This is a genomic window from Amycolatopsis sp. NPDC024027 (assembly GCF_040638975.1).
GTDB lineage: Bacteria > Actinomycetota > Actinomycetes > Mycobacteriales > Pseudonocardiaceae > Amycolatopsis.
The window spans coordinates 1-55513 of the sequence record NZ_JBEZYY010000036.1; the positions used below are offsets into that span (position 1 = coordinate 1).

A 55513-nucleotide genomic window follows, 5' to 3' on the forward strand; every position below is an offset into this window, starting at 1 on the left:
TAGGCTCCCCCTATCCCCCCCTTCGCAAAACTCCTTCCCTTTGGGGGGTGGGCCCCCCAACCCCCACACCCCCGGGGGGGGGGGGGGGGGGGGCCCCCCCCCCCCCCCACCACTCACGAGCACTCACCGCAGCGAGAACGTCGACAGGTTCACCGGGCCGTCGAACGTCAGGTACACGTCGTGCCGTCCGCTCGCCTTCGCCAGCGCCGCGGTCACCGTCGTGTACGCGTACCGGTCACCCGTCGACGACACCGGGACCGTGCCCAGCACGCGGCCGGTCGGCGAATCCAGGCGAACCGTGACGTGCGCCGACGCCGGTGCGGAAACCGAGGCCGAGAACCGCGCCGGGCCGTTCAACGCCACATTGCGGTACGCCACCCAGCTGCCCGCCACGCCGGCGACCGAGGTGCCCGAGACCTTCGACGTGTCCGTCAACGTCGTGCCGGAGTAGTCGTCGAAGTTCTGGGCCTGGGTCGGCCGGCTCAGGTCGCGCGGCAGGGCCCGCTCCCCCGGCACGGAGACCGGCTGCGGTGCCGAGAGTTCGGAGGCGTTGCGGCCCACCGAGAACTCGTACACCCCCGCCGCCACCACGGACCGGTCCCGGGAGACGTCCCAGGACGCGAGGTCCGCCACGGGCACCTCGAACCGCACCGTGCGGGTCTCCTTCGGCGCCAGGGTCAGCTTCGAGAAGTCCCGCAACCGCTGCACACCGGAGTTCTTCGAGTAGAGCTGGACGACGTCGGACCCACTGCGGGCGCCGGTGTTCGTCACGTCGACGCTCACCCGGACCTTCCCACCGGACTGGGACGTGCGGACGTTGTCGTAGCGGAAGCTGGTGTAGCTCAGCCCGTAGCCGAACGGGAACAGCGGCTTCCCGCGGTAGTACTGGTAGGTCATGCCGGTCTTGGCGATGTCGTAGTCGAGGATGCTCGGCAGCCCCGCGTCGGAGGCGTACCAGGTCTGGGTGAGCCGCCCGCTCGGGTCCTTGTCGCCGAAGAGCACGTCGGCGACCGCGTGCCCGGTTTCCTGCCCGGCGTGGCTGGTCCACAGGATGCCGGGCACCGGCAGGGTGTCCCAGCCGGTGGTCGGGTAGCTGTTCTCCACCACGACGACGGTGTGCGGGTTCGCCTTCTGCACCGCCTCGATCAGCGCGCGCTGCGCCGGGGCGAGCTCGGTGCTCGTGCGGTCGTTCGCTTCGCGGCCGTTGATGAACGGCATGCTGCCGACCACGACGACCGCGGTGTCCGCGTCCTTGGCCGCGGCGACCGCGCTGCCGACCCCGCTGGTCAGCACGTCCCGCCCGAACTTCGTCGCGTGGGCGGCGTCCGGGGCGGAGATCGTCAGGACGCCGTCCGCGCCGACGACGGCGAACTTGTTCGGGCCGAACCACGGCTCGTTCACCTCGTTGCCGGCGTACTCGAGCACGTAGCTCCCGTCCGGCTGCGCGTCCAGCTTCAGCTGCTGCTGCACGAACCAGCCGGCCGGCTGGTCGACGTCGTTCACCAGCGCGCCGCCGGAGTAGCTGAGGAACTTGCCGTTCGCGGCCGCGCGCAGCGTGTTCTTGCCCGCGCCCCAGTCGTAGACGTCGAAGGACTCCGCGGTGCCCGCGACGGTCCCGCCCGCGGTCACCTTGCCGGTGGTGGTGGGCGCGGTGAGGTACTTGCCGGTGGAGAGGTCCTTCAGCGCGATCCGGTCGACGCCTTCGGACGAGGCGACCGAGCCCGCCGAGCCGAGCCGTTCCTTGATCCCCTGCACCGGCGTGACCTTGTACTGCATCGCGCCGCTGTACCAGTCTTCGTACAGGGTGTTCGAGAGCGGGCCGACGACCGCGATCTTCTTGTTCCGCGCGGCGTTCAGCGGGAGCGCGTTGCCGTTGTTGCGCAGCAGCACCATCTGCTCGTCGGCGGTCTTGCGCGCCAGGGCCTGGTGCTCGGGCGAGCCGATGACGGCCGGGGTGATCTTCGCGTACGGGTTGCGTCCCGGCGGGTCGAACTCGCCGAGCCGGAACCGCAGTGAAAGCAGGTGACGGTCGGCGTTCTCGACGTCGGCCATGGTCAGCAGGCCCTTGCTCAGGGCCTCCTTGACCGCGGCGGCGGTGATCGAGCCGTCGGTGTCGTTGTCGGTGAAGCTGTCGAGCCCCGCCTTGATCGCCGCCGCGTCCCCTTCGGCCTTGGTGGCGTAGTACTTCTCGGAGTTGACCAGGTTGGACGGCGCGCCGGCGTCGCTGACGACGGCGATGTCCTGCGGCGCCCACTTCCTCAGCTTGCCGTCGAGGTCGGGGCTCACGTGGTTGGGCCGGCCGTTGACCAGGTTGTACGACGGCATGACGGCGTTGGCCGCGCCCGCCTGCAGCGGGATCTTGAACGCCTGCTCGTCGTAGTCGTGCAGGATCTTCGGCGGCACCGAGGAGTTGCTGGTGTCGCGGTTGACCTCGTTGTTGTAGGCGAGGAAGTGCTTCAGCGTCGGGGCGGCCTGCAGGTACCGGGGGTCGTCACCCTGCATGCCGCGGCCGTAGGCGGTCGCGAGCTCGCCGGTGAGGTGCGGGTCCTCGGAGTAGCCCTCCTCGTTGCGGCCCCACCGCGGGTCGCGCAGCAGGTTCACCACCGGGGCCCACAGGTTGAGGCCCCACAGCGTCGGGTTGCGGGCGTTGAAGCCGCGCGCCTCCTGCCCGACGGCCGCGCCGACCTGCTTCACCAGCGCCGGGTCCCAGGTGCTGGCCAGGCCGATGGCCTGCGGGAACACCGTGCCGTCGGCCTTGACGACGGCGCCCTTGTTGTCGTAGTCGGTCGACCAGGCGACGCCGTGCAGGGCTTCGGTGCCGGTCTTGAAGACCCCGATGCCGAGCCGTGGGATGGCCGGTTCGTACTGGTGCAGCAGCGAGATCTTCTCGTCCGCCGTGAGGCGGGACAGCAGATCGTCGATCCGGGTCGCCAGTGGCAGCGACGGGTCGCGGAACGGGGGCGGGGCCGCCGCGAGCGCCGGCGAAGGTGCCAGCAGCAGGATCGCGGCCACCGCCGGGACGAGAGCACGGCGGAAGAGGGAGTGGCGCACGGACAGCCTCCGGAATCGTCGAATCGTTTCGACGGCGCGGCACGAAGATTCGCGTCGAAGGGAGTGGGAGCGTGCCGACTATTACAGCCCGGTGAGCATCAGGTCAAGAGTGCCTGGGAACGCTCCCAGGCCCTCTGATCGAATCTGCTCAACCACGTGCTGAGCTGCAAAAACAGCCGCCAACAGGACAGTTCGACAATTTCGACGAACACCTCGGTTGTCGAAATACAATCGAATGCGGGCGAACGGCGAATGATGCTTGTGTTTCGGGCGTGTGTCACTTACCTTCGTGCCATCGTCGATGCGCTTCGACACCGCATCGCTCGCCCGTCCCCAGGAGGCCGCCCGTGGTCACGATCAACGACGTCGCCAACGCGGCCGGGGTCGCCCCCAGCACGGTGTCGTACGTGATCAGCGGCAAACGCTCGATTTCGCCGAAGACCCGGCGGCTGGTCGAGGACAGCATCCGCAAGCTCGGCTACCACCCGCACGCCGGCGCGCGGGCGCTGGCCAGCAGCAAGACCAACGTGCTCGCGCTGGTCGTGCCGCTGCGCACGGACCTCAACGTCGCCGTCGTGATGGAGTTCGTCGCCTCGGCGGTCACCGCGGCCCGCGCGCACGACCACGACCTGCTGCTGCTCACCAAGGACGAGGGCCCCGCCGCGCTGCAGCGGGTGGCGTCCTCGGCGATCGCCGACGCCCTGATGGTGATGGACGTCGAAACCGCCGACCCGCGGGTGCCGATGCTGCTGGCCCTCGACCTGCCGGTGGTGCTCATCGGCGTGCCCGACCACCCGGCCGGGCTGAGCTGCGTCGACCTCGACTTCACCGCGGCGGCCTCGGCCTGCGTCGCGCACCTGGCCGAGCTCGGCCACCGCTCGATCGCGCTGATCGGCCCGTCCCCGGCGGTCTACCGGCGCGGCACGAGTTACGCGACGCGGTTCCTGCGCGGCTTCGAAGAAGCCACGCAGAGCCGTGACCTGCGTGCGGCCTCCCACGCGTGCGCCCACTCCTACGAAGCGGTGAGCGCCTGCGTCGACGAGCTGCTCGCCGCCGATCCCGGCCTGACCGGCCTGGTCGTGCACAACGAGGCCGTGCTGCCCGGGCTGCTGTCGGACCTGCGCCACCGCGGCCTGCGGGTGCCCGAGGACATCTCGGTCATCGCCGTGTGCCCGGACAGCATGGCCGAGCAGCACGTCGTCTCGCTGACCAACGTGGCCATCCCGGCCGAAGAGGTCGGCACCCAGGCCGTCGAAATGACCATGCGCCGGCTCGCCGGCCACACCACCCCGGAGGTCCGGCTGCTCGGGCCCCGCCTGACGCGGCGCGAGAGCACCGCCTCGCCGCGTACCCCTTATTGATCCGGCCAAAAGCAGGCCGCCCACACACGAGCACGTAACCGTTGCTACCAAGCCATTCGGCCGTGACTGTGGTCGGATCAATAAGCATCAACACAGCCGGTTCTGCTCCGCCGCCGAAGGAGAATCATCATGCCCGTAGTCCGTCGCGCCCTCATCCTCACCGCGAGCGCCACGAGTGCCGCGTTGCTGGCCGCTTGCAGCCCCAGCCCGGCCCCGTCCGCGCCCGGCGGCGCCGGTGCCCCGGCCGCCACCTCGATCACCGAACTCGACTACTACGCCGACGAGCAGGGGTCCGCCGCCTGGCAGAAGATCCTCGACACCTGCGCCACGCAGACCGGGATCAAGATCGAGCGCCAGAAGGTGCCGACAGCCCAGATGCTGCCGAAGGTCCTGCAGGGCGCCAGCTCGAAGACGCTGCCGAACCTGCTCTTCACCGACAACCCGACGCTGCAGCAGGTCGCCGCCACCGGTGCGCTGACCCCGCTGACCGACTACGGCATCACCACCGACGGCTACTACCCGAGCATCGCCAAGGCCGGCACGTACCAGGACAAGCTCTACGGCGTCGCCCCGGGCGTCAACGGCCTCGCGCTGATCTACAACAAGGACCTCCTGCAGGCCGCGGGCGTCGAGCCGCCGAAGACGTGGGACGAGCTGAAGGCCGCCGCGGCGAAGCTGACCAAGGACGGCAAGTACGGCCTCTCCTTCTCCGCCATCTCGTCGGAAGAGGGCACCTGGCAGTTCCTGCCGTTCTTCTGGAGCAACGGCGCCGAACTGTCGCAATTGGACTCGCCGCAGGCGACGCAGGCGCTGCAGTACGTCACCGACCTGGTGAACTCCGGTTCGGCGTCGAAGTCCGTGGTGACCTGGAGCCAGAACGACGTCGCCGACCAGTTCGTCAGCGGCAACACGGCGATGATGATCAACGGTTCGTGGAACATCGCCCGGCTCGACGAGCAGAAGTCACTGCACTACGGCGTCGTGCCGATCCCGGTCCCGCAGGCCGGCGGCAAGCCGGTGGTCGCCCTCGGCGGCGAGGTCGGCACCGTGCCGGTGACCAGCGGGCCCGCCCAGCAGGCCGCCGGCAAGGTGCTCTCCTGCATCCTCTCCGAGCCGACGATGCTCGAGTGGAGCAAGGCGCACGCCTACATCCCGTCGAAGACGGCCACCGCCCAGAAGTTCGGCACCGAGCAGCCGTCGATGCAGGCGTTCGTCGACGAGGTCGGCACGGCCCGCTCCCGCACCGCCGAGCTCGGCGAGAAGTACCCGAAGGTCTCGCAGGCGCTGGCCGACGCGCTCCAGGCGGCGCTGACCGGGAAGACGCCGGTCGACCAGGCCCTCAAGGCCGCCCAGCAGGCGAGCGGCTCGTGACGGTCGCCACCGCCCCGACGGTCTCGGCGTCACCCCGCGCGAGCCGGAAGTCCCGCCGGGACAACCGGTTCGCCGCGTGGGCGTTCCTGTTGCCCGCGCTGGCCTACGTCGTCGTGTTCTTCGGCTACCCCCTGGCCGCGAACCTGGTGATGAGCACGCAGAACTACACGGTGAAGTCGTTCTACACCGGCGAAGCACCCTTCGTCGGCATCGAGAACTACGCCGCCGTGCTGAACAACCCGCTGTTCTCGACGGCGGCGCTCAACACGGTGCTGTTCACCGCCGGATCGATCGTCTTCCAGTTCGGCATCGGCCTGGCGCTCGCGGTGTTCTTCAACGGCCGCTTCCTCGGCAGCGCGCTGCTGCGGTCGCTGCTCCTGCTGCCGTGGCTGCTGCCGCTGGTGGTCAGCGGCGCGGTCTGGCGGTGGATGTTCGACCAGGACCACGGCGTGCTCAACGCGGGCCTGCGGTTCCTGGGGTTCGACGCGGTGCCGTGGCTGAGCAGCACGAGCTGGGCGCTGCCGGCGGTGATCATCACCAACATCTGGATCGGCATCCCGTTCAACCTGGTGATCCTGCACGGCGGGCTGCGCGCCATCCCGGCGTCGCTCTACGAAGCCGCGGCGCTGGACGGCGCCAGGGCGTGGCAACGGTTCCGGCACGTCACCTGGCCGCTGCTGCGGCCGGTCACCGGGATCGTGCTGATGCTGGGACTGGTCTACACGATCAAGGTGTTCGACGTGATCATGGTCGTCACCGGCGGCGGACCGGCCGGCTCGACCCAGACGCTCACCACGTGGTCCTACCGGTTGTCCTTCCAGGACTTCGCGTTCGGGCAGGGCGCCGCGGTCGGCAACGTCCTCATCGTGGTGGCGACGGTCTTCGGGCTGCTCTACCTGCGTTCGGCGAAGGCGACCCTGGCGGAGGCAGCATGAAGACGGCGAACTGGCCGCGGACCGTGGCCGGCGTGCTGATCGTGGCGGTGCTGCTGTTCCCGCTGTACTGGATGGTCAACGCCTCGCTGCAGCCCAGCGGCGCGCTGCTGCGCCCGGACCCCGCGTTCTTCCCGGTCGGCGGCACCCTGGACGGCTACCGCAAGGCCGTCTCGACGCAGGGACCGAACCTGCTCTCCAGCGTCGTCGTCGCGCTCGGCACGGTGCTCGTGTCGCTGCTGGTGGCGGCACCCGCCTCGTACGCGCTGGCCCAGCTCAAGGTGCGCGGCGGCCCGGCGCTGGTGTTCGTGCTGCTCATCGTGCAGATGATCCCGGGCATCGTGATGGCCAACGCGCTCTACACCGTGTTCAGCAACCTCGGCCTGATCGACAACTACCTCGGGCTGGTGCTCGCCGACTCCACCGCGACCATCCCGTTCGCCATCCTGCTGCTGCGGGCGTTCATGATCTCCGTGCCGAAGGAGCTGACCGAAGCGTCCCGGGTGGACGGTGCCGGGTACTGGCGCACCTTCGCCTCGATCATCCTACCGGTCAGCCGCAACGCACTGGTCACCGCCGGGCTGTTCTCGTTCCTGTTCGCCTGGGCGGACTTCCTGTTCGCCGTCACCCTGACCACCGGGCAGTCGTTCGAGCCCATCACCGTGGGCATCTACCGGTTCGTCGGCAACCAGTCCGCCGACTGGAACGGGATCATGGCCACCGCCGTCCTCGCCGCGATCCCCGCGGCCGTCCTGCTGGTCGTCGCCCAGCGCTACGTCGTCGCCGGGCTGACCAGCGGCGCCGTCAAAGACTGATTTCCTAGGAGACCTCGTGATCGCCACGACCGAAGACGGCCGCTCGCTCGAAGTCAGCGTGCGGCACGAGGTGCTGCGCATCGAGCCGTGGGGCGCGGACAGCCTGCGCGTGCGGGCCGGACGGCACCGCATCCTCGACGACGTCCCGGGTGCGCTGCTGCCCGCGAAGCCGTCCGCCGCCACCGCCTCGGTCGAGGGGCGGACCGGCCGGGTGGTCAACGGCGCGCTCACCGCCATCGTCGAGATCGCCGACACCGACACCGGCATCGACGCGCAGCTGCGGTTCGTCCGCACCGACACCGGCGAGGAGCTGCTTTCCGAGCAGCGCGCGCACTTCTGGTGGCCCGGGGCACGGCTGTTCATGCCGTCGCGCAACGGCTACGGCCGGTTGGAACAGCGCTTCAGCGCCTACGACGACGAGCGGCTCTTCGGGCTCGGGCAGCACACGCACGGCCGGCTCGACCAGAAGGGCCTCGTGCTCGACCTGGTGCAGCGCAACGCCGAGGTGTCGGTGCCGTTCCTGCTCTCCAGCCGCGGCTACGGGTTCCTGTGGAACAGTCCCGCCGTCGGCCGGGTCGAGCTGGCCGCGAACGGCACCCGCTGGGTCGCCGACGACGCGCGCCAGCTGGACTACTGGATCACCACCGGCGACGGTCCGCGCCAGATCCTCGGCCACTACGCCGACGCGACCGGCCACGCGCCGATGCTGCCGGAGTGGGCGGCCGGGTTCTGGCAGTCGAAGCTGCGCTACCGCACCCAGGAGGAGCTGCTCGCCGTCGCGCGGGAATACCACGACCGCGGGCTGCCGCTGTCGGTGATCGTGGCGGACTTCTTCCACTGGACGCACCTCGGCGACTGGAAGTTCGACCCGGCCGAGTGGCCCGACCCGGCCGGGCTCGTGCGCGAGCTTTCCGAACTCGGCGTCAAGCTCATGGTCTCGGTGTGGCCGTCGGTGAACCCGCTCTCGGAGAACTACCGCGAGCTGCAGGAACGGGGTCTGCTGGTCGCCGCCGAGAGCGGCGTCCCGGCGCACGCGCCGTGGAAGGACAAGGGGTTCGGCGTCGAGATGCCGGTGGCGTTCTACGACGCGACCAACCCGGAGGCCCGGCGGTTCGTCTGGAGCAAGGTCAAGGAGAACTACTACGACCTGGGCGTGCGCGCGTGGTGGCTGGACGGCGACGAGCCGGAGATCCAGCCGGGCCACCCGCACAACCTCGGCTTCCACGCCGGCCCGGGTGCGGAGGTGTTCAACCTCTACCCGCAGGTCAACGCGCAGACGTTCCACGACGGCATCCGCGCCGAGGGCGACGACGAAGTCGTGCTGCTCTCCCGCTCGGCGTGGGCGGGCAGCCAGCGCTTCGGGGCGGCGCTCTGGTCGGGTGACGTCGGGGCGACGTGGGCGTCGCTGCGGGCGCAGGTCCGGGCCGGGCTGAACGTGGCACTGGCCGGAATCCCCTGGTGGACGACGGACATCGGCGGCTTCCACGGCGGCGACCCGGAGTCGCCGGAGTACCGGGAGCTGATGGTCCGCTGGTTCTCCTACGGGGTGTTCTGCCCGCTGTTCCGCCTGCACGGCTTCCGCGACCCGCGCCCGGCGTTCGGGCCCGAGATGACCGGCGGCCCCAACGAGGTCTGGTCGTTCGGTTCTTCGGCTTACGAGTCGATCACGGCGTCGCTGCGGCTGCGGGAGCGGCTGCGGCCGTACCTGATGGAGCAGATGCGGGTGGCGCACGAGCAGGGCATCCCCCCGATGCGGCCCGTGTTCGTCGACTTCCCGGCGGACCCGGCGGCCTGGGACGTGGACGACCAGTTCCTCCTCGGGCCGGACGTGCTGGTGGCGCCGGTGCTCGAGCCGGGCGTCACCACGCGCCGGGTGTACCTGCCGGCCGGGGCGTCCTGGACGGACGCGGCGACCGGCACCCGCCACGACGGCGGCGACTGGGTCGAGGCGGCGGCCCCGCCGGAGCGCATCCCGGTGTTCCTCCGCGACGGGGCGGATCTGCCGATCAGAGCCGAGTGAGGCCGGCCCACCGCTGCGGCTCGGGCTCGCCGGGTGCCCAGCCCGGCGGCCAGGTCCGGACGACGCGCGCGTCCAACCGGATCCGGGCTCCGGTGAAGTCGAACCCGCCCGCCGTCGCGGCCGTGAAGTCCGCATGGCCGCCGAAGCGGGCTCGGGTGAAGTGAGTTCCTGCGGCGAACCGGCTGCCGGAGAAGATCGTGCGGCCGGCGAACCCCGCTGCTTCGAACGAGACGTCGTCACCGAAGGCCGCCGCGGTGAAGTCCGTGCGAGCCGAGAACCGGGCGGCGTCGAACCACATCGGGCCGCCGGCGGTCACGCCGGCGAAGTCGGCCGTGCCGGTAAAGGTCGCGTTCTCGAAGTCGGCGCCTGTCCCGAACCGTGCGCTGCCGAAGAGAGCGTGGCGGGCGAAGCAGGATCCTTCGAAGCTCACCAGATCGGTGAAGCCCACTTCGCCGAACTGGGCGTCGCCGGCGAACCGGACGCCGCGGAAGCACGCGTCACGGACTTCGCAACCACGGAGGTCGACCGCGTGCAGCACCAAGCTGTCCAGCTCGAGGTCCATCCCCGGCCAGAACCACGGGGACCCGGGGCGCAGGTGCGGCAGCAGGAGCCGCCACAGTTCGGCCTGCCAGGCCGGCGGGTCCGGCCAGCCGGACCGGAACTGGGTGAGGATCTCGCCGACGCACTCCTGGCGCAGCTCGGGGTCAGCGTCGGCCTGCCGGGCGAGGGAGGCCAGCGCGCTCAGCCGGGCGGCTCGCTCGTCGGCCAGCAACCGGGCCGCGACCTCCTCGGGGACCGGCTCCGGCGGCGCCGACGGGGTCAGGACCTCGGCGGGCCGGTCGCGGCGCAGGAGCAGCCACGCCGTGACCGATCCGGACACGGCGCCGATCAGCGCCAGGACCGCGAACGGCGTGACAGTGGACATACCCGGAATTCTCCCGGGCAGGACCAGCGAATTAAAGTGGACCTGTGAGTCCAAAGCTGACCCCGAAGGGCGCCGCGACGCGGCAGCGGATCGTCGAAGGCGCCGCGGCGGAGATCCGCGAGCGCGGGGTCGCCGTCACGACGCTCGACGACGTCCGGGCGCGGACGGGAACCAGCAAGAGCCAGCTGTTCCACTACTTCCCGGACGGCAAGGAAGAGCTCCTGCTGGCGGTCGCGCGCTTCGAGGCCGACCAGGTCCTGGCGGTCCAGCAGCCCCAGCTGGGCAGCCTGACGTCGTGGGCGGCGTGGCAGCGGTGGCGCGACACGGTCGTCTCGCACTACGACAGCCGTGGCCGGCACTGCCCGCTCAACGTGCTGATTTCCCAGCTCGGCCGCGCGACGCCGGGCGCGCAGGCGGTGGTGACCGAACTGCTGCGGCGCTGGCAGGACGAGATCGAGGCGGGCATCCGCCACCTGCAGGAGGACGGCGAGGTCGGCCCGGACCTGGACGCCGGGCGCGCGGCCGCCGCCCTGCTGGCCGGCATCCAGGGCGGCGTGGTGGTGATGCTGTCGACCGGCCGCATCGATCACCTCGAAGCGGCGCTCGACGTCGGCATCGGGAACCTGCGGGCGAGCGGGAACCGGTGAGCCCGGTTCCCGCTCCCGGGATCAGGCGGACTTGATCGCGGAGATCTCGAACTCCAGCGTGACCTTGTCGCTCACCAGCACGCCACCGGTCTCGAGGGCGGCGTTCCAGGTGATGCCGTAGTCCTTGCGGCTGATCGTGGTGGAGCCTTCGAAGCCGATGCGGTCGTTGCCGAACGGGTCCTTCGCGGCGCCCTCGAACTCGAACGGGATGGTCACCGAACGGGTGACGTCCTTGATCGTCAGGTCGCCGGTGACGTCGAAGCTGGTGTCGCCGGTCTGCTTGATCTCGGTCGAGGTGAAGGTGATCTGCGGGTATTCGTCCATCGACAGGAAGTCGTTGCTCTTCAGGTGCCCGTCACGGTCGGCGTTGCGGGTGTCGATGCTGTGGGCCTGGATGGTCACCTGGGCAGACGACTTCTCCGGCGCGTCGCCGTCGATGGTCGCGGAGCCGGTGAACTCGTTGAAGCTGCCGCGCACCTTGGTCACCATGGCGTGCCGGGCGACGAACCCGATCCGCGAGTGGGCGGCGTCGAGGGTGTATTCGCCGGTCAGCTGGGGGTAGGTGGTCGCGCTGGTCATCGCTGTTCTTCTCTCCTCGTGGTGGCGCCCCCCGGTGATTGAGGGTTCAACGACACTGTACTCACTTTGGCTGGTTGCGCAAGCAAGCTTTCGGTAGAGTCGCCGATATGGGTGAACTGTCCGCGCTCGACGCCGACGAAACCGCGTTCTGGCGGCCGCTGATGCGCATCATGACCGCGCTGCCGCGGGCGCTCGAGGACCAGTTCCTGCCCGACACCGGGCTCGCGATCACCGACTACGGAGTGCTGGTCGCGCTGTCCGAAGCCCCGGATCACCTGCTCCGCATCTCGGCGCTGGCCGCGACCACCGGGCTGTCGCTGAGCCGGATCAGCCGGGTCGTGGACGACCTGACCCGCCGAGGCCTGGTCGAGAAGCGCCGCTGCGCCGAGGACGGCCGCGCGTCCAACGCCGTGCTGACCGAGGCGGGATTGGCCAGACTGGAGGCGGCCTACCCTGGCCACCTCGCCCGCGTGCGGGCTTCGGTGTTCGACCACCTGAGCGCCGAGGACATCCGCACGGCCGGGCCGGTGCTGGCCCGGCTGGCCGCGGCCCTGGAAGCCACTCCCCCGACCGACGACTGCTGAGGACGCCGATGACCGACAAGGGCGAGTACAAGCGCGACCTGAACTACCTCCCGGACCGCATCACGGCCGACGGCCGCGACGGCTGGCCGGTCGAGCCGGACCGCTACCGGCTGGTGGTGGCGCGGGCGTGCCCGTGGGCGAACCGCGCGGTGATCGTGCGCCGCCTGCTCGGCCTCGAGCCGGTGCTGTCGATGGGGATCGCGGGCCCGGTGCACGACGAGCGCAGCTGGAGCTTCGACCTCGACCCGGAGGGCCGCGACCCGGTCCTCGGCATCGAGCGCCTGCAGGAGGCGTTCTTCAAGCGCGACCCGGACTACCCCCGCGGCATCACGGTGCCGGCCTTCGTCGACATCCCGAGCGGCGAGGTCGTCACCAACGACTTCGCGCAGATGACGCTGGACATGTCGACCGAGTGGACGGCGTACCACCGTTCCGGCGCGCCCGAGCTGTACCCGGAGAAGCTGCGGGACGAGATCGACGACGTGGCGCAGAAGGTGTTCACCGACGTCAACAACGCGGTGTACCAGTGCGGGTTCGCCCGGTCCCAGGAGGCGTACGAGCACTCGTACCAGAAGTTGTTCACCCGGCTGGACTGGCTTTCCGAGCGGCTCGCGAACCAGCGCTACCTGGTCGGCGACACGATCACCGAAGCGGACATCCGGCTGTTCACCACCCTGGTGCGCTTCGACGCGGTTTACCACGGCCACTTCAAGTGCAACCGCCAGAAGCTGACCGAGCTCCCGGTGCTGTGGGCGTACACCCGCGACCTGTTCCAGACGCCGGGCTTCGGCGACACGATCGACTTCGCCCAGATCAAGGAGCACTACTACGTGGTGCACAAGAACGTGAACCCGACCGGGATCGTGCCGCTGGGCCCGGACCCGAGCGGCTGGCTGACGCCCCACGGTCGTGAGGAGCTGGGTGGCCGCCCGTTCGGCGACGGGACGCCGCCGGGTCCGCCGCCGGCCGGCGAGCGGGTGCCCGAGCTCTGAGTTCTTGGCTACGGTGATCGCCATGGAACGCCTCCGCGATCGCCGGGTCCTGGTCACCGGCGCCGGTTCCGGCATCGGCCGGGCCACCACGCTCCGCCTGATGGAAGAGGGGGCCCAGGTCATCGGCACCGACGTCTCCGAAGAAGGCCTGATCGGCACCCAGCAGGCCGCGCACCTCGAAGGCTTGACGACGTACGTCATGGACGTGGCCGACGAGGCGTCGGTGGAGTTCGGCGTGACGTCGGCGGTGAACGTGCTCGGCGGCCTCGACGTGGTCGTCAACGCGGCCGGGATCCTGCTGGCGTCGCACACGCACGAGACGTCGCTGGAGCTGTGGAACCGGGTGCTGGCGGTGAACCTGACCGGAACGTTCCTGGTGACGCGCGCGGCCCTGCCGGCCTTGCTCGAATCGGCGAACGGCGTGGTGGTGAACTTCAGTTCGACGTCGGCATCGTTCGCCCACCCGTACATGGCGGCGTACAGCGCGAGCAAGGGCGGCATCCAGGCGTTCACGCACTCGCTGGCCCTGGAGTACGGCAAGCAGGGCCTGCGCGCGGTCAGCATCGCCCCGGGCAGCGTGAAGAGCGGCATCACGGACTCGGCGGCGAGCTGGCTGCCCCAGAACGTGGACTTTTCCCTGTTCGGACGGTTGCTGCCGATCCTCCCGACGGAGTTCACGACGGAGGTGGGCAACGCGGTGGCGGCCCCGGAGACGGTGGCGGGAGTGGTGGCGATGCTGGCTTCGGACGACGGCAAGTTCATCACGGGCACGGAAATCCGCATCGACGGCGGCACGCACACCTGAGTCGCCACCGGCGTAACGCCGCTCGCCGGCCGGCCGACTCATGCCACGCCGAGCCAGAACGGTCAACGGATTCGCCGTGAGGTACGCCGATGACGCCATCGCCGCCCAGTCCATGGCTTGCGGCCGCGCAGCTTCGCCACCGCGGCCGCAGCGCCGGCCGCTGCCGTCGTGCACTGGAGAAGCTGCGCCGCGAGATCGAGGAAAGCGTTCATCGTCGGGCTCCGTTCGTCGGGAGGTGCGGTGCGATCACTGTTGCCCGCCCGCATCCCCGAGACGCCGAACGGCGATACCGCGACGAGAAAGCGCAGCTCAGAACACGTGGACCGGGCTCATCGCCGCGATATCGCCCCGGGAGCGCCGATGCCTGAACGAGTCGCTCGGGCCGAGACTATGCACCACCTGGGTGTGGATCTGCGCGACCTGCGCACCTCCGCCCACTTGACCCAAGAACAGCTGGCCGGCCGCATGGGCAAGAGGAGTGACGACGTCGAGCGGCAGCAGAGTTGGGTGTCGGAAGTCGAGAACGGGAGCAGCCGTGGCCGACCGATCGACTGGGAAGAACCGCGGTGTTCCGGAAAGAGCTCGAAGCGACCCAGCACCAGGTCAGTGAGTTGCAGAGCCGCGAGGAACAGCTGACATCCCGGTTGACCGAAGTCAACGGCAAGATCGCCGATCTCGAGCTGCAGTGCCACCAGGCCGAGCAGCAGGTCACCACGGGCGGTCAGAAGGAGAGGTTCCTCCGGGACCGCATCCGCGGGCTTCGGGATCAGCTGCGCGAGGGCAGCGAGAGCATCCACGACCTGGAGCGGGAGATCGCGTTCACCCGAGGTCCGCAAGCCCGAACCCCTGACCACCACGTGGCCGCGGGACGTGGGACGACCGAGGAAACTGCTGTCGACGCTGTCGATCATCGCCTTGGCCGTCCTGCTCGTCGTCAGCCTCGTCGCACTCATCTTCTGACTCTCGTCGGCCTAAGTCGCTGCGGCGTACCGCGCCGAAAGCACCTCGAGCCGCTCGGTCAGTTCCGGGGGTGACTCCACCTCGAACGGCACGTCGAGCATCCCCACGACGAACGCCACGATGTCCCACGAATCCGAGGCCAGCTCGAGCCGGCAGGTCTTCGCATCGAGGGCGGTCACCTCGCCGTCGACGCGGCCGGCCACCTCTTCGGCCGGCGCGTGGAGCTTCAAGACCGCGCGCAAGGGCCACATCTCGCGGCCCATCGTGCGTTTGAGGTACGCCGTGAGGTCGCCGTCCGGGGGTTGGCGGTGGGTGAAGCGGGGTCCGTTCGGGGTGCGCAGCGTGAGGCGGTCCGCGCGGAACGTCCGCCAGTCCGCGCGGGCGGTGTCCCAGCCGACCAGGTACCAGCGGCGGCCCCACGAGACCAGGCGGTGCGGCTCGACCGTGCGGCGGGACTCGCGGCCGTCGTGGCTCACGTAGTCGAACCGCAGTGTCTCCGACGCGCGGATCGCCGCCGACACCGCGGTCAGCACCTCCGCCGCCACCACCGGGCCGCGGACCGGGAGCGCCAGCAAGCTCGCTTCCAGCGCCGCCACGCGGTGGCGCAGCCGGGACGGCAGGACCTGCTCCACCTTCGTCAGCGCCCGCAGCGACGCCTCCGCCAGGCCCGAGACGCCGCCGGCGTGCAGGCCGACCACCACCGCGACCGCCTCGTCGTCGTCCAGCAGCAGCGGGGGCAGCTCGGCGCCGGCGCCGAGGCGGTAGCCGCCGATCGGGCCCATCGCCGCGTGCACCGGGTAGCCCAGTTCGCGCAGGCGGCCGACGTCGCGGCGGACGGTCCGGGTCGTCACGCCGAGGCGGTCCGCCAGTTCGGTGCCGGACCAGTCGCGGTGCATCTGGAGCAGCGACAGCAAGCGGAGCAGCCGGCCGGGGGTTTCGCGCATGGGGCAAGTCTGCCGGACATCGAGGACCGTTCCTGTCCTACACGGGCGAGAGGGTGCCGGACATGGATCCTTTCCGCATCGACGTCCCGCAGGCCGACCTCGACGAGCTGCACCACCGGCTCGCCCGCACCCGCTGGCCGGGCGAACTGCCCGGCGCCGGGTGGGCTTACGGCGTCAGCGAGCCCTACCTCCGCGAGCTCGCCGAGTACTGGCGCACCGGCTTCGACTGGCGAGCCCAGGAAGCCCGGCTCAACGCGTTCCCGCAGTTCACGACCACGATCGACGGCCAGCGCATCCACTTCCTCCACGTCCGCTCCCCCGAACCCGGCGCCACCCCGCTGATCATGACCCACGGCTGGCCGAGCACCGTCGCCGACTTCCTCGACGTCCTCGGCCCGCTCACCGACCCCCGCGCCCACGGCGGCGACCCGAAGGACGCCTTCCACGTCGTCGCGCCATCCGTGCCCGGGTTCGCCTTCTCCGGCCCCACCGGCGACCGCGGCTGGAACACCCGCCGAACCGCGCGGGCGTGGGCCGAGCTGATGCGGCGGCTCGGCTACGAACGCTACGGCGCCCAGGGTGGCGACTTCGGCAGCATCGTCTCCCCCGAACTCGGCCGGGTCGCCCCCGAAGCGGTGCTGGGCGTGCACGTCAACGCCGTCGCCAACGCCGGGGTGCCGACCGCTCCCGGCGACCTCGACCGGCTGTCCGAAGACGACCAAAAGCGGGCGCGGGAGAACCAAACCTGGTGGTACGCCCACTCCGGCTACGCCACGCAGATGGCGACCCGCCCGCAGACCCTGGCCTACGCGCTCAACGACTCCCCCGCCGGGCAGCTCGCGTGGAACCTCGAGTGGTTCGTCGGCTGGGACCCCGCCACCACGAACCAGACGCCGGTGCACCGGGACGCCATCCTCACGAACGTGACGATCTTCTGGCTCACCGGCACCGCGGGCTCGGCGGCGCGCCTGTACCTGGAAGCGGGCCAGGACGGCTGGGGCGAGCGCCCGGCCCCGTCCGGCGTCCCGACGGCGGTGGCGAACTTCCGGGGGGACCACGCGCTCCGCGGCCTCGCCGAGCTGTCGAACAGCGTGACCCGCTGGTCGGAGTACGACGCGGGCGGGCACTTCGCGTCCCTTCAGGCCCCGGAAGTGCTGGTCGGCGACATCCGGGAATTCTTCCGGGAGCTCCAAGGCAGCGAGCGAGTCAGCCAGACGACCGCACCACTGTCCTCAGTGGACACGTGATGCGCTTCGAACCCGAGTTTCCCGAGCACGCGCAGCGACGGGGCGTTCCCCGCGCCGACGGTCGCCCAGAGCCGCTTCCGCCCGGTCGCCGTCGCGGCTTCGAGCACCGCGGTGGCGGCCTCGGTGGCGTAGCCGTTTCCGTGCGCACGCCGGAACAGCTCGTACGCGATCTCGGGTTCGTCGAGGGTGGCGCGGCCGATGATCAGCCCGCAGTAGCCGATGAAGTCGCCTTCGGCGCGGCGCTGGACGGGCAGCAGGGCGATCCCGGTCGTCTCCGTCGCGGTGAGCTGCTTCGCGATGAGCGCCCGGATCTCGTCGAGCGCGGGCGTCCCGGTGCCGCGTTCGGCGTGCAGGGCGCGAAGGTCCCCGGCGTCGGACTCGCGCCACGGCCGCAGGACCAGCCGTTTCGTCGTGTGGTGGACCGACATCGGGTCGTGAGTGGCCACGTCAGATTTCTCGGCGGCGCCGCCGGTCCACGGCGCCGTCGAGCAACGGCCGCAGCTCGGCGACCACCGTCTCCAGCGGCGCGATGTCCCGGTGGGCGCGGGCCAGGACGATCGCGCCCTCCAGCGCGCTGAGCATGAGCACCGCCAGGGACGCGCTGCGAGCCGGTGGCACGCCCAGCTGCTCGAGCGTCGCGGCGACCGGGCGCTGCCAGCCTTCGAACGCCTTGCCCACCGCTTCGCGCAGGCTGTCGCTGGTGGCTGCCGTGTCGGCGACCGTCGCGACCAGCGGGCAGCCCGCGTCGAAGCCCGACGTCGTGAACTCGTCCTGCCACTGGGCGGCCATGGCCGCGAACAGCTTGCCCGGCGTCGGGTCTTCGAGCTTGGCCGCCGCGCGCGTCACGCGCCGGGCGGCGTAGTCGCCCGCCCAGGTGACGGCTTCGGCGATCAGCTGGTCCTTACCGCCGGGGAAGTAGTGCTGCAGGGACCCCCGCGGTGCTTCGGCGTGGGCGACCACGTCCCGCATGCCGGTCGCCCCGACGCCCTGGATCCGCACCAGCTGCGCGGCGCTGAGCACCATCCGCTCGCGCGGTGTCCTGGTCATCGACCGCCTCCTTCATGACGTCCGTCATGGTAGCCCAGTCCGGCACGACCAGCACGAAGTCGCGTTCGCCGCGTTCGTACGACGGCTCCGGCCGGAACCCCTGGCCCAGCAGGAGCGCCTCGGCGCCGGCGTTCCCGGCCTGGACGGTGGCCCGCACGGTCCAGCCCGCCCAGCGCCCGGACGCCCACAACCACCGGCTCAGCGCGCTGCCGATCCCCTGCCGCTGCCACGCGTCGGCGACGAGGATCCCGATCTCCGCCTCCCCCGGCGTCTCGGAGACGAAGTTGAGCAGCCCCACCGGGCGGCCGCCGCGGCAGGCGAGCAGTGCGGCGCCGTCCGGCGGCCCGGCGAGCAGAAACCCCTGGTAACGCTGGAAAACCTCGGCCGGCCGGGCGGGGCCACCCATCATGAACCGGCGCCGGAGACTGTCCGGCGAGCAGGCCGCGACCAGCGCGGCGACGCACTCGCGGTGCGCGACCTCTATGACAGTGGTCATAGTCCCATGAGAGCACACCGCGACGGGGAACACACTATGACCGCCGTCATAGCTCACGGCGCCCGGTTCGCCCAGAGAGGACGCGGGTACGTTGCCGTGGCCGCGCTCCCCCACCGCGAAAGGCGTCCCCCCGATGCAGCTCTACGCCGAACGGCCGATCCGCCGTACCGCCCAGCTCGTCAGCGATCTCCTGGCCGTGCTGCTCGTCGTCCTCGCGGTGTGGCTGGGGACTTCGGTGTACGACCAGGTCATGAAGCTCCGGGCGCCCGGGGACGGGCTCGTCGACGCCGGCACCGGCCTGCGCGGCACCTTCGACTCCGCGGCGAACTCCGCCGACGGCATCCCGTTCGTCGGGGACGCGCTCGCGAAGGCCCTCCACGGCGGTTCGGACGTCGGGACCAAGCTCACGGACGCGGGGCGCTGGCAGATCGAAGCCGTCGAGAACCTGGCCTGGTGGATGGCGGCGATCATCATCGCCCTGCCCGTGCTGGCGCTCCTGGTGACGTGGATGCCGCTGCGCTGGCGGTACACCCGCCGCGCCACGGCGGCCGCGCGGCTGCGAGCCCTCGGCGACGAAGGGCTCGACCTGCTGGCCCTGCGGGCGCTCGCCACGCAGCCACTGGGGCGGCTGGCTTCGGTGGGCGAACCGGCCACCGGCTGGCGGGAGCGCGACCGGGACGTCATCGGGAAGCTCGCCGGGCACGAGCTGGCCCGGCACGGGCTCGCTCCCTGAGCCGGAGGCCTCCCCGCCGGAGCTCAGGACACCGGCGGGAAGACCTCCTCACTCCGTGGGCTGTCGGACGTGGAACTCAGCCGACGGAGGGGCCCATCCCGAGGGACTGCGGCGTGCTCGCATCGGGCGAGGGCTGGTGCAGGCCCTCGTCCAGCGGGCCGAACTCGGTCATCAGGGCCGCGCTGCCGCCCCACGGGGTCTGCTCCTCGGCGATCAGCGAGTTCGTCGTGAGCAGCAGGCCCGCCACCGAAGCGCCGTTCTGCACGGCGGACCGGCACACCCGCAGCGGGTCGACCACCCCGAGGGCGATCATGTCCCCGAAGCGGTCGTGCAGGGCGTCGAAGCCCTCGTCGTCGCCGAGTTCCCGGGTGCGCGCGACGATCTCGTGGGCCGGGTGGCCCGCGTTGTAGGCGATGAGGAACGCCGGTTCGGCCAGCGCCCGCCGGACGATCTCGACGCCGATCGCCTGGTCACCCTCCAGCCCGAGGCCCTCCAGGGCCTTCTCGGCGTGGAGCAGTGCCGCTCCCCCGCCGGCCACGATGCCCTCGGCCATCGCCGCCCGGGTCGCCGACAGCGCGTCTTCGACCCGGTGCTGCAGCTCCTTCAGCTCCGCCGGGGTGGCCGCGCCGACGCGGACGACCGCGACCTTGCCGGTCAGCGCCCCGATCCGCTCGGTCAGGACGTCTTCGTCGACGCCGAACTGCGCGCGCTCCAGCTCGGCCCGCAGCTGCCCGACCCGGAAGTCCACCGCGTCCGGAGAACCCGCGCCGCCGACGATCGTGGTGCGGTTCTCGGTGACCCGGACCTGCTTGGCCCGGCCGAGGTGGTCCAGGGTCATCGTCTCCATCGTGAACCCGGACTGCCGCGAGAGCACCGCGCCGCCGACGATGGCGGCCAGGTCCTCCAGCTTGTGCAGCCGCCGGTCGCCGAAGCCCGGCGCGCGGACGGCGACCGACTGGAAGGTGCCGTTCATGTGGTTGTGCACCAGCATGGACAGCGCCGTGCCCTCGACCGTCTCGCCGATCACCACCAAGGGCCGGGGCGCCCGCATCACCTTGTCCAGCAACGGCATCAGCTGCTGCACCTTGGTGATCTTCTCCGCGCACATCAGGATGTACGGGTCGTCGAGCACCGCTTCCAGCCGGCCCGGGTCGGTGACCAGGTACGGCGAGAGGTAGCCGTTGTCGAACTCGAACCCTTCGACGAACTCGACGCTCATCCCGATCGTCGGCGACTCCTCGACCGTCACCACGCCGCCGTCGCCGACGGTGTGCAGGGCCTTGGCGATCACGACGCCCACGGCGTCGTCGTCGTTGGCCGAGATCGCCGCCACCCGGGCGTAGTCCTGTTCGGACACCACCGGGTGGGCCTGCTTCTCCAGGTGCGCCACCAGCAGGCCGACGGCGTGGTCGATGCCGCGCTTGACCAGCACCGGGTTGCCGCCGGCCGAGATCGCCCGCATGCCTTCGCGGACGATCGCCTGGGCGAGCACGGTGGCCGTGGTGGTGCCGTCGCCGACGACGTCGTTGGTCTTGATCGCCGCTTCCTTGACCAGCTGCGCGCCCATGTTCTCGAACTGGTTCTTCAGGTGGATCTCGCGCGCGATGGTGACGCCGTCGTTGGTGACCACCGGGGAGCCGGTGATCTTCTCGATGATCACGTTGCGGCCCTTGGGGCCCAACGTGGACTTGACCGCTTCGGCCAGCTTGTCGACGCCCGCCAGCAGCAGGTCGCGGGCGTCCGCGCCGAACCGCAGTTCCTTCGCCATGTGCGGTGCTCCTAGGGGGTGAGGATGGCCCGGCCGCGCACGCGCCCGGCGTCGAGGTCCGCCAGCGCGTCGAGCGCCGCGTCCAGGGGGTACTTCTTCGTGTGCAGGGTGACCTTCCCGGCCTGGGCCAGCACCATCAGCTCGGCCAGGTCGTTGTAGGTGCCGACGAGGTTGCCGATGACGTTGCGCTCGGTGGAGATGATGTCGATCGTCGGGATCTCGATGTTCGAGCCGTAGCCGATGACGAAGTGCGACCCGGCGCGGCGGGTCATCGCGAACGCGTCCTGCTGGGCGCCCTGTTCGGCGACGAAGTCGAACACGACCTCGGCGCCGTTGCCGCCGGTCAGGTCGAGCACGGCGTCGACCTGTTTGCCGTCGGCCAGCACGGTCTCGTCGGCACCCAGGGTCGACGCCAGTTCGAGGGCGTCGGCGTTGCGGTCGACCACGATCACGCGGGCGGCCGTCAACGCGCGAAGCGACTGGATGCCGATGTGCCCGAGGCCGCCGGCGCCGTTGACGACGCAGGTGGTGCCCGGGTACAGGTGCGGGACGGCCTTGCGCACCGCGTGGTAGGCGGTGATCCCCGCGTCGGCGAGGGCCGCGACGTCTTCCGGTTGGGTCGACGGATCGAGCTTGATGCATGCCCGCGCCGACGTCAGCAGGTATTCGGCCATCCCGCCGTCGCTGCTGATGCCCGGGAAGCTCCCGTTGGGACAGTGCATGTCGTCGCCCGCGCGGCAGGCGTGGCACAGGCCGCACGTCGGCGTCGGGTGCAGGATGACCGTGTCGCCGACCTCGACGTTCGTCACCGCCGGGCCGACCTCGTGCACCCAGCCCGCGTTCTCGTGGCCGATCGTGTACGGCAGCTCGACGCCGGACTTCTCGGCCCACTGCTCCTCGATGATGTGCAGGTCGGTGCGGCAGACGCCGGCGCCGCCGATCTTGACCACGACGTCGAAGGGCCCGGTGGCGCGCGGCTCCGGGACGTCTTCGATCACCGGGTGCTGGTGGTACTTCCGCAGCCGCACGGCCTTCATCCCGTGCCCTCCTCTTCGCTGGTCAGCGCGTACCGCGCGCGCAACATGCCGCGGCAGACGCCCGAGTTGGCCTCCATGCTCGTGCGCGTCAGCCGGGCGAAGGCGAGGTGCCGCTTCGCGTCGGCCGGGGCTACCGCCCTCCCCGTCGCCGGGTCGAGCAGCAGCGGGTCGCCGTCCTCGGCGGGCAGACCCAGCTCGCGGCGGCGGGCCCGCAACCGGTCCAGGTCCGGGCTCGGCGGGACGTCACCGAGGGTCAGCGATCGCGGATCTCGGCCGAGGGACCGGCAGACGCGGTCGGTGCCGGCCAGCACGGCCTTGCGGACGAAGTCGTACCGCAGCGTGTCGAGCTCGTCGGCGGCCTCGCCCTCGAACGACGCGACGAACCCCTGCCGCGCGGCCACCCCGCGGTTGATGACGTCGGACGCGAAGTGGTCGTCGAGCCGGATGTCGAGCCCGGTCAGGCCCGGCACGCCGGCCACGGCGTCGTAGGCGTCCGCCACCATCAGGAACGCGAAGTTGGGCGCGCAGAAGTACGTCGGCAGCCGCAGCCGGACGACGGCGTGGCCCGCGTCGCTCACCTCGCAGCGGGCCACGAACCCGAGGTCGGTGAGGGGTTCGTCCAGTTCGGGATCCCGGACGGTGCCCAGCGCCGCCCACACGGCGGCGCGGGCCCCGGTCACCACGGCGGTCATGAGTTCGGCACGCCGACGGGCTCGACGTTCTTCGGATCCGCGAGCTTCAGCTCCTCGGGGACGTCGATGCCGTAGAGGCGGGCGGCGTTCAGCCCGAGGATCTTCTTCTTCTGGTCGACGGTCAGCGGCGGGAAGTCCGACAGCTCGTCGTCACCGGGCATGTTCCAGTCGACGAACCCCTCGACCTGCCACTTCGGCTCCCAGATCGCGTAGTCCGCCCCGAAGATCAGCTTGTCCTCGCCGAGCCAGAACATCAGCTCGCCCATGACCTTCGCGAAGAACTTCGGGCGGGCGTGCATCAGTCCGCCGACGACGACGGCCAGGCCCGCGTAGACGTTCCGCTCCTGGGTGGCCATGAAGCAGAAGTCCTCGATGCGCGGCAGGCCGACGTGCTCGACGATGAAGTTCAAACCCTGGAAGTTCGTCGCCGCGTAGTCCACATCGGACACATCGAAGGCGTCCTTGTCGAGGGGCCAGATCGTCGGTCCCTTGTGGATGTGGACGTTCTTGACGCCGAGTTCCTCGCACTTCTCGAGGTAGCGAGCCGCCTCCGGGTCCTTCAGGCTCCAGCCGCGGGAGTCACCGCGCCACTCCGCCGTGTAGAGCTTGACGCCCTTGCAGCCGTAGCGCTTGACCCGCTCCTCGAGCGCCTTCAGGCCTTCGTCGCCTTCACGCGGGTCGAAGGTGGTGTTGACGAGAAACCTGCCGGGGTGCTTCTCGGCCAGCGCCGCGTCGGCTTCGGTGGTGTTGAAGCCGTTCTTGTACCACTGCCGCAGGTTCGTCGGCTGGAAGATGGCGGTGTCGACGTGCCCGGCCTCGAACAGGTCGTGCATCATCAGTTCCTCGGAGTACTTCTGGAACCGGTCGATCGGCCAGTGCGTCTCCTTCGGGCCGAGTCCCTGGTAGGCGTGGAAGCACTCGATCCAGCCCTTGGCGTATTCCTCCTGGCCCTCCACCCAGTTCTCCGGGCTCGCGTCCCAGAAGTGGGTGTGGGCGTCCACCACGAAGTACTTTTCGCCGTCTTTTTCGTACATGGTTGATCCTCCTGAGCGGGATCGAGTGCTCGTACCTAGCGGATTACCTTGAGGTCGAAGTCGAGGTACTCGGCCGCGTCCTCGGGGTTGGCGAACATGATCGTGCGGTCGTCTTCGTGGATCATCCGCCCGTAGTGGGTGGACATGCTCTCCTCGAACTCGGCCGCGTTGAACCAGCCTTCTTCTTCGCCGGCGGCCTCGTCGACCTCGGCGTAGACCAGGTCCGTCCGGCCCCGGGCGTCGACGCGGATCATCGACGGCAGCGGGGTCACGGTCACGTTCTCCTTGGCGGCCATGACTTCCGCGATGATCGCGCCGACCTGGTTGTTCATCAGGGTGAACCCGCACATGTTCGACGCGGTGTTGTCGGCCTTGAACGGGCTTTCCGCGGTCTTGAAGACAGTCACTGGCCCAGCTCCTCCGGTGCTTTGAGGCCCAATTCGGACAGGATGCCGGCGAACCGGCTCTTCACGCGGTCGAGACCGTCCTCGAACCGGATCGGCTTGGCGTCGGGCTGCGACCACAGCGGCTGCAGCGTGCGGGCGGCGGCGATGCACCGCGGCACCCAGTCCTCGAGCCACTTCTGCAGCAGCGCCTTGTTGTGGTCGGCGAACTCCTTGTCGTTGATCAGCAGGTGGAACAGCGGCTTGGTGTAGCGGAGGTCGCGTTCGGAGAAGTCGAACTCCTCGGCGCCGATCAGCGTCGGGGTGACGAAGTCGCCGTTCGCCGGCGCGGCCTGCTGGACCAGGTTGCTGCGGAACAGCTCGCCGACGAGCGGCTCGAAGACCACGTTCGCGGCGAAGATCGCCTCGCCCCAGTCCCAGATCCCGGTCAGCTGCTCGGCGGTGTCCCGCACGCCCTGCCAGGCCGGGTCCTCGTTCCAGGTGGCCAGGTGGGCCGTGCCGTCGAAGCCCTCGATCTCCTCGGTGAGCGTCAGGTTGTACAGCGCCAGGTCCTGGGCCGCACGGATGCGGTGCATGCTGTTCACCGAGATGGCGTTGTTGTGCATGTTCGTCGGGGCGCGCCGGTTGGCGTTGGCGAACAGGTACAGGCCGAGGCCGTGGTCGACGTGCATCCACGCGCCGACGTGCTTGGCGACGAAGTCGACCCAGTTGCGGTTCCACTGCTCGAACGCCTTGGCCTGGCGCGCGGCGTCGATGTTCTGGTTGAGCTGGCGGACGACGTTCGCGTTGTAGCGGTAGAGGGTGAGCTCCCACTCCTCGTTGGGGTCGCGGAACTCGTGCCAGCCGTGCGCCGGCCAGTCGTAACCCTTGCCGCCGGACCCGGGTCCGCGTTCCGGCACCGGACGGTCCGAACCCCATGCCTTCAGCGCCGTCCATTCCAGCGGGTACCCGGCCTTGCCGTCGGCGAAGGCGTACAGCCAGCCCTGGGACAGGTAGTGCCGCGGGTCGGGCTGGACCTCGACGGTGACGTCTTCGTAGTGGCTCTGCTTGCGCTTGGCCGGGGTGAAGTAGTTGTACTGGCGGGCAGTGGAGTCCGGGAAGACCTTCGCACCCGCTTCGGCGTCGGTGAACGCCGGCTTCGGCACGCTGCGTTCGGAGGTGGCTGTCATGGGTTTCCTTACCCTTCGCCCGTGGTGGTGAACTTGTCGTAGAAGACGCGCTTGCCGTCGACGCCGAGGGCGGGCAGCAGCTCCAGCGCGGCCTCGACCATCGGCGGCGGCCCGCAGACGTAGGCGTCGGCGCCGGTCAGGTCGACGCCCTCCCGGCGCAGGACGTCGGTGACGAAACCGGTTTCGCCGGTCCAGTCGTCGTCGCCCGGTTCGGACAGCGCGGGGACGTACCGGAAGCCGGGCAGTTTCGCTTCCAGCTCCCGCAGTTCCGCCTCGAAGCAGAGGTCGTGACGGCGGCGGGCGCCGTAGTAGAAGGTCGCCTTCCGGTCGATGCCGCGCTCGGCCATGGACCGCAGCAGCGACAGGATCGGCGCCATCCCGGCCCCGCCGCCGACGAACACGAGGTCCCGGCCCGGGTTGTCCCGGAGGGTGAACACCCCGAACGGGCCGGTCACCCGGAGCCGGTCGCCGACCGCGACTTCGGCGGCCAGGAACCGGGAGAACAGCCCGTCGGGGTAGATCTTGATGACGAACTCCAGGAACCCGGCGCGGGCCGAGGTGTTGGCCATGGAGAACGACCGCGTCTCCTCGGTTCCCGGGACGGCGAAGTCGAGGTACTGGCCGGGGAAGAACTTCAGGTCCTGGTCCAGCCGGACGACCAGGTGCCGCAGGTCGTGGGTCACCGGATCGTTCGCCACGACCTCGACCTCGGCCTCCTGGATCGGCAGGCCGGACTGGATCATCTCCTCGTCGTAGTTGAGCAGCTCGATCGTCAGGTCTTCGTAGGCGTGGGCCCGGCACAGCAGCGTGAAGCCTTCCTCCTTTTCGTAGTCGGGCAGCGCGAAGGTCGAATAGCGGTCGTGCTCGACGTCGTCGCCGTCGAGGAGGAACGACTTGCAGGCCGCGCACTGCCCTTCCTTGCAGCCGTGCATGAGCATGACGCCCTGCTCGGCGGCGGCCCGCAGGATCGTCTGGTCCTCGGCGACGTCGATCTCGATCCCGACCGGCTCGAACCGGACGCGGTGCTGTGTCGATGCGCTCTCAGCGGGAGAGAGTGCTTCGAGCTCGTCCGCCATGCCAGGCCCTTCGCCTCAGGCCTGCGGCGCCGGGCGCCCGGCCGGGCCCTGGCGGTTGTAGTCGGCCACGAACGCGGCGCGCTGCTCGGCGGTCATCTGGTTGAGCAGCACGTTCGGCGACTGCACCTCGGGCATCCGGCGCAGGTGGTCGAGCGTCCACATCTTCTTCGGGTCCAGGTCCAGGTGCGGCTGGGCGACCATGGTCTTGCCGTCGTCGCGGACGAAGCCCATGTCGGAGACGACGTCGGCCCAGTTCCAGCCGTGGTAGAGCGTCTCCCACTCGCGGGCGCCGACCAGCTGGCCCATGTTCGGGGTGCTGCGGCCCTGGTAGGTGGGCCGGAACGCCTCGGCGTCGGTCCAGCGGCACGTCTCCGAGCAGTACGTCCGGTGCTGACCGTCGACCTCGTCGACCACCATGTCCTCGCGGATCAGGCACGGCACCATGCACGTCCAGCAGCGGTGCGGATACACGTAGCCGACATCTTCGGCGACGATCGGGTGGTGCCCGTTCGGCGTGGCGAGGCGGTTGTAGTTCTCCCACCACTTGCCGTACTTGTCGTACCAGCCCGGGTACTTGTACTCGAACCACTCGAAGTCTTCGTCGGTCATCGGGTCGATGCGCCAGTAGTTGGCGAGCCACCCGGTGGCGAAGAACTGCGCGACTTCGTGGACGTAGCCCTTGTTCCAGATCCGGTTCCACGCCTCTTCGATGAGGTCGTGCGGGATCACCAGGCCGTACTTCTCGAGCGGGACGAGGTAGCTGCGGTAGTAGTCGTCGTAGATCCAGCGGCGCCACATTTCCGCGTAGCTCTCGCGGTCCTTGCGGCGGTCCTTGGTGCCGTATTCGATGAACGTGCCGATCGCGGCATCGACGACGGCGTGGTTGTTCCACCACGCGTACCGCAGGTCGCGTTCGAGCAGCTGGTGGTTGCTTTCGTCGGACAACGCCATCAGCAGCGTCGCGTAGCCGTTGCTGATGTGGCGGGATTCGTCGGACTGGACCGAGTGGAACACCGTCGGCAACAGGTAGTCGCCGTTCGCGGCGGCTTCGGCCGGCATGGCGACGAACAGCGTGTTCGTGAACGCCGTTTCGGCGACGATCGTGAGGTAGATGCTGGCCGCGGTGATGGCGTCACCGGTGATGAAGCCTTCGGCGAACTGGCGGCCGATCGTGCCGCAGTAGTCGTTCTGGAAGTTGCGCAGGCTCGAGTTGAAGCCCGCCGGGTCGATGTAGTTCTGCATGTACAGGCGCTTGAGGTTCTGCTGGATCGTCGAGTGCCGGACCTCGTCGATCATCTGGATCGCCTGGCCGTTGTGCAGCTCCGGGTTCGGAACCGTGCGGAACAGCAGCGGCATCGCCCGCGCCGCGGAGATCTCCGGCAGCGGGATGATCGACAGGAACAGCTTCTGCCACTCCAGCCAGCGTTCCTGGACCTGGCGGAACATGTTGCCGCGGATCGCGCCGTCCTCGGCGCCGTAGACCCGGTGGTCCTTTTCCTCCTGCATCGGGAAGTACGAGCGGAGGACCTGCTTCAGCGGGTCCTTCTTCTTGGCCTTCCGGAAGGTGTAGTCGGTGCCGTAGTGCGAAACCGGGGTGTGGTAGGCCGGTTCCCACGACAGTTCCTGGATCTTCTGGTGGGCTTTCGCCACGCTCTGGCGACTCATGGATCACTCCTTGTCTCCTGAGCTCGCCGCCCAGGGCGTCCTGCGCTCACCATTAGGCGGGCATCCGCGGCGGACGCGGGTCTCAATCTGAGACAGAACCGCTGCTCAGGACGTTTCGCCGGGGTCGAGCAGCCGGGCGCGCAGCCCCGCCAGCTCGTCGTGGATCCCGGCCTGCACGCGGGCGTCGCCCTCGACGGTGGGGACGATCCCGAACGCGCGCAGCAGCGCGGCGGCGGGCTCGCCGGGGTGGCCCGCGGCGCCGAGCTCCGGGTGCAGGCCCCGCTCGGCCAGGTGCGTGAAGACCAGGTTGACGATCGTCCAGGGGTTGTACGTCTCGGCGGCCATGCCCCCATCGCACCGCCGCCGCGCCACCGGGAGCGTCTCAATTTGAGACACCGGCCCGGGCCTCGCACGCCTAGGCTGGACGGGCGGCACAACGGGTGTGCCCGCACCCACGTGGGCCGCGGGGAAACTGGAGGTCACGTGGACGAGACGGCCCTGGTCGCCGACGACGTGCTCGCCCGCACCCGGGTGCGGTTCCTGACCGCCGAAGCGGTGCCCGCGGACACGGTCCGCCCGACGATCCTGGCCTCGTGGCGGCGGTCGCGGGAGTTCCAGGTCGAAGCCGACCGGATCGACCCGCTCTACCTCGGCGACCAGAACCTCGACATCCCGCTCATGCGCGGTGCCGAACCGGTGCTGCACAAGCTGGGCGAGCAGTTCGAGGGCCAGCCGATCAGCCTCATCCTCACCGACCCGGGCGGTGTCGTGCTCACCCAGCGGACCGGCGACGCCGACCTGGCCCGGCACCTCGAGCGCGTCGAGCTGGTACCCGGGTTCAGCTACGGCGAGCAGTCCGTCGGCACGAACGGCATCGGCACCGCGCTGGAGGACGGCCGCCCGACGACGGTGTTCGGGCACGAGCACTACGCCGAGCACCTGGAGAACCTGGCCTGCGCGGGGGTGCCGATCCACCACCCGATCTCGGGCAAGAAGGTCGGCGCCGTCGACCTCACCTGCTGGCACAAGGACGCGGGCGGCCTGCTCGTCGCGCTGGCGCGCTCGACGGCCGAGCAGATCCGCCAGGCCCTGCTGCGGCACAGCGACCTGCGGGAGATGATGCTCTTCCAGGCCTACCTGCAGACCTGCCGCCGGTGGACGGGCATCGTGCTGGCGTTCAACGAAGAAATCGTGATGATGAACGACCGGGCCCGGCAGCTGCTCGACCCGGCCGACCAGTCGGTGCTGCTCGGCCACGCCACCGAAGCACTGGCCGAGAGCCGCCGGACCCCGGCGACGCTGTCCCTGTCCAGCGGGCTGCGGGTGCGGGTGCTGTGCCGCCGGGTCGCGGGCCGGCGCGAATCCGAGACCGCGGGTGGCGTGCTGTCGGTGAAGCTGATCGAGGCCGAGGAGCCCTTGGCCGTCCCGACGCCGATGCTGCCGATGTACCTGCCGGGCGTCGTCGGCTCGGCGCCGCTGTGGCAGCGCTGCGGGCACGACCTCGACCGCGGCCACCAGCGTGGCGAGTGGGTCGCGCTCGAAGGCGAGCCCGGGACCGGCAAGCTGACCTTGACGAAGGGCCTGCACCAGCGTCACCACCCGGCGGCGCGGCTGCTGACCGTCGACGCGGCGGCGCCCGGCACGGACTGGGCCGCGCTGCCGCGTGAGCACGCCGAAGCCCCGATCCGCACGCTGGTGATCCGGCACGCCGACCGGCTGACGGCGCCGGCGGCCACCGCGCTGGCCGCGGTCCTGCGGACCCTGCGCGAGGACGCGAGCCCGCCGTGGGTGGTGGTCACCCTCGTGCCGGAGGCCGAGACCGAACCGGCGCTGGCCGAGCTGCTGAAGTTCTTCCCCCGGACGGTGCGCGTGCCGCCGCTGCGCCACCACGTCGAAGACCTCGCCGAACTCGTCCCGCTGGTCCTGAGCAAGCTCGGCTACGGCGGCCGGCTGACGTGTTCGGCCGCGGCCCTGCACCTGCTGATGCGGGCGGAGTGGCCGGGCAACACCGGCCAGCTCCACCAGGTGCTGCGCAAGGTCGCCCAGCGCCGCCGCGCCGGGACCATCCGCCCCGGCGACCTCCCGGCGGAATTCCACGCGGTGACCCGGCGGCCGCTGAACCGCTTCGAGTCGATCGAGCGCGACGCCATCGTGCGGTGCCTGGAGGACGCGGACGGCAACAAGGTCAGGGCCGCGAAGCTGCTGGGCATCTCCCGGGCGACGATCTACCGCAAGATCCACGAGTACGGCATCGTGCCGCCGGCCCGGTAGCCGCCGGCATCGATGCAGTGAATGACTCATTCCTGGCGTCGGACGTCAGGAATGAGTCATTCACTGCATGCGGGAGCCCGTGTCGTCCTCCCCCAGGAGAGACGTCACTTCGCCGGCGGGTTCACCGCCGCGGCGACGTCGGCGATCGTCTTCGCGTCGACCAGCCCGGTGTCCTCCAGGACCGTCATGTGGTCGAGGACGGTCTGGTTCGCCTGTGTGGCGTGCCGCCGGATGACGTCGTTCTGCGTGCCGGCGCGGACTTCGGCGATGGTCGCGAAGATCTTGCCGTGCGAGGCGCGCAGCAGGTTCGCGAACAGCTTGTCGAACTCCAGGCCCTGTGCGTCGGTCAGCTGGCGGACCCAGCCCTGCTGTTCGGCGGTGGCCTGGTCCGGCAGCGTCACGCCGAGGATCTTCGCGTCCTCGCGGACGAGCTGGTCGAGGTGCGAGTGCCCGTCCAGCAGGTGCAGCCCGGCGCGCTTCACCTGTTCGCTGCTGGCGTGGGTCTGCGCCAGGTCCCCCGCGGGAATCTCCCAGAGCCCGGCCTGGCGGACCTTGACCAGGAACGTCTTGTCGAGCTCGGTGACCGGCCCGGCGCCGGCCACGTCGTTCGTGCCCCCGGCCTGTGCGGCGGACCCCATCTGCATACCGGCCATGTCGTGCGCCGGGACCTGCGCCTGCGTCGAGCCGGGCGCGGTCTGGGCGCTGGCGTTCAGCACCATGACCGAGCCGACGCCGACCACGGCGAGCGTGGCCACGACGACCAGCGCGGTCCGGGCCTTGGCACGGCCCGTCATGCCACGGTGATCCGGCATGCTTCCTCCTTCTGACGGCAGTTCGGTACCCGGAACACGGATGCCGCCATGCGGAGGTTCAACGAAATCCTTATGAATGTCTTACGCGCCAACGGAATCAGTGAACTGGGCAGCCCTCGGCCACGATAAAAGGAAGCAACGGCCGACCGGCCGGACACCGCCGGCGAGCGCCGGGGATGTCCATCTTGACCGATGCTCTTGCGATTGGCAAGTATTGCGCCATGCAACCCCTCGAAAACGCGGTCCCGGGCGCCGACCCGGACGTGGCCGCCCTCGACGGCCTCACCGTGGTCCTGGTCGGGATCGCCTGGGAATGCGCGCACGCGGCGCCGCCGGAGGTGTCGTTCCCGCAGTCACGGCTGCTGCTGATCCTCGACCGCCTCGGCCGGGTCCCGAGCTCGCAGCTGGCGGCGGCGATGGGCGTCAACGCGTCCTCGGTGACGCGGCTGGCGGATCGTCTCGAAGCCCTCGGCTATGTGGTGCGCGGCCGCAGCCCCGGCAACCGCAGCGTCGTCACGCTGGAGGTCACCGGGACGGGGCACGAGATCGTGGCGCGGATGCTCGAGCGGCGGCACGCCGCGCTGGGGGCGCTGCTGGACAAGCTGCCGCCGTCGCAGCGGACGGCCGCGGCCGAGGCGGCCCGGCAGCTGGTGCACGCGGCCGCCACCATCCCGGCGCTCGGCCCGGCCGCGCTGTGAGTGCCATCCTGGACGGCATGCCGACCCGGTGGACGTGCCCCCGCTGCGACCGCGAGTTCGCCCGCGCCGGGCAGGGGCACACCTGCGTCCCCGGCTGCACGGTCGAGGAGACCTTCGCCGGCAAGGCCCCGTGGCAGCGCGAGGTCTACGACGCCGTCCTCGAGCACTTGCGCACCCTCGGCGACGTCCACGAAGACGCCGTCAAGGTCGGGGTGTTCCTGAAGCGGGACCGGAAGCTGGCGGAGCTGCGCCCGCGCTCGCGGGATGTTCTGGTGTACCTGTGGTTGCCGAGCCCGGTCGAAACGGCCCGCATCGCCCCGGCGAGCTGGGCTCGTGGTCCGCGCGTCGGGCACAAGCTCAGCCTGCGCGCAGTGTCCGATGTGGACGACGAAGTCCGCGGCTGGCTGACCGCGGCCTTCGCCGTCTCCTGAGGTTCAGGAACCCGTGGGTCCCGTCCACCCGTCGGGCACGTGACCGATGCGGACCCGCTGCGGGTGGTCGCCGACCGGCACCGAAACGAGTTTCTGCCCGGTCGCGAAGTCGATCGCGGTGACCTGGTCGGCGCCGGCCTCCGAAATCACGCAGGCCTTGCCGTCGCCGCTCACCGTCGCCCAGTACGGCTTCACCGCCGGCACCAGCGTGCCCTGCTGCAGGGACGCGCGGTCGACGACCGTCGCGTAGTCGTCCATGGTCCCGGCGATGCAGAGCTTGGTGCCGGCCGGGTTCATCGACATGCCGTGGTGGCGCGAGTCGTTGACGAAGGTCTTGCGGTCGTCGCTGGTGGCCGGGTTCTTCGGCAGTTCCTTGACCCGCGTGATCTTGTCGGTGGCGACGTCGTACTCGGCGAAACCGTTGAAGAACGACACCTGGAAGTACAGCTTCGACTCGTCCGGGGTGAACGCGACCGGCCGCACGGCGTCCGAAAGGTCACTGCGGCCGAAGGCGTCCAGCCGCTGGCGCATGTCGATCACCTTGACCTGGCGGAACGTCGCCGCGTCGACGACGGTGATGTGCCGGTCCCCCTTGGTGAAGTCCCAGCCCGGGTCGTCGAGGTCGGTGTTCACGTCGCCGATCGACATGTTCCACAGGTACCGGCCGCCGTCGGTGAAGACGTTCTCGTGCGGCTTGTCCCCGGTCGCGAAGGAGCCCACCTGCTGACCGGTGACGATGTCCAGCACGTGCACGGTGTTCGACGTCGAGGCGGAGACGGCGACGCGGCGGCCGTCCGGCGAGACCGCCATGTGGTCGGAGCGGAAACCCGACACCGGGAAGCGCCAGTTGATCCGGCCGGTCGCCAGGTTGATCGAGACGACGTCGGCGAAACTCGGCCGGGACGCTACCACCGAACCGCCGTCCGGTGTCGTGTACATGTCGTCAACGAACTGGTCGTGCCCTTCGCCGGGCCCGTTGCGGATGCCGAGGAAGAAGGCCAGCTTGATCGGGTTGAGGTAGATCTCCGTCAGGCGCTGGTCCTTGTCCGGGATGATGTTCACCCGCGCGATGCGGGCGAACGAACCGCGCGACTGGATGACGTCCGCCGTGCCTTCCCAGTTGTTGCCGACGAACATCACCTCCCGCAGGGCGGCCGCGGCGCCGGTCGCCGGCACCGCGGCGCCGGTCGCCAGGAGCGCGACCGACGCGGTGAGGCAGGCCAGGCGGGAGAGGTACGAGCGTTTCCGACGGACCGGGGAAGTGCGCACGGGAGACACCTTTCGGCACTGAAGAGGTGTGGTGACCTTCGGTCGATGGATTTCGCGAAGGAACGGGGTTACTGTCCGGTATTGTCACGATAACCGGCCACCGGAGCCGCTCCGGTAGGGCCGCTCGCCCAACATCGCGGACGCGGTGTTGTGGCCCTGCCACAACGGGAGGGTGCCGTGCCGGCCTCACCGCTGCTCCGGCAGGTGCTGGACGCGATGGCCGCCGACGACGCCGTGGTCGACGAGCTGGTGAAGGCCGCGCGGAGCGAGTCACCCGAGGTCGCGCGGCTGCCGGAGGCCGAGAACCGGCGGCACGTCCAGTTCCTGCTGTCGGCCGCGCTGCGCGCGACGACGAACCCCGACACCGCGGACTACACCACCGCCGAGGCGCTGGGCGCCGACCGGGCCGCGCAGGGCGTCCCGCTCACCGACCTGCTGCGCGGGGTCCAGGCCGGTCGCACGCTCGCGGCCCGCTTCGCCGTCGAACGCGCGCGGGCGGCGGGCCTGTCCGACGACGTCATCCTCGAGACCATCCTCGACGCCGAGCGCTACACCGGTGCGCTGGAACGGCACATCGTCAAGGGCTACCACGCCGCCGAGCTCCAGCTGTCCCGGACGGTCCGCGACGCGCGGACCCAGCTGCTGCGCACCCTGCTGCTCGCCGGGCACCCGCCCACGCCGGAAGAGCTCCGGCAGGCCGGGCTGCGTCCCGATGGGCGGTACTCCTGCGTGGTGTCCGACGTCAGCGACCCGACGCGGGCGCGCACCCTGGAACAGGCACTGCTGGAGTTCGGCGGGGTGTACGGGCTGGTCGAGGGCAGGCTGACCGGCCTGGCGGCCCGCCCGCCCGCCGGCGTCGCGCTCGCCGACGGCGTCCTGGTGGTCGTCGCACCCCCGGCCGCCCAGCCGGAGCTGCGGGAGGTGCACCGCCTCTGCACGGCGGCGGCCCGGATCGCCGGCCCCGGCTACCACGACCTCACCGACTTGGCGGGCGAAATCGCGTTGACGGCGCAGCCGCTGCTGGCGGACCTGCTCGCGGCGGGCGTGCTCGGCGCCCTCGACCCGGGCAACGCGTTCCACCGCGAGCTGGCCGCGACGGCGCTGGCCTACCTCGACCACGGCCAGCGCCTGCGCACCACGGCCGAGGCACTGCACCTGCACCCCAACACCGTCCGGTACCGCCTCGACCGGCTGGCCGAGCTCACCCCGCTGGCCCTGGCCGAAAACAGCGGCGGCCGCGTGCTCGACGCCGTCCGCTCGTGGTGGGCCCTCCACCACTGGCTCGACGGCCGATAGGGTCACCCGCATGGCTGAACTCCGCCGCATGCCGGCGACCACGTCGACCGGAGAATGCGTTTTCTGCGCGATCGGCTCGGGCCAGGCCCCGGCGGCTTTCGTGCACGAGGACGACGACTTCGTCGCGATCGTCGACCTGCGCCCGGTGACGACCGGCCACCTGCTGGTCCTCCCCCGGGCCCACCACGCGGACCTGGCTTCGCTCCCGGCTTCCGCCGGCGCGCGGATGTTCACGATCGCCCAGGAGCTGGCGGCGGCCCTGCGGCGCACGGACCTGCAGTGCGAGGCGATCAACCTGTTCCTGGCCGACGGCAAGGCGGCGGGCCAGGAGATCCCCCACGTCCACCTGCACGTGATCCCCCGCTTCGCGGGTGACGGCTTCGTGCTGAACGCCGACTGGCGGGTGCGGACGAAGGAGGAGCTGACGGAGGTCGCGGCGAAGGTCCGGGCGGCGCGTTAGGCCTGGTTTCAGGCCTTGTGCAGCTTGTCCGGGTGGTGCACGGCGGTCTTCCCGGACTTCTCGCTGCGGACGAAGTACTGCGGGTTGTCGGGTGAGGCTTTGACGTCCCGCTTGCCGGCGTGGGTGTCCTCGGTGAGTTTTTCCTCGACCGTGCCGACCGAGCTCTGGTTGCCCGCGTCCCACCGGACGCGGTCACCCTTCTTGAATTCCTTGGTCATAAGAGCGCCTCCTGACCAGCGGGTACCCCGGTTCCAGCCAATCACCACCCAGCTTCGGCGAACGAGGAGGGGGATAACAATCGTCCCGCCGTCGTAACGGGACAAGGCTCTCGCCCGACCACGATCAAGTACGTCACCGAGGTCGTCGCAGTGGATGGCGGCAGCGGGCGACCTGACACCCGAATGGGTCGTGATCGGGGAGGAACGTGGCATGGGATATCGGTTCAACCCACCGCCTAACTGGCCTGATCTTCCTCCGGGGTGGACACCGCCGAAAGGCTGGCAACCGCCGGCGGACTGGCCCGCCCCACCACGGTTCTGGCAGTTCTGGACGCCGGAGCCGGAGTCATCGGCGAACACCAGCGCACCGATTTCGCCTCCGATGTCTGAGCACCCTCGCGTCTTCGGTGTCCGGAAGCGGCTCCGAGCGACCGAAGCTGAGCTGGCGGCAGCCCGATCACTAGTGCAGCAGACTGCGGCATCACTGCAGAGCGAGACCGCGAAGGCGGCTGAAGTAGCCCACCAGCTCGGGAAAAACAAGGCGGACAACATCGCTCTGTCGCATCAGCTGCAGGAGCTCACGGCTCGTTACGACGCTCTTCGGGGGAAAGACGCTGTCGCCCTCGAACGCGATATGGAGGCCACCCGCCAGGCCGTCGCGCAGCTCACTCTCGACCGCCAAGCGCAGAAGGTAGCGCTGACACGCGAGAAGGACGCCGCCGAAGTCGAACTCGCCGCTGTCCGTGCGCAGGTCGACGAGACAGCTCAGCTGTTGAAGGCGCTGCAGGCGGAGGTCGTCGAAACCCAGGAGATCACGTTGCTCCAGGAGGCCGGCATCTACGAATTCCGCCACCGTTTGGCGGATGCCGTCGCGTACAAGACCGCGTTGCAGCGTCTCAAAGACTCCATCAAGATCTCCGCCAAGAACAACCACGCTATCACCGCGAGCACCGACTGGACCGTCAACGGCTCGGCCGTCGAAGGACAACGGATGGTTCGGGACTTTTCGAAGCTGATGCTGCGGGCGTACAACGCCGAAGCCGACAACTGTGTCCGTTCCATGCGCCCGTACCGGCTCGACTCGGCGAAGGACCGCCTCACGAAGACCCGGGACGTCATCTCCCGGCTCGGCAAGACCATGAGCATCAACATCGCAGCCGGCTATCACCGGCTGCGGCTCGAGGAACTCGAACTCACCGCCGATCACCTGGCGAAAGCCGAGGAAGAGAAGGAACGAATCAGGGCGGAACGGGAGCGGCAACGCGACGAGCAGCAAGCCCAACGGGAGTTCGAGCGCGAGAAGGTTCGCTTGGCCAAGGAACAAGCACACTGGCGGACCGCGATGCGGAAGTGGGCGGAGTCGGGAGACGAAAGCAAGACCGCGGCGGCACAGAGCAAACTCGACGAGCTCGACGAAGCCATCAGGGGCGTCGAGGAACGCGAAGCCAACATCCGGACCGGGTGGGTTTACGTCATCTCGAACGTCGGTTCGTTCGGCGAAGGAGTGGTCAAGGTCGGCCTGACGCGGCGACTCGACCCGCTCGAGCGCGTCAGGGAACTGGGTGATGCCTCAGTGCCGTTCAGGTTCGACGTCCACGCGAAGATCTTCGACGCCGACGCGGTCAGTCTCGAGACCCGGCTGCACCAGCGGCTCGCGGACTGCCGGGTCAACCGGGTGAACCTCAGACGTGAGTTCTTCTACGCGACACCCGGCCGAATCCTCGAAATCCTCGAAGAGATGGGGCTCCGGGACAACCTGGTCGACTACGTGCAAGAGCCCGAAGCGCAGGAATGGCGGTCCAGCCGCCGGCTGGCGCAGGCCGCGGGCCAGCAGCCACTGCCTGCCGATTAGTGGTCACTTCAGAACGAGTTTGCGGAGGCAGATCACGGAGCAGGCCACGCTGAAGATGACTTGATGCACGTCGGCTCGTCGTTCGGTGCGGATACGGAGGCGGCGGATGTTTTTGAGCCAGGCGTAGGTGCGGTCCAGGGTGATCGGTTAGGTGCACCGGAACCTCGCCCAGCGGCCGTCGGGTGAGGTGACGGACACGACCTGGCGGCACCGCTCATGAACTGGGGGCACGATCCCCTGCACCGACGGCCGCATAGTCCTTCAGCTCCAGCGCGTTCGCTGCCTCGCGGATGGGACGGGACATCTGCTCCAGCACCCGGTTGCGGCCCGGCAGGTACGGCATCAGCTTGATCATCCGGGTGTTGAACCACGCGAACGCCCGGGACTGCGGGATGATCCCGCGCAACGCCGTCTTCGCCAGCGCCTGGTTCTTCTCGATGAACGGCCGCATTGTGGCTTCGTACCGGGACAATGCCGTCGTGATGTCGTCCGAAGTGGCCAGTTCGCCCGCCAAGACGTACGCGCCCGCCAGTGCCAGGCTCGTGCCCTGCCCCGACGCCGGTGACGCGCAGTAGCCCGCGTCGCCGAGCAGCGTCACCCGGCCCGCCGACAGCTTGTCCAGCACGATCTGGCACACCGGGTCGAAGTAGAAGTCGTCCGCTTCGCGCATCGCCTCCAGCAGCTCCGGGATTTCCCAGCCCAGGCCGGCGAACCGGTCCGCCACCAGGTCCTTCTGGCCGTCGACGTCGCGGCGGTCGTAGGTCAGCGGGGGTGCGGTGAACCAGAACGCCGCCTTCGCGTCGGCCGCCCGCGCCGTGCTGTAGACGTTCACCATCTTGCCCGGCGCCGCCGAGTGCAGCAGCTCCCAGCGGTCCAGCTCGAAACTGTTGGGCACCGTCGAGATCGAGATGTAGGCGTCGAAGCGGCGCAGGTAGTCCTCCTCCGGGCCGAACGCCAGCGCGCGGACGCCGGAGTGCAGGCCGTCCGCGCCGACCACCAGGTCGAACCGGCGGGACGCGCCGTGGGCGAACGTCACCTCGACGCCGTCGGGACGCTGGTCGAGGCCGGTGATCCAGTCGCCGAAGACGTACTCGGTGTGCGAGCGCGTGGCGTCGTACAGAATGCGCGCCAGGTCGCCGCGCAGGATCTCGGTGTCGTCGCCGTGGCGGAAGCCGAACGTGTCCGCGTCGAGGGTGGCCAGCTGCTTGCCACGCTTGTTCACGAACGCCGCGCCCCGCATGTCGGTGCTCGCCGCGTGCACCTGCTCCAGCAGGCCCATCCGGCGGACGACGTCGACCGCGACACCGCGGATGTCGACCTTGTAGCCCCCTTCGCGCAGGCTCGGGGCGCGCTCGACGACGGTGACGTCGAAGCCGTGGCGGTGCAGCCAGAAGGCGAGGGCGGGGCCGGCGATGCTGGCGCCGGAGATCAGGATGTTCTTCGTCATGCCCCGAAGGATCGCCCGCGCCGCTGACCGTTCACGAACCGAGCGCGAACCGCCGCTGACCGGCCTCCTCGACCGCCTGCTCGGGCGGCAGTTCGCGGCCGCGGTCGAACGCCTCGGCGTAGGCCCCGGCGCCGAGGCGCGCCCGGACGCGGTCCGTCACCGACGCGACGTCGGGGTCGCCGCTGACCGGCGCGCCGCGCAGGCCGACCGCCACCCCGAGCAGGAACGCGGCCCGCTCGTCCTCGTCACGCCCGGCGAGGACGCCGGCCAGTCCTTCGATCGCCTGGGCCGCGCCGGGCAGGTTCGCGTGTTCCAGCGCCGTGGCCAGGGCTTCCTGGTGCAGCTCGGTCGCCTCCTCGAGGCGGCCTTCGGCGGCCGCCGTCCAGCCGAAGCCGGTGTGGACGCGGATCCGCGTCTCGCCGCCGGTCACCGGGTCGGCGGCCAGGGCGAGCGCCGAGGTGTACCAGCGCCGGGCCGTGGCCAGGTCGCCCGCTCGCCGCGCGAGCTCGCCCAGGCCGCCGCGGGCCCGGGCGAGGGTCACCGGAGTGCCCGCGGCGCGCGCTTGCTCGGCGGCGGCTTCGTAGTCGGCCTTCGCGGCTTCGGCGTCCCCTTGCCGCAGGACGCCGTCGGCGCGGCGGCACAGCAGGTCGGCGGCGTCTTCGGCCGCGCCGAGTTCGGCGGCCAGCCGGACGGACTCGTCCATCAGCTCGCGGAAGAGAGCGTGGTCGCCGCGCCAGTCCGCGAACTCCGCGAGTTTCTCCAGTGCGCTCGCTTCACCCCAGCGGTCGCCCAAGGTGCGGAAGGCGTCCAGTGCCGCCGAAAAGTGCGCTTCGGCTTCGGCGATCCGGCCGCGGTACTGCGCGCCGAGGCCGTCGCCGATCCGTGCGAACGCCCGTGACCACGCGTCCGGGCCGATCAGCGCGGCCAGCCGTTCGCCGTCCTCGGCCTTGGTGCGCGGGGAAAACGCCCACAGCAGGAAGAGGTACGGGTACTCGAGCGGCCCGTCGAGCCGCCGCAGGATCGGCTCGATCGCGACGTCGGTGTCCGAAGCCTGGATCACGCAGACGACGTACTCCTCGGCCAGTCCCGGCGGCGGTTCGGGACCGACGGCGGCGAGCACGGTGTCCGCGATCGGCGTCACCTCGCTCCGCCGGCCGCTCAGCCACCAGTACCAGGACAGGGCCGCGATGAGCCGCAACGCGGTCTCCGGCTCCTCGGTAGCGCTCCAGCGCAGGGCCGCGTGCAGGTCGGCGTGTTCGGCGGTCAGCTCGGCCAGGGCCGTCAGCTGGTCCGCGCCACGCAGTTTCGGCTCGCGGGCCACCGCGAAGTCCAGGAAGTACTGCGCGTGCGCCGCGCGCCGGTCGTCGCCCTGCTCGGCGCAGAACGCGCGGATGGTCTCCAGCATCCGGTACCGGCCGCCGCCGAACTCCACGAAGGACTTCTCGACCAGGCCGGTCAGCACCGCGTCGGCGTCGGGGACGTCGCACACGGCCTCGACCGCGGCCGGCCGGGCGCCGCCGGCGAACACCGCGAACCGGCCGGCCAGCAGCCGCTCCTCCGGATCGAGCAAGTCCCAGCTCCATTCGACGACGCCGCGCAGGGTCCGGTGCCGCGGTTCGGCGGTCCGGTCGCCGCGCGACAGGAGCCGGAACCGGTCGCCGAGCCGGGCGGCGACGTCGTCCGCGGACAGCGACCGCAGCCGGGCGGCCGCGAGCTCGATGGCCAGCGGGAGGCCGTCGAGGGCGGCGCAGATGCGGGTGACCGCGCCCGGATCGGGTGCCGCGCCGGGCGCGACCGCCGCGGCCCGGTCGGTGAACAGCCGGGCCGCGGCGCCGGCGGGCAGCGTGCCGACCGGCACCAGGGTCTCGCCGGTCAGGCCCAGTGCCTCCCGGCTGGTGGCCAGCACGCGCAGGCCCGGGCACTCGCCCAGCAGGCGCCGGACCAGCCGCGCGGCCTCGGCGACGACGTGTTCGCAGTTGTCGAGGACCAGCAGCAACGGCCGGTCGGCGAGCCCGGCCACCAGGCGATCGGCCGGGTCCGCGGCCGCGCCGGGCGTCAGCACGCCCTGTTCACGCAGGCCCAGCGCGGCCAGGACGGTGCGCGGGACCTCGGTGGTCGTCGCGAGCTCGGCGAAACACACCTCGCCCGCCGCCCGGGCCGCGGCTTCGACGGCGAGCCGGGTCTTGCCCGCGCCGCCCGGTCCGGTGAGCGTGACGAGCCGGGCGTCGCGCAGAGCCGCGGTGAGCCGGTCGAGCTCGGCGCGGCCGACGAACCCGGTGAGCGGCACCGGCACCCGGCGGGCCGGGACGGGCGCCGCGGCCCGCAGGACCGCGGTGTGCGCGTCCGCGAGCTCGGCCGACGGGTCGGCGCCGAGTTCGTCGGCCAGGCGCTCCCGCATCTGCGCGAACACCGCCAGTGCTTCGGCGGACCGGCCGCTGCCGTGCAGCGCCCGCACGAGCTGGGCGGTGAGGCGTTCGCGCAGCGGGTGCTCGCCGGTCAGCTCCCGCAGCTCGGCGACGAGCCGGTCGTGGTGGCCGAGCGCCAGCCCGGCTTCGACGCGGTCCTCGGTCGCGGCCAGCCGCAGTTCCGCCAGGCGGGCCGCGCGCGGCGGGTCGGCGAGCCCGTCGAGCGCGGGGCCGCGCCACAACGCGAGCGCTTCGGTGAACAGCCTCAGCTTCGTGGCGGGATCGAGCATTTGCCGCGCTTGTGCGGTGAGCCGCTCGAACCGGTGGGCGTCGACGTCTTCGGGGTCGACGGCCAGCCGGTACCCGGCGGGGGTAAATTCCACCAGGCCGTCGGGCGCGCCGCCGTCGCGCAGGCGGCGTCGCAGCCGCGAAACCTGGGACTGGAGGGCTTCGGCCGCGCCCTCGGGTGGGTGCTCGCCGTGCAGGCCGTCGATCAGCCGCTCGGCGCTGATGACCCGCCCGGCGTCGAGCGCGAGGAGGGCGAGCAGCCCCCGCAGCTGGGGCCCGCCGAGGGCGACCGGGGTCCCGTCGGGACGGCGGGCTTCGACCGGCCCGAGAATGGCGAACTGCACGCCGACGATTCTGGCCCAGCGCGGGGGCCCGGCGGCCGGCTTTCGGTGAATCGGGCCGGCCGGGCCGCAGACACCCGCCGGCCGGCCCCCGCCGAACCGGACCGCCCGGCCCCCAACCAACCGCCGGTCAGCCTGCGGTGATCCGGACCGACCGGTCCCCCGCCTCGAGAAACGGCAGCAGCCGCTCGCCTTCCGCCTCGGTCTCCGCCCGCTCCCCCGCCGCGAGCCGGTCGTGCGGCGTGACCTCCAGGCTCGTTCCGTGCAGTCGCCAGTCCGCACGGTAGAAGCCGTCCGGCAGGAACCGCGCCGGCGCCGGGGTGTCCGGGTCCGGGAGCAGGCCGTCTTCGACGTCGTACAGCAGCTCGCCGGACTCCGCGCGCACCGTCCGCAGTCCCATCGGCTCCACGACCTCCCGCAGCTTCGTCAACCCCGACCACGCCTGGACGTCGGCGACCGACGCCGGCCCGAACGCGCGCAAGCAGCACCGCACGACGTCCTCGATCGGCGGCTTTTCGGCCGGCGGACGGCCGAGCCAGCCGTCCAGGGTCGTGAGCGTGGCCGGGCCGGTCGAGCCCCAGACGCCGCGGGGCGGGAGCTGGGCCGTCGGGACGAAGTAGCCGACCGCGTACGAGAGCGCTTCGGCATCGTGCGCGGCCGTTCCTCGAGCCACGGCCGCCCGGCGGCCGCCACCGCTCGGCGAGGACGAGGTGGACCGTCCCCCCGCATCAGCGACCCGCGCACCGCGCCGAGGTCGGCGTCGCCGATTTCGACGTGGGGGCAGTGCCCGGTGCAGCCGCCTCCCGCCCGGTGATCAGCGCGGCCAGCTCTTCCGGCCGGAACCCCGAGATCCGCGTCCACAACCCGACGTACGGTGCGAGCGGGGCCTGCGCCTGCGTCCCGACCAGGTGCCCGAGCACCGCGGCGACCGGCTGGGCCGTCCGCTCGAGGAGGTGCTGCCGCGCGAGCAGCGCCCGGTTGAGCGCGCGGACGTTCACGGCCGCAGCCCGCGGAAGAACGCGCGGATGTCGGCGACGAGCAGCTCGGGCTCTTCCATCGCCGCGAAGTGGCCGCCGGAAGCGAAGTCCGACCAGTGCGCGATCTTCTCCTCGGGGTCCATGATCCGCCGGACCACCGGCGAGCTGTTGAACACCGCCCAGCCCGCCGGCACGTCCGACGGCGCCAGCCAGCCGTGCCCCGAGTGGGCCGCCTCGTACAGGAACCGGGCCGCGCTCGCGCCGCTGCGGGTGAACCAATAGAGACTGACATTGGTCAGCAGCCGGTCGCGATCGATGCCGTTCCCGCCGGTCCACCCTTCGAACTTCTCCGCGATCCAGGCCAGCTGCCCGACCGGGGAGTCGGTGAGCGCGGCCGCGATCGTCTCGGGCTTGTGCGACTGGAGGTCGAGGTAGCCCCGGCCCGCCTTCCACGCTTCGCGGGCGGCATCCAATTCGGACTGTTCGGCTTCGGACAGGTTCTCCGGCAACGGCAACTGCTCGCCGGCCAGCGCGATCGTGCCGCGATCGCTGTTGACGTGGGTGCCGATGACGCGGTCCGGGTACAGCGCGGCGAGCCGCCCGGTGACGCCCGCGCCGATGTCGCCGCCCTGCGCGGCGAAGCGGTCGTAGCCGAGCCTGGTCATCAGCTCCGCGAACGCGTCGGTCGTGCGGGCCAGCTCCCAGCCGGGACCGCTCAACGGCGTCGAGAACCCGAACCCGGGCACCGACGGGACGACGACGTGGAACGCGTCCGGGCCCGGCTCGGTCAGCGGGCCGATGACGTCGAGGAATTCCGCGACCGAGCTGGGATAGCCGTGCGTGAGCAGCAGCGGCACCGCGTCGGCCTGCGTCGAGCGGACGTGCAGGAAGTGGATGGCCTGGCCGTCGATCTCGGTCGTGAACTGAGGAAACGCGTTGAACGCCGCTTCCTGGGCACGCCAGTCGAAGCCGTCGCGCCAGTACTCGGCCAGCTCGCGCACGACGTCGGTGGGGATGCCGCGGGACCAGTCCGGCACGTCGCCGCGCACGGGCTCGGCGAACCGGGCCGAAGCCAGCCGCCGGTGCAGGTCGTCCAGCTCGGCCTGCGGGATGTCGATGCGGAAGGGGCGGATTTCGTTCGTCATGAGAAGCACGCTAGGAGCTATTGCGGAAGACCTTCTTCCGCGATTCATGCGATCCTCGCAAGATGTTGCAGACCTCCGCCCGCCTCCTGCGGCTGCTGTCGCTGCTCGAAACGCGGCGCGACTGGACCGGCGCCGACCTGGCCGGCCGCCTCGGCGTCACCGCGCGCACCGTCCGCACCGACATCGGCAAGCTGCGCGAGCTCGGTTACCCGGTCGAGGCCGCCCCCGGCGTCCAGGGCGGCTACCGCCTCGGCGCGGGCGCGCAGCTGCCACCGCTGCTGCTGGACGACGACGAAGCGGTGGCCGTCGCGGTCGGGTTGCGGACCGCGACGGGCGTCGCCGGCATCGGCGAGACGTCGGTGCGCGCACTCGCCAAGCTGGAGCAGGTGCTGCCGTCGCGGCTGCGGCACCGGGTGCGGGCGCTGCAGGCCGCGACGGTCGCGGTGCCCGGCGCCGGCCCGGCCGTCGACGCGGACGTGCTCACCGCGATCGCGACGGCGATCCGCGCGAGCGAGCGGCTGCGCTTCGACTACACGAGTCACCAGCGCACCCCGAGCCGCCGCGACGTCGAACCGCACCGGCTGGTCACCTGGGGGCGCCGCTGGTACCTGGTGGCCTGGGACACCGCCCGCGACGACTGGCGCACCTTCCGCGTCGACCGGATGACGCCGAGGGTGCCGAACGGCCCGCGCTTCGCCCCGCGCGAGCCGCCGGAGGGTGATGTCGCGCAGTTCGTCCAGCGCAGCGTGGGCACCGCAACCTGGCGCTTCCACGCCCGGGTGCGGCTGCACGCGCCGGTGGACCACGTCCGGGCGCGGCTGCCGATCGCGGTCGATCTGACGGCCGAGGGCCCGGACCGGTGCGTGGCCGAACTCGGGTCCGACCACGCGCAGATGCTCGGGCTCTACCTCGGCCTGCTCGACGTGGACTTCGAGGTGCTCGACGCGCCGGAGCTCGCCGAGGCGCTGGCGAAGACGGGCGAGCGGTTCCTGCGGGCCGCTAGCGCAGGGAGTCCGCCAGCTCCTGGATGATCGTGAACTGTTCCCGCACGCCGACCTCCATCCCGGACTGCAGGATCGTGTCGCGCAGTTCCTCGCTGCCGGTCTCGGTCAGCAGCTCCAGGCGCGTGCGGTCGCCGTCGAGCGCGGTGAAGGTGACCGTGATGAGCGGGCCGTCCACGGAGTCGAGGTCGACGCCGGGCAGCTCGAACACCTCGGTGTAGACGAGCCGCTCGTCCGGCACGATCTCGCGGTATTCGCCGTGGAAGCCGACCTCGGCGCCGTCGTTCGTCTTCAGCACGTACCGCCAGCGGCCGCCGGGCCGCAGCTCCATCTTGACCTCGGTGGTGGTCCCGCGGTGACCGCTCCACCAGCGGCTCACCAGCTCCGGCGTGGTCCACACACGGTAGACCAGGTGTTTCGGCGCGTCGAACTCGCGCGTGATGAGGATCCGGTCGTCGGCGGGGGTGGTGATCTCCACGTCACTGCTCCTGTTCCTTGAGGTCCTCGAGGATGTCGTCCATCAGGTCGAACCGCTCCGCCCACGTCCGTTCGTAGCGCTTGACCCAGTCGTGGATGGGCTTGAGCGCGGCGCCGTTGAGCCGGTAGAGCCGCTGGCGGCCGTCGCCGCGCACGACCACCGCGCCCACCTCGCGCAGCACCCGCAGGTGCTTCGAGACCTGGGGCTGGGCCAGGCCGAGCAGGTCGACGAGGTCGCCGACCGACCGCTCGCCGTCCCTCAGGACGTCGAGGATCTGCCGCCGCCGGGGTTCGGCGACCGCGTTGAAGGAGTCCGCCGTCGTCGCTGCTCGTGCCACGTGGCCATCATATTCCCATATGGGTATGCGTCAAGCCCGCATCCTGGGCAAGCTGGGCGCGCGCCGGTTCGTCTGCCACGATCGGGCGATGACCAGCCGGGCCATGGGTCCACAGAGGACGGACGCACGCGGCGCCCGGCGCAGCGCCAGCGCGAGCGCCGTGCTGCGGGCGGTGCTCGACGGAGGTCCGATCGCGCGCAGCACCATCGCGCGGCGGACGGGGCTGTCCGCGGCCGCGGTCACCGGGCACACGGCCGAGCTGACCCGGCTCGGGCTCCTGCACGAACTCGTCGAGCCCGAACCGCGCGGGCGCGTCGGACGGCCGCACGTGCCGGTCGACCTCGACACCGGGCGGCACGTCGCCGGCGCGCTGCACCTGGCCGTGCACCACGCCACCGTCGCCCTGCTCGACCTGCGCGGGAACGTGCTGGTCCAGCACGAGGAACCGCACGACGGCCTGGCCGCCGAAGACCTGCTCGCGCGTGCGGCCGAGATCTTCGACGACCTCCTGCTCGGGCACGCCCCGGACCGCGAGCCGCTCGGCCTCGGCGTCGCCACCGGCGGCTGGGTCGACCGCGCGTCCGGCACCGTCGTCGAGCACCCGCTGCTCGGCTGGCGGAACGTGCCGGTCCGCGACTTCCTCATGGGCAGCACCGGGCTGGCGGTGGAGGTCGACGGGCACGCGCGGGCGCTGGTGCACGCCGAACGGCTCTTCGGGCACCCGCGAGCCCGCGACAGCGTCGTGCAGCTGTTCACCGGCAACGTCGTCGACGCCGCGTTCGCCACCGGCGCCGGCGTGCACCACGGACCGCGTTCGGCCGCGGGCGCCGTCGCGCACCTGCCGGTCGACGGCAGCACCGAGCCGTGCCGCTGCGGGCGCACCGGCTGCCTCGAAGCCGCCGTTTCGGAAGGAACGCTCGCTCGCACGGCCGTGGAATGCGGTTTGCTCGAGCGCGCGGACTTTCCGGAATTGCTCGCGCTCGCCGAATCCGGCCATTCCGCGGCGGCCCGGTTGTTCCACGAACGCGCGCGGCTCGTCGGCCAGGCGGCGGCGCTCCTGCTCGAAGTGCTCAACCCGGCCGTGCTCGTGGTGGTCGACCGCAGTGTAACCCGGGTACCCGGCTGCCTTCCCATCATCCGGGACGAGGTCCGCGACCGATCGCGCTGCACCGATCCGGCGGAAACCGTTGTGGGTACCAGCTTCCCGGGTACGGAGCTGGCGACGGCCGGGGGCGCGGTGCTCCTGGACGTGCTCTACGACGACCCGCTCGGTCCGCTGCTGACCGGGTTGCCGCGCGCCTCGTGAACCGGCGGAGTTATTTCACGAACTCGCAAAATTGACCGTCCGCTCGTCGGCTGCGAACAATTGCTCCATCCCCGCCGACTCCCGGAACGGACGAAACCACCGTGAAGAAAACCCTGCCCCTGTTCGCCGCCGCCGTGGTGCTGCTGGCCGGCTGCGCTTCGGCGACGGCCACCGGTGCACCCGGCCAACCCGAGAAGCTGGAACTGCGCTACCAGGGCAGCGCGAACTCCGTGACCTTGCCCGAACTCGCCGAGGACCTGGGCTACTTCGGCCCGGTCAAGCTGAAGTGGGTCGGCAACACGATCAGCGGCCCGCAGGACATCCAGTCGGCGGCCACCGACCAGACCGACTTCGGCGGCGCCTTCACCGGCGCGGTCGTCAAGCTCGTCGAAGCCGGGGCGCCGGTCAAGGCGGTCGTCAACTACTACGGCTCCGACGACCGGACCTTCATCGGCTTCTACACCAAAGAGGACAGTCCGATCCGGACCGCCCGCGACCTGATCGGCAAGAAGGTCGGCGTCAACACCGCCGGGGCGAACCTCGAGGCCGCGCTCGACACGTGGCTGAAGGGCCAAGGCCTCGCCGACGACGAGATCAAGCAGGTGCAGCTGGTCGTCATCCCGCCGGTGAACGCCGAACAGGCCCTGCGCAACGGCCAGCTCGACGTCGCCGCGCTGCAGGGGATCCTGCAGGACCACGCCCTCGCCGCCGGTGGCGTGCGGCCGCTGTTCACCGACGTCGGCGCGTTCGGGCCCTACAACGGCGGCCCGTACGTGCTGCGCACCGACTTCATCAAGAAGTACCCGGAGACCGCGAAGATCTTCGTCTCCGCCGTGGCCAAGGCGATCGAGTGGGAGCGCACCACCCCGCGCGACGAAGTGATCGCGCGCTTCACGAAGATCATCAAGTCCCGCGGCCGCAACGAAAGCACCGACACACTCAAGTACTGGAAGAGCGTCGGCATCACCCACGGGGGCCTCATCTCCGACGCGGACTACACCCGGTGGGAACCGTGGCTGAAGCAGGAGGGCTACCTCAAGCACGACAAGATCGACACCTCGAAGCTCTACACCAACGAGTTCAACCCCTACCGCGACGGCGCCCCGGCGGTGGCCAAGTGATCAGCATCCGCTCGGTGACCAAGACCTTCGGCGAGCTGACCGCCCTCGACGACGTCTCCCTCGACATCGCCGACGGCACGTTCCTGTCCCTGGTCGGCCCCAGCGGCTCGGGCAAGTCGACGCTGCTCGACCTGCTGGGCGGGCTCACCACCCCGACATCGGGCGAGGTGCTCATCGACGGCGAGGCGGTGCGCGGCCCCGGCCTCGACCGCGGGGTCGTCTTCCAGCAGTACGCGCTGTTCCCGTGGCGCACGGCCCGCGCGAACGTCGAGTTCGGCCTCGAAGGCGGGTCGCTCGGGAAGCGGCAGCGGGCGGAGCGGGCGCGCGAATACCTCGCCCTGGTCGGGCTGTCCGGCTTCGAGGACCGCTACCCGCACGAGCTGTCCGGCGGGATGAAGCAGCGCGTCGCGATCGCCCGCAGCCTCGCCTACGACCCCGCCGTGCTGCTGATGGACGAACCGTTCGCCGCACTCGACGCGCAGACCCGCGAGCAGCTGCAGGAGGAGCTGCTGCGGATCTGGCGCCGCACCGGCAAGACGATCGTCTTCATCACCCACGGCATCGACGAGGCCGTCTACCTGGGACAACAGGTCGCGGTGCTGACGTCGCGGCCCGGGCGGCTCAAGGCCGTCGTCGACGTCGACCTCGGCGACCGCACCGGGGACGTGCGCTCCGGGCCCGAGTTCGGGCGGCAGCGCCACCGGCTCTGGGAACTGCTGCACGACGAGGTCCGCAAGGCGGCCGAACACGAACGGAGCGCGGCCCGATGACCACCACCCTGGAGGCACCGACCGTCCACGTCGGACTCACGACCTCGGCGAGGAAACCCCCGCGGTGGCGGAAGAGACTCACCCGGGCGGTGCACGCGTCCGCCGCGATCGTGCTGTTCGTCGCGCTCTGGGAGCTGGTCCCCCGGTTCGTGCTCGACGAGAGCACGCGGACGTTCCTGCCGCCGCTGTCGGAGGACCTGCGGGCGCTGTGGGACCTCGCCCTCGACGGCGAACTCGCCGACCACCTGCTGGCCAGCATCGGGCGCTCCGCCGCCGGGTTCGCCGTGGCCGTTGCCGTCGCAGTGCCCCTTGGCCTGCTGATCGGCTGGTACCGGCCGGTGGCGCGGTTCCTGCAGCCGCTGCTGGAGCTCGCCCGCAACACCGCCGCGCTCGCGCTGCTGCCGGTGTTCACGCTGCTGCTGGGCATCGGGGAGCTGTCGAAGGTCACCCTCGTGGTGTACGCCTGCGTGTGGCCGGTGCTGCTCAACACGATCGCCGGGGTCAACACGGTCGACCCGTTGCTGGTCAAGGCGGCCCGTTCGCTGGGGCTGTCCAGTCCGCGGCTGTTCCGGAAGGTGATCCTGCCCTCGGCGGTGCCCACGGTGTTCACCGGCATCCGGATGGCCGCGTCCTACTCGATCCTCGTGCTGGTGGCCGCGGAGATGGTCGGCGCCAAGGCCGGGCTCGGCTACCTCATCAACACGAGCCAGGTGAACTTCCAGATCCAGCAGATGTACGCCGGGATCATCGCGGTCTCGCTGCTCGGCGTGCTCGTCAACGCCGGTTTCGTCGCCCTCGAACGGCGGTTTTCCACCTGGCGCCCCAAGGAGAAGCCATGATGCACCTCAACGCGTTCGTGATGCCGAACGGCCACCACGAAGCCGCCTGGCGGCACCCCTCGACCGACCCGCACCGGGCGCGGACGCTGCAGCACTACGTGGACATCGCGCGGACCGCCGAGCGCGGCAAGCTCGACTCGCTCTTCCTCGCCGACGGCGTCGCCCTGTGGGGCAACGTCAAGCACAACTCGCACAGCCACTTCGAACCGCTGACGCTGCTTTCGGCGCTCGCCGCGTCCACGGTCCACATCGGACTCATCGCCACGGCGTCGACGACCTACAACGAGCCCTACCACCTGGCCCGGAAGTTCGCTTCGCTCGACCACCTCTCCGGCGGCCGCGCGGGCTGGAACATCGTCACCTCGGCGGGCATCGACGAGGCCCGGAACTTCAACCTGGCCAAGCGCCCGTCGCACGACGCGCGGTACGACCGGGCCGAGGAGTTCGTCGAGGTCGTCAAGAAGCTGTGGGACAGCTGGGATGACGACGCGGCGGTCGTCGACCGGGCGGGCGGCGTCTACGCCGACACGGACCGCATCCGCGCGATCGAGCACGACGGGCCCCATTTCCAGGTCCGCGGGCCGCTCAACATCGAACGGCCACCCCAGGGGCACCCGCTGCTCGTGCAGGCCGGGTCGTCGGAGACCGGCAAGGAGTACGCGGCCCGGCACGCCGAAGCCGTGTTCACCGCGCAGCAGACCTACGCCGAAGGCAAGGCGTTCTACGACGACGTCAAGGGCCGGCTCGCCCGGTACGGCCGGACCCCGGACGAACTCAAGATCCTCCCCGGGATCTCGCCGATCCTCGGCCGCACCGAAGCCGAGGCCCGCGCGCGGGAAGCCGAGCTGAACGCGCTGATCATCCCGGACTACGGGCTGCGGCAGCTGTCGAAGATGCTCGACCACGACGTCACCGGCTACCCGCTGGACGGCCCGCTGCCCGACGTCGGCAGCTTCACCGAGGGCGGCCAGAGCCGGTTCGACCTGGTGGTCGGCCTGGCCCGGCGCGAGGACCTGACCATCCGGCAGCTCCTCGAAAGGCTGGCCGGCGGGCGCGGGCACCGCGTCTTCGCCGGCACCCCGGCGCAGGTCGCCGACGAGCTGGAGGCGTGGTTCCTCGGCGGCGCCGCCGACGGCTTCAACGTCATGCCGCCCACCCTGCCCGGCGGGCTCGACGACTTCGTCGACCTCGTCGTCCCGGAACTGCAGCGGCGCGGGCTCTTCCGCACCGAGTACTCCGGCACCACCCTGCGCGAGCACTACGGCCTCGCGCGTCCCGCCAACCGCAACCGAGTGAAGGAGCCCGCATGACCACCATCGGCACCGACGTCCGCAAGCTGACCGGGAGGATCGGCGCCGAGATCGTCGGCTTCGACCCGGCCGGCGACCTCGACGCCACGCAGGTCGCGTTCCTGACCGACGCCCTGCACGAGCACAAGGCGCTGGTGTTCCGGAACGCCCGGCTCGACGACGAGGGCCAGCAGCGGTTCGCCGCGCGCTTCGGCGAGCTCACGAAGGCCCACCCGACGGTGCCCGCCGTCGAGGGCGCGCCGACGATCCTGCCCGTCGACAGCGAGCGGGGCCGCGCCAACCACTGGCACACCGACGTCACCTTCGTGCTGAACCCGCCGAAGGCCAGCACGCTGCGGAGCCTGGTCGTGCCGCCCTACGGCGGGGAGACGCTGATCGCGAACGCCGCCGCGGCCTACCGCGACCTGCCGGAGCCGCTGCGCGCGTTCGCCGACACGCTGCGGGCGGTGCACACCAACGACTACGACTACGTCCAGCCGCCGGAGACGGTGGACGAGCAGGAGCGGGCGCGGCGGGAGCAGTTCGTCTCGCGGAAGTACCGGACCGTCCACCCGGTGGTGCGGGTGCACCCGGTGACCGGCGAGCGCGGCCTGTTCATCGGCGGGTTCGCCCAGCGCATCGAAGGCCTGTCGGTGACCGAGTCGCGGGACCTGCTGCGGCTGCTGCAGTCCTACGTCACGCGGCCGGAGAACGTCGTGCGCGTGACCTGGGAGCCGGACCAGCTGGTCCTGTTCGACAACCGGATCACCCAGCACTACGCGATCGACAACTACGACGGCCTGCCCCGGCGGCTGAACCGGGTCACGGTGGCCGGGGACGTGCCGGTGGGCATCGACGGGCGGCCGAGCGAGTCGCTCGAAGGCGACGCGTCGCACTACACCTCCGTCGCCTAGTTGGCTCCCGTCCGTGCCCGGGTACCCGGGCACGGACGGGAAGGAGTGCGAACGTGGTCAGTGTGCAGGCGAAGGTCAGGATGGTGTTGCTGCGGGCGTCGGGCCAGAAACGGTTCTACGACGACGCCTCGGCGTTGCACCACCGGCTGCCGCGGCACCAGAAGCCGTCGATGGCGCGGCCGCCGCGCAAGATCCGGCGGCGGGTCGACGTCGAAGAGCACGACGTGCGCGGGTTCCCGTGCTTCACCTTCCGGCCGCGGGACGGCCGGGCGGGCGACCTGCACGTCCTGCACCTGCACGGCGGCGGGTACGTCGAGCAGGTCGAGAAGCACCACTGGCAGTACGCGGCGGACGTGGTCGCGCGGCTCGGCTGTGCGGTGACGCTGCCGGTGTACCCGCTGGTCCCCCACCACGACCACACCGCCACCATCCCGGTGGTCCAGGCCGCCTACGACGAGATCGAAGCCGGGCGGCTCGTGGTGACCGGTGACTCCGCGGGTGGCGCGCTGGCCCTGGCGATCGCGCAGAACCTGCGTGCGGACGGCCGGCCGCAGCCCGAGCGGCTCGTCCTCTATTCGCCCTGGCTCGACGTGCTGCTCGAGGACCCGGTCTCGGAGCTGCTCGACGAGACCGACCCGATGCTCGGCATCGCCGGGCTGCGCGAGGCCGGCCGGATGTACGCCGAAGGCACGGACCCGCGCGACCCGCTGGTCAGCCCGATCCACGCCGACCTGACCGGGCTCGCCCCGATCACGCTGTTCATCGGCACCCGGGACGTCCTGCTGCCGGACGCCCGCCGCTTCGCCGGGCGCGCCGCCGAAGCGGGCGTCGAGCTGGACTACCGCGAATACCCCGGCATGTTCCACAACTGGCTCATGCAGGCGATCCCCGAAGGTCGCGAGGCGATGAACCACGTGGAGCGCCTCCTGCGGCGGCGCCCGGTCAGCGCCCGTTGCGCGCCAGGTCCCGGAAACAGTCCCACGCGCGGCTGACCAGCGCCGGGTGCGTCCGCAGATCGATCACCGTGCGCGCCAGGGCGGCCGCCGAGGCCAGCATCGCCGCCCGGCCGCGCGGGCTCGCCGCCGCTTCCGCGAACTCCGGCGTGTGGTCCGACTTCTCCTCCGCCGTGATCGCGACGAACGGGTGGATCGCCGGGACGCGGACACTGACGTTCCCGATGTCCGACGAACCGAGGAAGACCCCCGGCGCCGGTGGGGTCGCGTGGATCCCGCGCGCCGCCAGGTGCTCGGTGAACCGCTCCGACAGCACCCGGTTGTCGCGGAAGTGCGCGTACCCGCGGCCGAGGCGTTCGACGTCGACCTTCGCCCCGGTCGCCAGCGCCGCGCCTTCCGCGCACGTCGTCACGTCCTCGGCGAGGCGGTCCAGCGCGTCGGTGGTCAGGGCGCGGAGGCCGAACCGGCCTTCGGCGCGGTCGGGGACGATGTTCGTCGCCTCGCCACCGTGGGTGATGATCCCCTGGACGTGCGATCCGGCGGGCAGCCGCTGGCGCAGGGCCGAGACCGCGCCGAACGCCTGGATCAGCGCGGCGAGGGCGTCGATGCCGTGCTCCGGGTCGCCGGTCGGGTGCGCCGCCCGGCCGTGGAAGGTCACCTTCAGCTCCACCTGCGCGGTCAGCGGCGCCCACGACCACGAATGGACGCCGGGGTGCACCATCAGGGCCGCGTCGACGTCGTCGAAGACGCCCGCCTCGGCCATCGCGACCTTGCCGCCGCCGCGTTCTTCGGCCGGGGTGCCCACCGCGAGCAGCGAACCCGGAGCGTCTCCCAGGACGTCCTTGGCGGCCAGCGCGGCGCCCAGGCCGGCCGCCGCGATCAGGTTGTGCCCGCAGGCGTGCCCGAGGCCGGGCAGGGCGTCGTATTCGAGCAGCAGCGCGACGCAGGGACGTCCTTCGCCGGCGCGCGCGACGAAGGACGTGGGCAGCCCGGCGATCCCGGTTTCCACCGCGAAGCCGTCCGCGGCCAGTTCGCCGGTGAGCCGCTCGGCGGCGGCGTGCTCCTCATAGGACAGTTCCGGCCGTTCGTGCAGCGCCGTGGCGACGGCCCACAGCCGCTCGTCCAGGTGCTCGATCCGCTCGTCCGCCCGCTCGTGCAGCTCCTCGTGCCACTCCATGCCCTCCGGAATACCCCAACCACGCAGGGCCACGCCACCGGGGTGTTACGTGCGTGTTTCGCGCGAGCCGCGTCCGGCTACCCGGCGGAATGGACCACAGCAAAGCACCGGTGCTCGAGGCGCTGCGCGACTACCACAGCGCCGGCTACGTTCCGTTCAACGCGCCCGGCCACAAGCAGGGCCGCGGCATCGACCCGCGGGTACTGGAGATCGTCGGGGCCGACGTCTTCAAGTCCGACGTCATCGCGCTCAACGGCCTCGACGACCGGCTGATGCGCCAAGGCGTGCTCGCCGAAGCCCAGGAGCTGATGGCCGACGCGGTCGGCGCCGAGCACACGTTCTTCTCGACCTGCGGCAGCTCGCTTTCGGTGAAGAGCGCGATGCTCGCCGTCGCCGGCCCGCACGAAAAGCTGCTGGTGCCCCGGCACGTCCACAAGTCGGTGATCTCCGGGCTGATCGTCAGCGGCGTCCGGCCGGTCTGGGTGCGGCCCCGCTGGGACGCCGGGCGGCACCTGAGCCACCCGCCGGGCGTGCGGGAGTTCGCGGAGGCCTACGAGAGTGACCCCGAGGTCAAGGGCGCGCTCGTGGTGACCCCGACCGACTACGGCACGGGCGGCGACCTCCGCGCGATCGCCGACTGGTGCCACGAACGCGGGCTGCCGCTGATCGTCGACGAAGCGTGGGGCGCGCACCTGCCGTTCCACGACGGCCTGCCGCCGTGGGGCATGGACGCCGGTGCCGACGTGTGCGTCACGAGCGTGCACAAGATGGGTGCCGCGGTCGAGCAGAGCTCGGTCTTCCACCTGCAGGGCGACCGCGTCGACCCGGCCGTGCTGAAGGCGCGGGAAGACCTCCTCGGCACCACGAGCGCGAGCTCCCTGGTCTACGCGGCCCTCGACGGCTGGCGGCGGCAGATGGCCGAACAGGGCAAGGACCTGCTCGACGGCGCCCTGACGCTCGTCGAGTCGGTGCGCGGCCGGCTGACCGAGCTGGGCGTGTCGGTGATGCACGACGAGTTCCTCGGCCCCGACCTCGCCGACTCGGTCGACCCGCTCAAGGTCGTG

General features: G+C 70.9%; 55 protein-coding genes (1 of these 55 cut by a window edge). 28 read left to right on the forward strand and 27 right to left on the reverse strand.

Translation table 11 applies throughout. The annotated features are described in order from the left end of the window. Positions 1-123: 123 nt before the first annotated feature. A complete protein-coding gene (locus AB0F52_RS47170; protein WP_360185694.1) occupies positions 124-3051 on the reverse strand; it encodes a glycoside hydrolase family 3 C-terminal domain-containing protein in 2928 nt (975 codons plus the stop codon). A 347-nt stretch (positions 3052-3398) separates the two neighbouring features. Between AB0F52_RS47170 and AB0F52_RS47175 the strand changes: the two genes are divergently transcribed. From AB0F52_RS47175 to AB0F52_RS47195, 5 genes are all read left to right on the forward strand, one after another. Then, positions 3399-4412, forward strand: coding sequence for a LacI family DNA-binding transcriptional regulator (locus AB0F52_RS47175; protein WP_360185697.1), 1014 nt, complete (start codon positions 3399-3401; stop codon positions 4410-4412). A gap of 129 nt (positions 4413-4541) precedes the next feature. Beyond that, complete coding sequence (locus tag AB0F52_RS47180) at positions 4542-5783, forward strand: sugar ABC transporter substrate-binding protein (RefSeq protein WP_360185700.1); 1242 nt, start codon at positions 4542-4544, stop codon at positions 5781-5783. Next, positions 5780-6718, forward strand: coding sequence for a sugar ABC transporter permease (locus AB0F52_RS47185; RefSeq protein ID WP_360185702.1), 939 nt, complete (start codon positions 5780-5782; stop codon positions 6716-6718). Before AB0F52_RS47180 ends, AB0F52_RS47185 begins: the two co-directional genes overlap by 4 nt. Then, positions 6715-7530, forward strand: a complete 816-nt coding sequence (locus AB0F52_RS47190; RefSeq protein ID WP_360185705.1) for a carbohydrate ABC transporter permease — start codon at positions 6715-6717, stop codon at positions 7528-7530. Before AB0F52_RS47185 ends, AB0F52_RS47190 begins: the two co-directional genes overlap by 4 nt. 16 nt (positions 7531-7546) lie before the next feature. After that, complete coding sequence (locus AB0F52_RS47195) at positions 7547-9550, forward strand: TIM-barrel domain-containing protein (RefSeq protein WP_360185707.1); 2004 nt, start codon at positions 7547-7549, stop codon at positions 9548-9550. Here the strand turns inward: AB0F52_RS47195 and AB0F52_RS47200 are convergent. Continuing rightward, positions 9537-10475 carry a hypothetical protein gene (locus tag AB0F52_RS47200; RefSeq protein ID WP_360185710.1) on the reverse strand — a complete coding sequence of 313 codons (939 nt, stop codon included), beginning with the start codon at positions 10473-10475 and terminating at the stop codon, positions 9537-9539. The genes AB0F52_RS47195 and AB0F52_RS47200 overlap by 14 nt on opposite strands. Before the next feature lie 44 nt (positions 10476-10519). On the opposite strand from AB0F52_RS47200, the gene AB0F52_RS47205 reads away from it, so the two are divergent. Beyond that, complete coding sequence (locus AB0F52_RS47205; protein WP_360185713.1) at positions 10520-11122, forward strand: TetR/AcrR family transcriptional regulator; 603 nt, start codon at positions 10520-10522, stop codon at positions 11120-11122. A gap of 21 nt (positions 11123-11143) precedes the next feature. Here AB0F52_RS47205 and AB0F52_RS47210 read toward each other — a convergent pair whose 3' ends face one another. Further along, positions 11144-11701, reverse strand: coding sequence for a YceI family protein (locus AB0F52_RS47210; RefSeq protein ID WP_360185716.1), 558 nt, complete (start codon positions 11699-11701; stop codon positions 11144-11146). Positions 11702-11808: 107 nt separating this feature from the next. Here AB0F52_RS47210 and AB0F52_RS47215 point away from each other — a divergent pair, with 107 nt between their 5' ends. The 4 genes from AB0F52_RS47215 to AB0F52_RS47230 all read left to right on the forward strand — a co-directional run bounded on the left by AB0F52_RS47215 (position 11809) and on the right by AB0F52_RS47230 (position 14718). Next, positions 11809-12285 (forward strand): MarR family winged helix-turn-helix transcriptional regulator, encoded by a 477-nt coding sequence (locus AB0F52_RS47215; protein WP_360185719.1) that lies wholly within the window; start codon positions 11809-11811, stop codon positions 12283-12285. Positions 12286-12293: 8 nt separating this feature from the next. Then, complete coding sequence (locus AB0F52_RS47220; RefSeq protein ID WP_360185722.1) at positions 12294-13277, forward strand: glutathione S-transferase C-terminal domain-containing protein; 984 nt, start codon at positions 12294-12296, stop codon at positions 13275-13277. Between the two features lie 22 nt (positions 13278-13299). Beyond that, on the forward strand, positions 13300-14082 hold the full coding sequence (locus tag AB0F52_RS47225) for an SDR family oxidoreductase (RefSeq protein WP_360185725.1): 783 nt from the start codon (positions 13300-13302) through the stop codon (positions 14080-14082). A gap of 390 nt (positions 14083-14472) precedes the next feature. Then, on the forward strand, positions 14473-14718 hold the full coding sequence (locus AB0F52_RS47230; RefSeq protein ID WP_360185852.1) for a helix-turn-helix transcriptional regulator: 246 nt from the start codon (positions 14473-14475) through the stop codon (positions 14716-14718). 335 nt (positions 14719-15053) lie between these two features. Here the strand turns inward: AB0F52_RS47230 and AB0F52_RS47235 are convergent, their stop codons facing one another. After that, positions 15054-15986 carry a WYL domain-containing protein gene (locus tag AB0F52_RS47235; protein WP_360185728.1) on the reverse strand — a complete coding sequence of 311 codons (933 nt, stop codon included), beginning with the start codon at positions 15984-15986 and terminating at the stop codon, positions 15054-15056. Between the two features lie 62 nt (positions 15987-16048). On the opposite strand from AB0F52_RS47235, the gene AB0F52_RS47240 reads away from it, so the two are divergent. Then, positions 16049-17233 (forward strand): epoxide hydrolase family protein, encoded by a 1185-nt coding sequence (locus AB0F52_RS47240; RefSeq protein WP_360185731.1) that lies wholly within the window; start codon positions 16049-16051, stop codon positions 17231-17233. On the opposite strand, the gene AB0F52_RS47245 is transcribed toward AB0F52_RS47240, so the two are convergent. From AB0F52_RS47245 to AB0F52_RS47255, 3 genes are read right to left on the reverse strand one after another with little or no spacing between them, the layout of a single operon-like run. After that, positions 17125-17679 (reverse strand): GNAT family N-acetyltransferase, encoded by a 555-nt coding sequence (locus AB0F52_RS47245; RefSeq protein WP_360185734.1) that lies wholly within the window; start codon positions 17677-17679, stop codon positions 17125-17127. The two genes, AB0F52_RS47240 and AB0F52_RS47245, sit on opposite strands and share 109 nt — an antisense overlap. 1 nt (position 17680) lies before the next feature. After that, entirely contained in the window at positions 17681-18193 is a 513-nt protein-coding gene (locus tag AB0F52_RS47250; RefSeq protein ID WP_360185855.1) for a TetR/AcrR family transcriptional regulator, read from the reverse strand. Beyond that, the gene (locus AB0F52_RS47255; RefSeq protein ID WP_360185736.1) at positions 18135-18776 is read right to left on the reverse strand and encodes a GNAT family N-acetyltransferase; all 642 of its coding nucleotides are present in this window, start codon (positions 18774-18776) and stop codon (positions 18135-18137) included. Before AB0F52_RS47255 ends, AB0F52_RS47250 begins: the two co-directional genes overlap by 59 nt. Before the next feature lie 133 nt (positions 18777-18909). Between AB0F52_RS47255 and AB0F52_RS47260 the strand changes: the two genes are divergently transcribed. After that, positions 18910-19509 carry a hypothetical protein gene (locus AB0F52_RS47260; protein WP_360185739.1) on the forward strand — a complete coding sequence of 200 codons (600 nt, stop codon included), beginning with the start codon at positions 18910-18912 and terminating at the stop codon, positions 19507-19509. A 76-nt stretch (positions 19510-19585) separates the two neighbouring features. On the opposite strand, the gene groL is transcribed toward AB0F52_RS47260, so the two are convergent. From groL to AB0F52_RS47305, 9 genes are all read right to left on the reverse strand, one after another. Continuing rightward, a complete protein-coding gene (groL, locus tag AB0F52_RS47265; protein ID WP_360185741.1) occupies positions 19586-21277 on the reverse strand; it encodes a chaperonin GroEL in 1692 nt (563 codons plus the stop codon). Between the two features lie 11 nt (positions 21278-21288). Beyond that, on the reverse strand, positions 21289-22314 hold the full coding sequence (locus AB0F52_RS47270; RefSeq protein ID WP_360185744.1) for an NAD(P)-dependent alcohol dehydrogenase: 1026 nt from the start codon (positions 22312-22314) through the stop codon (positions 21289-21291). Further along, positions 22311-23006 carry an iron-sulfur cluster assembly protein gene (locus AB0F52_RS47275; RefSeq protein ID WP_360185747.1) on the reverse strand — a complete coding sequence of 232 codons (696 nt, stop codon included), beginning with the start codon at positions 23004-23006 and terminating at the stop codon, positions 22311-22313. The genes AB0F52_RS47270 and AB0F52_RS47275 overlap by 4 nt, the downstream gene beginning before the upstream one ends. Then, on the reverse strand, positions 23003-24040 hold the full coding sequence (locus tag AB0F52_RS47280; protein WP_360185749.1) for an amidohydrolase family protein: 1038 nt from the start codon (positions 24038-24040) through the stop codon (positions 23003-23005). Before AB0F52_RS47280 ends, AB0F52_RS47275 begins: the two co-directional genes overlap by 4 nt. A 35-nt stretch (positions 24041-24075) precedes the next feature. Further along, positions 24076-24447 (reverse strand): propane 2-monooxygenase effector subunit MimD, encoded by a 372-nt coding sequence (mimD, locus tag AB0F52_RS47285; protein ID WP_360185752.1) that lies wholly within the window; start codon positions 24445-24447, stop codon positions 24076-24078. After that, positions 24444-25613: a toluene hydroxylase gene (locus tag AB0F52_RS47290; RefSeq protein WP_360185754.1), complete on the reverse strand. Its 1170-nt coding sequence runs from the start codon at positions 25611-25613 to the stop codon at positions 24444-24446. The genes mimD and AB0F52_RS47290 overlap by 4 nt, the downstream gene beginning before the upstream one ends. Positions 25614-25621: 8 nt before the next feature. Next, a complete protein-coding gene (locus AB0F52_RS47295) occupies positions 25622-26689 on the reverse strand; it encodes a 2Fe-2S iron-sulfur cluster binding domain-containing protein (RefSeq protein ID WP_360185757.1) in 1068 nt (355 codons plus the stop codon). 15 nt (positions 26690-26704) lie between these two features. Beyond that, positions 26705-28354, reverse strand: coding sequence for a methane monooxygenase (locus AB0F52_RS47300; protein WP_360185760.1), 1650 nt, complete (start codon positions 28352-28354; stop codon positions 26705-26707). A gap of 105 nt (positions 28355-28459) precedes the next feature. Continuing rightward, complete coding sequence (locus AB0F52_RS47305) at positions 28460-28699, reverse strand: hypothetical protein (protein ID WP_360185763.1); 240 nt, start codon at positions 28697-28699, stop codon at positions 28460-28462. Positions 28700-28837: 138 nt separating this feature from the next. Here AB0F52_RS47305 and AB0F52_RS47310 point away from each other — a divergent pair, with 138 nt between their 5' ends. Next, complete coding sequence (locus AB0F52_RS47310) at positions 28838-30625, forward strand: helix-turn-helix domain-containing protein (protein WP_360185766.1); 1788 nt, start codon at positions 28838-28840, stop codon at positions 30623-30625. Between the two features lie 104 nt (positions 30626-30729). Here AB0F52_RS47310 and AB0F52_RS47315 read toward each other — a convergent pair whose 3' ends face one another. Beyond that, positions 30730-31437 carry a DUF4142 domain-containing protein gene (locus AB0F52_RS47315; RefSeq protein ID WP_360185769.1) on the reverse strand — a complete coding sequence of 236 codons (708 nt, stop codon included), beginning with the start codon at positions 31435-31437 and terminating at the stop codon, positions 30730-30732. A gap of 221 nt (positions 31438-31658) precedes the next feature. Between AB0F52_RS47315 and AB0F52_RS47320 the strand changes: the two genes are divergently transcribed. Next, complete coding sequence (locus tag AB0F52_RS47320) at positions 31659-32135, forward strand: MarR family transcriptional regulator (RefSeq protein ID WP_360185772.1); 477 nt, start codon at positions 31659-31661, stop codon at positions 32133-32135. Between the two features lie 17 nt (positions 32136-32152). Beyond that, positions 32153-32566: a DUF5655 domain-containing protein gene (locus tag AB0F52_RS47325; RefSeq protein WP_360185776.1), complete on the forward strand. Its 414-nt coding sequence runs from the start codon at positions 32153-32155 to the stop codon at positions 32564-32566. 3 nt (positions 32567-32569) lie between these two features. On the opposite strand, the gene AB0F52_RS47330 is transcribed toward AB0F52_RS47325, so the two are convergent. Continuing rightward, entirely contained in the window at positions 32570-33835 is a 1266-nt protein-coding gene (locus AB0F52_RS47330) for a YncE family protein (RefSeq protein ID WP_360185779.1), read from the reverse strand. Between the two features lie 177 nt (positions 33836-34012). Here AB0F52_RS47330 and AB0F52_RS47335 point away from each other — a divergent pair, with 177 nt between their 5' ends. Beyond that, positions 34013-35131, forward strand: a complete 1119-nt coding sequence (locus AB0F52_RS47335; protein WP_360185782.1) for a helix-turn-helix domain-containing protein — start codon at positions 34013-34015, stop codon at positions 35129-35131. 10 nt (positions 35132-35141) lie between these two features. After that, positions 35142-35591 (forward strand): HIT family protein, encoded by a 450-nt coding sequence (locus AB0F52_RS47340; RefSeq protein WP_360185784.1) that lies wholly within the window; start codon positions 35142-35144, stop codon positions 35589-35591. A gap of 8 nt (positions 35592-35599) precedes the next feature. Here AB0F52_RS47340 and AB0F52_RS47345 read toward each other — a convergent pair whose 3' ends face one another. Next, positions 35600-35809: a DUF2945 domain-containing protein gene (locus tag AB0F52_RS47345; RefSeq protein WP_360185786.1), complete on the reverse strand. Its 210-nt coding sequence runs from the start codon at positions 35807-35809 to the stop codon at positions 35600-35602. A 261-nt stretch (positions 35810-36070) separates the two neighbouring features. Here AB0F52_RS47345 and AB0F52_RS47350 point away from each other — a divergent pair, with 261 nt between their 5' ends. Next, positions 36071-36199 carry a hypothetical protein gene (locus AB0F52_RS47350; protein ID WP_360185789.1) on the forward strand — a complete coding sequence of 43 codons (129 nt, stop codon included), beginning with the start codon at positions 36071-36073 and terminating at the stop codon, positions 36197-36199. Positions 36200-36272: 73 nt separating this feature from the next. Further along, positions 36273-37661, forward strand: a complete 1389-nt coding sequence (locus AB0F52_RS47355) for a DUF4041 domain-containing protein (RefSeq protein ID WP_360185792.1) — start codon at positions 36273-36275, stop codon at positions 37659-37661. Positions 37662-37875: 214 nt separating this feature from the next. On the opposite strand, the gene AB0F52_RS47360 is transcribed toward AB0F52_RS47355, so the two are convergent. From AB0F52_RS47360 to AB0F52_RS47380, 5 genes are all read right to left on the reverse strand, one after another. Next, a complete protein-coding gene (locus tag AB0F52_RS47360) occupies positions 37876-39108 on the reverse strand; it encodes an FAD-dependent monooxygenase (protein WP_360185794.1) in 1233 nt (410 codons plus the stop codon). A 31-nt stretch (positions 39109-39139) separates the two neighbouring features. Further along, positions 39140-42145 (reverse strand): BTAD domain-containing putative transcriptional regulator, encoded by a 3006-nt coding sequence (locus tag AB0F52_RS47365; protein ID WP_360185797.1) that lies wholly within the window; start codon positions 42143-42145, stop codon positions 39140-39142. 127 nt (positions 42146-42272) lie between these two features. Further along, positions 42273-42938 (reverse strand): crosslink repair DNA glycosylase YcaQ family protein, encoded by a 666-nt coding sequence (locus AB0F52_RS47370; protein ID WP_360185857.1) that lies wholly within the window; start codon positions 42936-42938, stop codon positions 42273-42275. After that, a complete protein-coding gene (locus AB0F52_RS47375) occupies positions 42871-43140 on the reverse strand; it encodes a crosslink repair DNA glycosylase YcaQ family protein (protein ID WP_360185799.1) in 270 nt (89 codons plus the stop codon). The genes AB0F52_RS47370 and AB0F52_RS47375 overlap by 68 nt, the downstream gene beginning before the upstream one ends. After that, positions 43137-44264 carry an epoxide hydrolase family protein gene (locus tag AB0F52_RS47380; RefSeq protein WP_360185802.1) on the reverse strand — a complete coding sequence of 376 codons (1128 nt, stop codon included), beginning with the start codon at positions 44262-44264 and terminating at the stop codon, positions 43137-43139. Before AB0F52_RS47380 ends, AB0F52_RS47375 begins: the two co-directional genes overlap by 4 nt. A 62-nt stretch (positions 44265-44326) precedes the next feature. On the opposite strand from AB0F52_RS47380, the gene AB0F52_RS47385 reads away from it, so the two are divergent. Next, on the forward strand, positions 44327-45295 hold the full coding sequence (locus tag AB0F52_RS47385; RefSeq protein ID WP_360185804.1) for a YafY family protein: 969 nt from the start codon (positions 44327-44329) through the stop codon (positions 45293-45295). On the opposite strand, the gene AB0F52_RS47390 is transcribed toward AB0F52_RS47385, so the two are convergent. Continuing rightward, entirely contained in the window at positions 45264-45743 is a 480-nt protein-coding gene (locus AB0F52_RS47390; RefSeq protein ID WP_360185807.1) for an SRPBCC family protein, read from the reverse strand. The genes AB0F52_RS47385 and AB0F52_RS47390 overlap by 32 nt on opposite strands. A gap of 1 nt (position 45744) precedes the next feature. Next, the gene (locus AB0F52_RS47395) at positions 45745-46080 is read right to left on the reverse strand and encodes a metalloregulator ArsR/SmtB family transcription factor (protein WP_360185810.1); all 336 of its coding nucleotides are present in this window, start codon (positions 46078-46080) and stop codon (positions 45745-45747) included. A gap of 88 nt (positions 46081-46168) precedes the next feature. Here AB0F52_RS47395 and AB0F52_RS47400 point away from each other — a divergent pair, with 88 nt between their 5' ends. The 7 genes from AB0F52_RS47400 to AB0F52_RS47430 all read left to right on the forward strand — a co-directional run bounded on the left by AB0F52_RS47400 (position 46169) and on the right by AB0F52_RS47430 (position 53311). Continuing rightward, the gene (locus tag AB0F52_RS47400) at positions 46169-47386 is read left to right on the forward strand and encodes an ROK family protein (RefSeq protein WP_360185860.1); all 1218 of its coding nucleotides are present in this window, start codon (positions 46169-46171) and stop codon (positions 47384-47386) included. A gap of 101 nt (positions 47387-47487) precedes the next feature. Next, positions 47488-48507: an ABC transporter substrate-binding protein gene (locus tag AB0F52_RS47405; protein WP_360185812.1), complete on the forward strand. Its 1020-nt coding sequence runs from the start codon at positions 47488-47490 to the stop codon at positions 48505-48507. Further along, positions 48504-49277, forward strand: coding sequence for an ABC transporter ATP-binding protein (locus AB0F52_RS47410; RefSeq protein WP_360185815.1), 774 nt, complete (start codon positions 48504-48506; stop codon positions 49275-49277). The genes AB0F52_RS47405 and AB0F52_RS47410 overlap by 4 nt, the downstream gene beginning before the upstream one ends. Continuing rightward, positions 49274-50116 (forward strand): ABC transporter permease, encoded by an 843-nt coding sequence (locus tag AB0F52_RS47415; RefSeq protein WP_360185818.1) that lies wholly within the window; start codon positions 49274-49276, stop codon positions 50114-50116. Before AB0F52_RS47410 ends, AB0F52_RS47415 begins: the two co-directional genes overlap by 4 nt. Then, entirely contained in the window at positions 50113-51426 is a 1314-nt protein-coding gene (locus AB0F52_RS47420) for an LLM class flavin-dependent oxidoreductase (protein ID WP_360185820.1), read from the forward strand. The genes AB0F52_RS47415 and AB0F52_RS47420 overlap by 4 nt, the downstream gene beginning before the upstream one ends. Continuing rightward, a complete protein-coding gene (locus AB0F52_RS47425; protein ID WP_360185822.1) occupies positions 51423-52319 on the forward strand; it encodes a TauD/TfdA family dioxygenase in 897 nt (298 codons plus the stop codon). The genes AB0F52_RS47420 and AB0F52_RS47425 overlap by 4 nt, the downstream gene beginning before the upstream one ends. A gap of 53 nt (positions 52320-52372) precedes the next feature. After that, complete coding sequence (locus AB0F52_RS47430; protein WP_360185825.1) at positions 52373-53311, forward strand: alpha/beta hydrolase; 939 nt, start codon at positions 52373-52375, stop codon at positions 53309-53311. On the opposite strand, the gene AB0F52_RS47435 is transcribed toward AB0F52_RS47430, so the two are convergent. Continuing rightward, positions 53262-54449 (reverse strand): amidohydrolase, encoded by a 1188-nt coding sequence (locus AB0F52_RS47435; RefSeq protein ID WP_360185828.1) that lies wholly within the window; start codon positions 54447-54449, stop codon positions 53262-53264. The two genes, AB0F52_RS47430 and AB0F52_RS47435, sit on opposite strands and share 50 nt — an antisense overlap. An 89-nt stretch (positions 54450-54538) precedes the next feature. Between AB0F52_RS47435 and AB0F52_RS47440 the strand changes: the two genes are divergently transcribed. Continuing rightward, positions 54539-55513, forward strand: the 5' portion of a protein-coding gene (locus AB0F52_RS47440) for an ornithine decarboxylase (protein ID WP_360185862.1). 486 nt of this gene lie beyond the right edge of the window; the window shows 975 of its 1461 coding nt (coding positions 1-975); its start codon is at positions 54539-54541; the stop codon falls past the right edge of the window.

Excerpts from the sequence above, each read along its gene's own strand:
- AB0F52_RS47320 (WP_360185772.1), top strand. The coding sequence starts at position 31,659 with ATGCAACCCCTCGAAAACGCGGTCCCGGGCGCCGACCCGGACGTGGCC.
- AB0F52_RS47260 (WP_360185739.1), top strand. The coding sequence starts at position 18,910 with ATGCAGCTCTACGCCGAACGGCCGATCCGCCGTACCGCCCAGCTCGTC.
- AB0F52_RS47275 (WP_360185747.1), bottom strand. The coding sequence starts at position 23,006 with ATGACCGCCGTGGTGACCGGGGCCCGCGCCGCCGTGTGGGCGGCGCTG.
- AB0F52_RS47420 (WP_360185820.1), top strand. The coding sequence starts at position 50,113 with ATGATGCACCTCAACGCGTTCGTGATGCCGAACGGCCACCACGAAGCC.
- AB0F52_RS47280 (WP_360185749.1), bottom strand. The coding sequence starts at position 24,040 with ATGTACGAAAAAGACGGCGAAAAGTACTTCGTGGTGGACGCCCACACC.
- AB0F52_RS47415 (WP_360185818.1), top strand. The coding sequence starts at position 49,274 with ATGACCACCACCCTGGAGGCACCGACCGTCCACGTCGGACTCACGACC.
- AB0F52_RS47210 (WP_360185716.1), bottom strand. The coding sequence starts at position 11,701 with ATGACCAGCGCGACCACCTACCCCCAGCTGACCGGCGAATACACCCTC.
- AB0F52_RS47435 (WP_360185828.1), bottom strand. The coding sequence starts at position 54,449 with ATGGAGTGGCACGAGGAGCTGCACGAGCGGGCGGACGAGCGGATCGAG.
- AB0F52_RS47230 (WP_360185852.1), top strand. The coding sequence starts at position 14,473 with ATGCACCACCTGGGTGTGGATCTGCGCGACCTGCGCACCTCCGCCCAC.
- AB0F52_RS47220 (WP_360185722.1), top strand. The coding sequence starts at position 12,294 with ATGACCGACAAGGGCGAGTACAAGCGCGACCTGAACTACCTCCCGGAC.
- AB0F52_RS47315 (WP_360185769.1), bottom strand. The coding sequence starts at position 31,437 with ATGCCGGATCACCGTGGCATGACGGGCCGTGCCAAGGCCCGGACCGCG.
- AB0F52_RS47240 (WP_360185731.1), top strand. The coding sequence starts at position 16,049 with ATGGATCCTTTCCGCATCGACGTCCCGCAGGCCGACCTCGACGAGCTG.
- AB0F52_RS47215 (WP_360185719.1), top strand. The coding sequence starts at position 11,809 with ATGGGTGAACTGTCCGCGCTCGACGCCGACGAAACCGCGTTCTGGCGG.
- AB0F52_RS47340 (WP_360185784.1), top strand. The coding sequence starts at position 35,142 with ATGGCTGAACTCCGCCGCATGCCGGCGACCACGTCGACCGGAGAATGC.
- AB0F52_RS47235 (WP_360185728.1), bottom strand. The coding sequence starts at position 15,986 with ATGCGCGAAACCCCCGGCCGGCTGCTCCGCTTGCTGTCGCTGCTCCAG.
- AB0F52_RS47385 (WP_360185804.1), top strand. The coding sequence starts at position 44,327 with ATGTTGCAGACCTCCGCCCGCCTCCTGCGGCTGCTGTCGCTGCTCGAA.
- AB0F52_RS47380 (WP_360185802.1), bottom strand. The coding sequence starts at position 44,264 with ATGACGAACGAAATCCGCCCCTTCCGCATCGACATCCCGCAGGCCGAG.
- AB0F52_RS47360 (WP_360185794.1), bottom strand. The coding sequence starts at position 39,108 with ATGACGAAGAACATCCTGATCTCCGGCGCCAGCATCGCCGGCCCCGCC.
- AB0F52_RS47270 (WP_360185744.1), bottom strand. The coding sequence starts at position 22,314 with ATGAAGGCCGTGCGGCTGCGGAAGTACCACCAGCACCCGGTGATCGAA.
- AB0F52_RS47255 (WP_360185736.1), bottom strand. The coding sequence starts at position 18,776 with ATGACCACTGTCATAGAGGTCGCGCACCGCGAGTGCGTCGCCGCGCTG.
- AB0F52_RS47425 (WP_360185822.1), top strand. The coding sequence starts at position 51,423 with ATGACCACCATCGGCACCGACGTCCGCAAGCTGACCGGGAGGATCGGC.
- groL (WP_360185741.1), bottom strand. The coding sequence starts at position 21,277 with ATGGCGAAGGAACTGCGGTTCGGCGCGGACGCCCGCGACCTGCTGCTG.
- AB0F52_RS47200 (WP_360185710.1), bottom strand. The coding sequence starts at position 10,475 with ATGTCCACTGTCACGCCGTTCGCGGTCCTGGCGCTGATCGGCGCCGTG.
- AB0F52_RS47225 (WP_360185725.1), top strand. The coding sequence starts at position 13,300 with ATGGAACGCCTCCGCGATCGCCGGGTCCTGGTCACCGGCGCCGGTTCC.
- AB0F52_RS47180 (WP_360185700.1), top strand. The coding sequence starts at position 4,542 with ATGCCCGTAGTCCGTCGCGCCCTCATCCTCACCGCGAGCGCCACGAGT.
- AB0F52_RS47325 (WP_360185776.1), top strand. The coding sequence starts at position 32,153 with ATGCCGACCCGGTGGACGTGCCCCCGCTGCGACCGCGAGTTCGCCCGC.
- AB0F52_RS47290 (WP_360185754.1), bottom strand. The coding sequence starts at position 25,613 with ATGACAGCCACCTCCGAACGCAGCGTGCCGAAGCCGGCGTTCACCGAC.
- AB0F52_RS47345 (WP_360185786.1), bottom strand. The coding sequence starts at position 35,809 with ATGACCAAGGAATTCAAGAAGGGTGACCGCGTCCGGTGGGACGCGGGC.
- AB0F52_RS47305 (WP_360185763.1), bottom strand. The coding sequence starts at position 28,699 with ATGGCCGCCGAGACGTACAACCCCTGGACGATCGTCAACCTGGTCTTC.
- AB0F52_RS47400 (WP_360185860.1), top strand. The coding sequence starts at position 46,169 with ATGACCAGCCGGGCCATGGGTCCACAGAGGACGGACGCACGCGGCGCC.
- AB0F52_RS47190 (WP_360185705.1), top strand. The coding sequence starts at position 6,715 with ATGAAGACGGCGAACTGGCCGCGGACCGTGGCCGGCGTGCTGATCGTG.
- AB0F52_RS47295 (WP_360185757.1), bottom strand. The coding sequence starts at position 26,689 with ATGGCGGACGAGCTCGAAGCACTCTCTCCCGCTGAGAGCGCATCGACA.
- AB0F52_RS47300 (WP_360185760.1), bottom strand. The coding sequence starts at position 28,354 with ATGAGTCGCCAGAGCGTGGCGAAAGCCCACCAGAAGATCCAGGAACTG.